Genomic DNA, 57,671 nt, shown 5'->3' with positions numbered 1-57,671 from the left:
CAATTGGTTAAATTTGAAAGACATGAAAAAAGATCCGCACAGAATATCCATTTCGGAAGTACACCGCATCCTGGAAGTTCCCGGCCCTGCGCATCCGCTGATAAGCGTGGTGGATTTTGACGATGTGAAATGTTATATGAGTGATAGCCTGGGTACTGTAGCGTATGATTTTTACTGTATCTCCATCAAAAAGAACTTTTCAGGTAAGATGAAATACGGCCAGCGCTATTATGATTTTGACAATGGCATTATGACCTTCTTCTCTCCGGGGCAGGTGATCACTACCGAAACGGATCCAAACCTTCGCCTGGAAGGATGGTGGCTGCTCCTGCACCCCAGCTTCCTCAAAGGTTATCCCCTGGCCAAAAACATCAGGGAATACGGCTTCTTCTCCTATGCCGTAAATGAGGCACTGCACCTTTCCGAAAAAGAAGAAGATACCCTTACCGGCATTATCAGGAATATACAACAGGAATACAACTCCCCCATTGATAACTACAGCCAGAATGTGATCGTTTCGCAGATAGCCGTATTACTTAATTACTGCGACCGGTTCTATAACAGGCAGTTCATCACCCGCAAGAATGCCAACAATGACCTGCTGGCGCAGCTGGAAGAATTACTGGCTGATTACTTCAATGGCGACCAGGTAAGCCTGCAAGGTCTTCCTACAGTACAATACATTTCCGAGCAGCTGCATGTTTCCCCCAACTACCTGAGCGACATGTTACGTTCTGTTACCGGTATGAATACCCAGCAGCATATCCATCATCAATTGATTGAAAAGGCAAAGGAAATATTGTCTACCACCTCTTTGTCTGTGAGTGAAATAGCCTATAGCCTGGGCTTTGAGCATCCACAGTCCTTTAATAAGTTATTCAAGAACAAAACAAATACATCTCCGCTGGCGTTCAGGAACTCGTTTAATTAAATAATCCTTTTTATTATAAAAGCCTCACAAAGGCAACTTCACCAGCTGCCCCGTTCTCGCACTTTCATATATCGCCGTTACTATCTCTACCGACTTACGCCCCTCTCTCCCATCTACCAATGGTTGCCCACCTGTTCTGATAGCATGGATGAGGTCCTCCATCTGGTACTGATGCCCCGCATAACTGATTGCTTTAGGATCTGCTGCACCACCCGTAGAAGTATGTTCGCCAGTGATGGCATTTTTAATCCTTAGATCCTCCGGTGTTTCGTTCTCCAGCTCCCACTTCAGCAAACTGCTTTCTTCCATGATGATAGTACCCGCCGTGCCTGTGATCTCCAAACGTTTTAACGCTCCGGGATAAGCTGCTGTAGAACATTCTATAGTACCCAGCGCTCCGCTGGCAAACCGTACAATAGCAGTGACCGTATCTTCCACCTCAATCTCTTTGTGCCGCCTGTTAGCCGTCATGGCCTGTACCGCTTCCACAGGCCCCATGTACCATTGCAACAGGTCCACCGAATGGATCCCCTGGTTCATCAATGCCCCGCCACCATCAAACTGCCAGGTCCCACGCCATTGTGCACTTTGATAATATGCTTCACTCCTGCTCCATTTTACATCCACATCGCCAAATACTATTGGCCCGCATCTGCCGGCATCCATGGCTTCCCTGATGTGCCTGCTCGCTTCATGAAACCGGGAAGGGAACACCACCGCTACTATCACACCTGCTTTTTCTGCAGCCTCGATGATCATGTCACAACGCTCCGGTGTAATTTCCAGCGGTTTTTCTATCAGACAATGTTTACCGGCCTCTATGGCCTTCAACGCAGGTTCCATATGTATGCCGGATGGCGTGCAGATGCAAACGATGTCGATCTCAGGATCGTTCACCATCTCTTCCAGTGTATCAAACACTTTACAGGGATGTTCTTCAGCAAACGCAACAGCTTTGTTCCTGTTGATACTGTAGATCCCTGCCAGCTTCGCTCCGCTGATCGCGGCTATCGCTTTGGCATGTATGCCGGAAATAGCACCGGCGCCAACAATACCAAAACCAAATTCAGTTTTATGCATATGTAATAGCTTTTTCATCATCAACTGTCCTCTTTAATTGAATCAAGCAACACCTCCGCCTCCGGTTTAACTTTCCCGGCCACGAAAAACCCTGCCGAGATATAAATAACCAGTGATACAGAAATAGGCGCGGCCAGCCCTACAGCCATATTATCCGGCAACAGGAGTTTAGTGGCAACAAATGTAAGCAGCCCTCCGCTGATAGACAATAAAGCCGCTGCACTCCCGCTTCGTCTGAAAGCCGGCAACAGCCCCAGGATCATCGGCACTGCCGTAGGTCCGATAAGTGAAGAGAACCAGCTGATGATCAATCCCAGCACACCTCCAAAAGAGCCGGATTCAAAAGCAATGATGAGGGTACATAATACAAACAGGAAAGTAGTAAGCCTTGCCATCACCAGCATTTTCTTCGGCTGAAAATTCTTTGCCTTTTTATAGAACACCGGTAATATATCTCTTGTGATCACCGCAGAAATAGTATTCGCATCCGCCGCTGTCATGGCCAGAGTATTCCCGAACATAGAAGCCAGCAGCAGACCAAGGAGTCCGTGCGGCAGGAATTTTAGTGCCATTAATGCATAAGACTGGGTGGGATCGGGAAGATCTTTCAGGAAAACCGGCGCAGCGAACATTGGAAAAAACAGTACCAGTGGCCATATGAGAAATAATAACGTAGAAAGGCCGGCCGCTTTCCGTGCATCCGAACCTGAAGGGGATGAAATGAAACGCGTAGCGAAATGCCAGGTACCGCCACTGAAACTGAAAAAGCAGATCACCATAAACGAGATAGCAAGCAAAGGAGAATAAGGTCCGTTAAACATAGCACTATGCGAAGGTGGCAACCGGTCCCACATGGTAAAGATCCCTGAAAAACCATCCTCAAGCTGCGTCAGCACCATCACCAGCATAAAGATCCCTGCCACAAACTGTATCATAAAAGAAGCAAGATCGTTCACTACATCTGCCCACAAACCACCCAGCGTAATATAAAAGATGCTGATCATTCCTGTTACTGCAATACCCGTACTAATAGGAAGCCCCGTAAATGCATTTAACAGGATACCAATAGATGCCCATTTTGCACCCACGTCAAATAGTTTAATAATAACACCCGTCCATGCCATCACCTGCTGCGTAGGTAAGTTATAACGGGCTGCCAGGTATTCTGTGGGGGATTGAATATTCGTTTTAGTTCTCAGTCTTGCCCAGCGCGGAGCAATCAGGAAAGTAGTACCCACCATCGCAATGGCAATACTCAGTGCCCACCAGATATACAGCGTAAAACCATAATTGTAGGCAATAGCCGCATAAGCCACAAACACGGCCCCGCTATAGCCGGATACATGATGTGAAATACCTGAAAGCCACCATGGCAGCTTACCTCCGGCAGTATAAAAATCGGCGGAAGATTTGATCTTTGTATATCCCCAGATCCCCATCATAATAAGAAGCAAAAAATATCCTGCCAGTACGAAATAATCGACTTTTTCCATGTACGTTTTGGTTGTTATTGAAGGGTTAGGGTTGTACGCCTATCATATCTATCAGTATCTGGCTGCCATCCGGGCCATTTTGACTAAGTAAGCCCTTAGTGGCTGCAGGCGGCCGTTTAGGATTGTAATATTTCTTTCGTATATCCGTCAGCGCGGTACTGATCTCATTACTTGATACATAATAAAGTGCCTTAGCAAGATGTTCCAGGTCACTTCCGCATTGCTTCATCCTGTCTTTTAATGTATCAAAAGCCGTCTGCAATTGCGTTTGTATATCATTGCCCTGACCGTATATGCCGGAGAGATAGATCTTTTTACCATGGTTGATCCGGCATACTTTTGAATACACGGGGGAAGGGGTTACACCGGGAGGTGTGAGGTATTCAATTGACGAAGTATTCCCTGCAGGAGCAGGTGATGCGGCAATCAGTTCAATCTCTACTAATGGTTTTTTACTGTTCCATCCTGTATACACTACAGGTGGCATCGGACTTCCGGAAAAGAATGCCTTCACTTCCTGTTCCACCAAACCCGTACTGTCCACCGGATGCACAAAAGCCCTTACCTGAACAATATGTTCTTTATTCAGTCCGAGGAATTTCAGTGTACTGAGCAACTGCTGCATGGTATTAGCGGTAGCTTCCGGCAACCGGCCATCTGCGGCCATTCCTGAAATGAATACCATGCCGCCTTTAGGCAATACGCCCACCTGCGGAGAACGCACTACCCTGCCATCAGGTAAAGCAGCAACCGCCACAGCATCCATTGCCAGCAGTACCCCGGGATGCAGTAATTTGCCAACAATGAAACTTACTGCAGGCTCCTTCCCTTTCGCAAACCGTTTCACAATCTGTTCCTTCACCAATGGTACAATATCCGCTGAGGTCACACTAACATTTAGTTTGATAATGTCTTTACTTTTTGAGCGCGCCTCTTCCAATACCCGCGAAAGATTGCTGAAAACCTGGTTGATCTGCTGCAGGGGATCATCTTTCCCGATCAATTTCCCGGCGCCATTCAGTGGCAGTATGAGAGCAGTATGTGCTAAAGGCGCAGGATCCACGATCACAGCACCGGTAACGTACCTCAAAGTTTGAGCAGAGCATACCGTATAAACGACCAATAAAAGGCCCGATAAGAGCAAGATTCTTTTTTTCATTGTTGATTTTGTGTTGACCGCCGGAAGAACCCGGCAGCGGGATATTTGACCACTCACATATGATTCATGCTTTCTGTCAGGCATATACTTCGTATGCATAACCAGCCAATATTGTTAATTATATCTGTTTTCCATCTATTAACGGGCACGTACCCGAAAGATAGCCTTTTTTTAATAAATAAAAGACTTTTAATGAAATTAGCCGGGAGGTAACAGGTTCAAAAAAAGAGACCCACGCATAACGCAGGCCTCTGACAAACCGGGTTTCCAAACATAATTAGTTAAAAATGTCAGGGAGACTGCATATGGAAGAAGATGCCTGCATATAACCAAACAGGCAACGGGATAATAACAATAAAAGCTTTCGCCGCCTTATACAGGCGTGAAAAAACAGCGGGTTCTGCCATATTTCAAAAGTGTAAGCGCTATAACTGCAGTGGGTTACAATAAGGTTTCCATCTGGCACTCATGCCTGCTCATCTGCAACGAAATTAATACGCCACACTGAAATATTACTGCAATCGCATTTATCAGGAAGCCACTCCCATATCCAAAGGAGTACCTTCCTTGTACTATCCTATACCCGATATTCGCTTGACATAGGCTTAAGATACGTATTGATATGTGAGATCTTTGTTTTATCTTAGTGATATGGCAGTATCTGAACATAACGTCATCACAAAAGGCGCCACCGGCACCTTCGGCAAACAGATCGTCTTCCGCCAGCGGAACGGCAAAACTGTGATGTGTAAACCTCCCTGCAAGTACCCTCCTAAAACCGCTACGCAAATAGCCAACCAGGAGCGCTTCAAAAGGGCTAACGACTTCGCGAAAGCCGCGGTCAAAGACCCGGAGAAGAAGGCGTATTATAAATCCATCGCCAAGCCTCACCAGACAGCATTCAACGCAGCTTTCCAGGATGCTTATAATAAACCGGAAGTAGAAGTGCGTGTGGAAAAAGAAACAGTGATCGTTAAAACAAAAGGCAAACACCGTATTAAAAAAGTAACCGTAGGAACGGCACATGCCATCTTCAAAAACAACCGCTGGGAATATCCACTCCGGGAAAAAGTCTTCACGGTTGAAGTACACGATATAGCAGGAAATATCTGCACAAAAGAATTGCAGATATAGCAAAACTTAACCCAAACTTCATCCACTCCTCCCTATAAAATCCGGAAATTCGCGCCCGGGCTTTTATGCCTGTAAAAACATACGCTCAATATGAAAAAAACGCTCATCGCGCTCTGCGCTTTTACACTGTGTATAATCACAGCCAAAGCCCAGGATGCTCATGTGATCCTTATCAGTATCGATGGTTTAAGACCTGAATTTTATAAAGACCCATCATGGAACATGGTGAACCTCCGGCAAGCCATGGAAGAAGGCGCTTATGCAGATGGTGTGGATGGCGTATTCCCCACCGTCACCTACCCTTCCCACACCACCATGATCACCGGCGTAAAACCATTAAAGCATGGTATATTTTACAATACCCCCTCAGAACCACAGGGCGTAACCGGAAACTGGATCTGGCAATACAGCAACATCAAAGTACCCACACTCTTCAGTCTCGCAAAAGATAAAGGTTTAAAAACAGCTTCCGTTTTCTGGCCTGTTTCCGTTGGCTCTCCCGCCACTTACAACATTCCTGAATTCTGGTACCTGCCAAAAGAAAAAGGCGGAGAACGCATCATGGCACAGGCATTAAAAGAAAACGCCAATCCTCCCGGCCTCTTCGAAGAACTGGAACAAAACGCAACAGGCAAACTGGAAGAACTCGATTTTAATGGCGACTACCTGGGTATAGACGATAATCTCGCCCGCATGAGCAGTTACCTTATCCGAAAATACAAACCTTCTTTCCTCGCTGTACACCTCGTAACAGTAGATCACTTTGAACATGAAGAAGGTCGTGATGGCCCTAAAGTAAGAGCAGCCATCGCAGGAGTAGACAGAGCTGTAAAAAGTATCCGCGAAGCAGTGGAAAAAGCAGGCATCCTGGCAAATACTACCTTCATCGTTACCGGTGATCATGGTTTTGTAGATATCCACACCGCCATTGCACCCAATGTACTGCTCGCCAAAGCAGGATTATATGATCCAAAGCAACCGGAAAACTGGAAAGCCTATTTCCATGCTGCGGGTGGTGGCGCATTCCTGCAACTGAAAGACAAGAACGATAAACAGACCAAGGAGAAAGTACTGCAACTACTCAATGCGCTTACACCACAACAGAAAAAAACCTTCATCATCAAAACCCGCGAAGAACTGGATGCCGTTGGAGCAGATGCCACCGCGGCATTTGGCATTGCCGCACAACAAGGCTTTACTTTCAGTACCACAGCCACAGGAGATTTCATGCGCGCCACCAAAGGAGGCACCCATGGTTTCTTCCCTGACTTTAAAGAGATCCAGACAGGTTTTGTAGCCTTTGGTAAAGGCATCAAAAAAGGAACGGTGATCCCGCAGATGGGCCTGGTAGATATTGCACCGCTGATCAGCAAAATCCTGAAGCTGGACCTGCCAGCCGGAGATGGATTGTTGTATGAGGGGTTATTGACGAAGTAAGATACAGTAATACGAAGCCGCATAGATCGAAAGGTCTATGCGGCTTTTTTTATGCCAGTTTTCGCCAATAAATAACAAAACTGGATCAGCCAGCAATTAGGCATCCTTACTAATTTTACATTGAACTTAAAAACAATAACAATGAAAAAATCAGTTTTTTATCATGCAGGTTGCCCCGTTTGTGTAAGCGCAGAGCAAGACATCATTCAATTAATTGGAGCTTCCCATGTAGAAGTAGTGCACCTGGGTGAAGACAAAAGCCGCATAGCTGAAGCTGAAAAGGCAGGGATCAGATCAGTACCGGCCTTAGTAACACCGAACGGAAATGTATTACACATCAATTTTGGGGCATCTATAGCAGATGTAAAAGGATAACCTAAAACAACAAAATCATGGCAACAACAGAAACAATTCAGGCAGAACAAAAGCAATTCAGCTCAAAAGACTTCCATCAGACCTTTGCCAGACCTACTTATGTGAAACCTACACATCTCGTTCACAGGAACGTGGAAAAAGCGGGTGAACATAACCAGTTCTCAGCTGAACGTAAACACCCGGTATTCTTTGTAGATCTGCCAAGTAAAAATGTAAGTATGACGATCGGTGGTTTACTCCCAGGTCAGTTGACCAATAAACATCGTCACACTTATGAAACAGTGTTATATGTATTGGAAGGAAAAGGTTACACAGAAATTGAAGGAGAGAAAGTGGAGTGGCAGAAAGGTGATGCCGTTTACATTCCTTCCTGGGCCTGGCACAGGCACCAGAACCTGAGTGATGCTGAACCGGCAAAATACATCGCCTGTGAAAATGCACCGCAACTGCAGAACCTGGGGGTGGCACTTCGTGAAGAAGAAGGAAGAGATCTTTAGTAAAAAGTCCCCTTCACCGGGGACTTTCCATTATTTAAAAAAAGCAAGCATGAAAAATATTCCGTTTAAAGGGATCATCGCATACCCTATTACTCCCTTTAACAACAACGAACAGGTGGATCTGCCATTGTTCAAAAACCTGGTAGAGCGGCTGGTGGTTTCCGGCTCACATGGCATTGCTCCTTTGGGCAGCACCGGCGTATTGCCTTATCTTTCCGACAGCGAAAAAGAAGCCGTTACAGAAGCTACTATTCAGCAGGTGGCGAACCGTGTACCTACCTTAGTGGGTGTTTCCAACCTTACTACTGAAAGGACCATTTACCACGCAAAATTTGCTGAAAAAGCAGGTGCTACCGCAGTGATGATCATCCCCATGAGCTATTGGAAACTGACGGATGATGAGATTGTAAAACACTATGATGCCGTTGCTTCCAAAATATCCATTCCAATTATGGCATATAACAATCCGGCCACCGGCGGTGTGGATATGTCTCCGGCCTTATTAAAGCGGCTGCTGGAGATCCCCAACATCACTATGATCAAAGAAAGCACCGGTGATGTACAGCGCATGCATTATTTAAAAAGGGAATTAGGTGAGGACGTGGCATTCTATAATGGTTCCAACCCTTTGGCACTTGCTGCCTTTGCAGCCGGAGCTACCGGCTGGTGCACAGCTGCGCCCAATCTTATTCCCGAACTTAATATTCAACTCTACAATGCCGTAAAGAATAATGATTTTACAGCTGCGCAGGATGTTTTCTATAAGCAGGTGGACTTATTGAAATTTATTGTGGCTAAAGGTTTGCCGAGAGCTATCAAAGCTGGTTTACACCTATTGGGAGAAGATGGCGGTTATCTGCGAACCCCATTGGAACCTTTAACTGCCGGTGAGGTAAGTGAACTGGAACAGATCCTCTCTTTCACCAATGAAGAAGTAAATGTTTGAACAGAGATCACTGCTCTACGGGCAGTGATCTTAACTCTGCAGAAAAGCAGCCAGCGCCTTTATCCCCTCCTTCAACTGCTCTTCCGAAAGGGCCCCATAACCAAGCCGTATCCCGTTAACCGGCTTTTCATGACTGAAACTATCTGACGTAATGATCTGAATACCTTTTGCGCCCATTTGTTCTGATAACTTCGGCCAGTTTATCTTCTTATCAGGTACTATCCAGAATGCCAGGCCACCCTCCGGTACAGTAAAGGATGCTTTACCCTTCAACTGTTTCTGCAACTGTAATGCCGCAAAATCCCTCTTCTGTTTGTAATACTGGGAAGCCTTTTTGATATGCCGTTTAATGGTCCCGTCTTTAATGAGTTGCAGTACCGCCTGTTCCATGATGGTATCGCCCTGTACGTCAATGATCTTCCGCAGCTCTCCCACTTCCCTGATCAGGGAATGGTCTTTAGTGACCAGGTATCCTATCCGTAAGGCAGGGGCCACCACTTTGCTCAATGTGCCTATATAAATATAGTTTTCCAGTTCCCGGTATCCGGATAAGGGATGGATGGGACGGTAGCCAAAATGGAATTCATTATCGTAATCATCCTCAATGATCCTGAACCCATGGCTGTTTGAAAGTTTGATCAGTTCCAGCCTTCTTTGCAGGCTTAATGTTACTGTGGTGGGATATTGCCGGTGCGGCGTAGTATAGATGGCTTTGATCTTTTTGTGCGACTTCAGGTGTGCTATTACATCTTCAATAACTAAGCCCTCTTCATCCACTCTCACAGGCAACAGCTTCGCTCCTGCTTTTTCAAATGCTTTCCAGGCAGGTTTATAACCCGGGTTTTCGATCATCACATAATCATCCTTTTTGAACAGGCATTGTGCGATCAGGTACATCGCCATCTGGCTTCCCCTTGTCATACATACATCCTTTTCACTGACCTGCATATGCCGCTGATGATTGAGCATCTGGGCAATCTCCCTCCGGAACTCCCCATCCCCAAATTCATCACCATAAGCCATCAGCTGCCATCTTCCCTTTCGGTTGAAGATCTGTCGGTAGGACCTTGCCAGCTCAGCAATAGGCGCTATTTTAGTACAGGGATGCCCATCATCAAACTTAATACGGTACGTATTTTCAGGTATTGCTATAGCAACAGGCGCAGGCGGCCCCGGATCTTTGAAGCGTGGCAGCTTATCTGCTACAAAAGTGCCCCGGCGTTCCTTAGACACCAGCCAGCCTTCTGTCAGCAACACATCCAATGCTTCTGTTACCGTATTCCGGTTTACTGCCAGCAGTGTGGCCAGGTTACGGCTTCCGGGTAATGCATCGCCTCCCTTCAGCCGGCCGGAATGAATATCTCCTATGATCGCATCAGCGATCTGCAGATAGATCGCTTTTTCGGACTTTTCATCCAGGTGTATTTCAATCTTCCAGGGTCTTAACATCTGGACTACATAGTTTTATGAAAAAAGCATCAACCAGGTAGTCCAAAGATAGATCATTTCTGCTCAAAAGTAAACGCCGGCAGATCAATCCTCAGCCCGCCCTGCATCGCAGATTCATGTGCCAAGATGCCCACACAGGTAATATTCGCAGACTGCACCGCGTTAGGATAAGGCGAACGCTTCTGCACCAATGCACTAACAAATTCATGCACCAGGTGAGGATGCGAACCTCCATGCCCTGCACCCTGTGTGAACGACAGATGCTGATGATCATCTGTATCATACACCCCTTTGGTCGTGAAGCGCTGTATAGGTTCTGGCAACAGGCGGGCATAATCAGGAGAATGTACCTCTTCCGGAATTTCCGGTTCTGGTTTCCCGCCTGTATGTACTACCAGTGCTTTTCCTTCAATCAATGGCCACTCTACGGATTTAAGCGAACCGTATACTTCAAAACTTTCCCTGTATTGCCTTGCCGTATCAAAAAGAGAACGGTAGATGTGCGCACTGATATCTGAATTCCGGAATTTGATATGTGTGCTTTCTATCGCAAAAGGAGAATTATAATATTGATGGAGTTCTTTATTGATCTCTCCAGAGCCGAAACAGGAAACATACTCCGCTTCTGCCCTCGTTAAAGCCAATACAGGTCCTACGCAATGGGTGGCATAATACATAGGAGGAAGACCGGGCCAGTAGTTAGGCCATCCATTCATATCCTGCTGGTGGCTGGCTTTCAGGAACTGTACCCTGCCCAGTTCGCCTTTATCATACAACTCCTTCATAAAAAGGAATTCACGCGCATATACCACTGTTTCCATCATCATATAGGTAAGGCCCGTTTGCTTCACCAGTTCAACTATCTGCCGGCATTCTTCTACAGTAGTGGCCATAGGCACCGTACAGGCTACATGTTTTCCGGCCTTTAAGGCTTTAATGGATTGTATGGCATGATCGGGAATAGGCGTATTAATGTGTACAGCATGAACAGCAGGATCTTTCAGCAGTTCATCATAATCAGTATATCTTTTCTCCACGCCCCAGGCATCTCCTACCTCATTTAACTTTTCTTCATTACGCTGGCAGATAGCGTACATATTCACATCAGGATGACGTTGATAGATCGGAATGAACTCCGCACCGAAACCCAAACCTACAATAGCAATATTGATCATAAGAATTAGTTTTAATTTTATTTAGCCCAGTCTTTCAAAAAACGAAGACCTTCTGTAGCAAAACCATCCTGGCTTTCAGCCATGGGATGCCAGAAACATACGGCACCCGCCAGTTCCTGGTTGGCCGGTGTAAAGCTTTCTATGGTTACCGTGCCTGTATAATTAATCGCTTCCAGGCCTCTGCGATAAGCCCACCAGGGAGTTTGCCCTGTTCCCGGTGTACCCCTGTAATTTTCTGAAACTTGCAGGTGGATCAACAGATCTCCGGCTGTAACGATCGCCTGTTCCACATCTCTTTCTTCAATGCTCATATGAAAACCGTCCAGCATGATACCTGCGGCGGGATGTTGGATATCTTTCACCAGGCGCAGTACATCTTCCGCAGTATTCACCAGGTCTGATTCAAAGCGGTTGAGTGGTTCTAAGGCAATCCTGAGCCCCCGGGCTGCAGCCATATCGCAAACAATACGCAGGTTCTGCACTGCAAGGTCCCATTCCTTTTTACGTTGTTCAGGAGGTACCATCCTTGCCTTGCCTACGGCTGAATACATAGGGCCGCCAAAGAAATCAGTACCCAATGCCACACAAATATCCAGGCAGGCAGCGATATAGGTAAAACAGTTCTGATGCACTGCCGGATCTTCATGTGTAAGATCACGCGAAGGCCCGAAAGCACCACAGATATTAGCTTTCAGGTTGTATTTTACGAGTGCTTCCTGTACTGCTTTTACATCAATCAGCGCAGGATCTTCAACTGCTATTTCCACCACATCAAATCCCATCTCTGCAATCTTCGGGAACAATTCGTGAATAGCGGCTGTGGAAAAGGGAGACGTCCACAGCCAGGTACTCACACCAAATCTAACGGGTAAAGCCATATGATATTTACTTTGTAACTCTTAAGATGCCATTCATAATACGCCAGTGTCCGGGGAATGTACAGATGTAGGGATAATCTCCGGGAGTAGATGGTATTTTAAATGTAGCCGTGAACTTACCTCCGGGATTCACGAGCGGGGTAGACAGTAACACCTCAGGCATTTTAGGCACATATTGCATTTTCACGCCATTAGGGTCCTGTGCCAGTTTATCTGCTGCCGCGCCTACTTTCTCTTTCGTATTAGGTTTCACCAGCAGGAAGTTGTGCTGCATAAAGTCTGTGTTCTGGAATACGAATTGAATGGTGATGCCCGCTTTCACGGTGATCAGTTGCTGATCGTATTTCATCACATCTTTGATCACTTTCACAACAATGGTACGGTCTATTTTAACATCCTTATCCGTTGCAGCAGCTGCAGATGGCAGACCAGCCAGTGTTTCCAGTCTTGCGTTCGTTAAGTTCGCATTGAGGAAGAAAAGGCTATCCGGGTAGTCTGCTACCCTGTCATCTCCCTTACTGTTATCATACCCTACTCTTAATGGCAGGCTGAGTTCCTTTTTAAATAAACCTGCAGCCTTAGCAGTACCTGCTTCTTTATCATTAATGATCAGCCGCATGGTACCGTTCTTTTGCAGACCGGCTTTATAAGAAAAACCGGAAGGCAATTCCCCGGTGCTCACAGCTGCCTGGGCTTTACCATCCTGGTTCACCACAAAATGCATTTTATTGTTCAGCACATATAAACCATAACCATTGGTTTTGTTACCCTGTGCAGCCACCACTCCGTTCAATGCAGCTCCCTGCCTTGTTTCTATATTACCGGAAAGCATCAATTCCTTCTCTGCTACCTCAGGTGTTGGTGCATCTCCACCCTGCCCTGGCCGCACTCTTCTCAAAGAGATGCTATTCAATCGCTCTCCGAAAGCAAGACGTTGTGCTACAGATGCCTGTATCAATGCAGGGTTTTCATTCAAACCTCTTTTGCGGAACGCTGCCCTGAATGTTTCCTGGTTCAGTTTGCCCGAAATAGTGAGCGCCTGTTTTAACCAGGTATCATCTGTATTCTCTTCCTGCTCTGCCATATTCACCAGTACATTCCCGATCGCTGCGGAAGGTTTCATTTCTGTAGTAGCCAGCACTGCAGCCAGGCGTACTCTCAGGTCTTTATCCTCAAACAGCTTAGCTTTCTGTATGGCCAGGAAAGTAGCAGGCGTAGCTGGCAATACCTGTATAGCCGCTCTGCGCACACCACTGGAAGGATGATTCAATGCTCCAACAGCAACAGCTAATGCCTGGGGATTTGTTCCATCCAATGCCTGTAACCCTTTCAATGTCCATAAAGCATGTATAGCCGGAGCATTGATGCCGGCACCATCCAGTTCTTTATCCTGCACTATCTTATACAACGCAGGTAATACTGCTTTACTCTTATTCTCTATCAGCAAACGTTGTGCAGTAAGGCGCCAGAACATATTATCACTGGAAAGCGCTTTAAGCAATCCTTCCGTATCGTTTTTACTGAGTTTAAGCGTATTCTTCTGATCGTTGTTTTTGTTGTAAATGCGGTAGATGCGTCCACGCTCATGGTCCCGCAGAGGATTGATGTAGGCATTTCCTTTTCCGTTCTCTGCCTTATAACCTCCCCAGTCAGGAGCAGGTGTAGGGTTATGCTGGATAATGAAATCGTACCAGTCAGTCACCCACAAAGCACCATCAGGGCCCACTTCGGCCTGAATAGGCCCGGCCCATTCATCTGCACTCACCAGCATATTCCAGTCATCTCCATCTTCTTTAAAACCGGCACCTGCTTGTTTCAATACATGTTTGTGGATCAAACGTCCTGTAGGCTCTGTTACAAAAGCAATCCTGTTCCAGTATTCCTGCGGGAAAGTTCTGGCTGTATAAAGGCTATGCCCCGCAGCAGCAGTAAAACCACCAAACACATCCACCTGCCTGAGATTCTTTGTGGCCACGTGCATGGCATAGTGTGCATCGATCTTTTCCACACCAGCGGAACGCAGCTTTGCCTTTTCAAAATACCGGTTGGGGATGCCCATGAAACCACTGTGGGTATTATTCGCAGTGGAAATGAACACATCAAACTCTTCAGAGAAACCCAGCCCCCAGGTATTGTTACTGGTGGAAGAAATGTATTCCAGTCCTTTACCATCCGGATCAAAACGGTACACACCCTGGCTGAAACGCAAAGAATCCTTTCCACTCTTTCCTTTAAATCCTGAGTATCCTACAACACCCCATATCTTATTATCAACACCATAGCGAAGGTTAGAGGCCTGTGCATGTGTATCACTTTTGCCCCATCCATGCACCATCGGCTGCCGGACATCTGCTTTATCATCACCGTTTGTATCTTTTAAGAAAACGAAAGAAGGCGCCTGGCTCACAATAATACCCCCATTCACAAATGTGAAGCTGGTAGGGATGTTCAGCTTATCAGCAAAGATGGTGAACTTGTCTGCCTTACCATCTCCATCTGTATCCTCACAGATCTTGATGCGGTCATCTCCTGCATCATCATTTTTTATTTCATTCGGATAATCCACAGTTTCTATCACCCATAAACGCCCCTTTTCATCCCAGTTCATGTAAATGGGATTAACAATATCCGGCTCTGCCGCAAACAGCTGTAATCCAAAACCAACCGGCACCTGTATGAGCGACATTGATTCTTCCGGCGTCAAAGGCAATTGCACCTTGGGAGCGGGATTCCGTTTTTCATAATTGGGTACGGGGCCATCCACATAAGTAGGTTGTGCTATTTTGAAAGATGCAAGGTTAGCCCTCGCTTCATCTCCCACTGCCCACAGGATACCATTCTTCACCAATGCCAGAAAACCCGGGTTATTAAAGGTATTATCATCATGCCCGTATGCCGTATAAAACACACGGCCTTTACCATAGGGCCTAACCCAGGTATAAGGTTCATGGTGTGTTCCTTCCACCCGCTCAGAAAGCACTTCTATATTTTTACTGATCTTATCGTGCACATACGTTTCATCTTTCGTCACAAAAGCCGTGATGCCCTTCATCACCGGATGTTCCGGTTTCAGGATCACTGCAGGAAAGGAATCGTATTTATGGCTTTTGAATTGCCCGCCTATCATTTCCACCACCTCCGGAGAATTGCGGAAGCAATAGGAAGCGCTGTGCAAAGGAATAAATCCCTTTCCGCTGCGCACAAAGTTCAACAGCGCGGTTTCCTGCGGTTTGGTAATAGAATCGTGATTGGCGTATAGGATCAGGCCATCGTACCATTTCAGGTTGGCCTCATTGAGATCATTGGGATCGGTGGTATAAGATATATTGATACCATCCTTAAAATATTCCTTCAGGAAGATATCCGCCAGTTTTTCACTGTCGTGATGTTTGCTCTTATGACCCAGGAATAATATCTCCAGGCGGCGGGGCACATCCGAAGAATATTGCTTTCCGGCGCTGATAAATAATAATGGTGCAATGATGAGGCACACACTTGCGGTGAAGTTAAACTTCCATAACATGGCAGTAAGTTGAATTTGTTACCACCAAGGTAGACAGGAATTCGCCCAATTCCTTCTCGGATTATATCCAAAAATGACTGTATTATATCACTCTTTTTAGGTATTTTGCAGTAAAACCAGACAATCCACACTATTTTGAAGACTGTTTTCCATAAATCAGAAATACCGCTCTCCCAGATCTTTGTGGTCCGCCACCTGCAGGAAAAACACTTCGACCCTATCTGGCATGCCCATTCCGAATACCAGCTTTTTGTAGTGCTGGAAGGCACCGGCACCCGTTTTATCGGAGACAGTATCAAAGCATTTAAACCTGGAGAGCTCATTTTCACAGGGCCTCACCTCCCTCATTTATGGCGCAGCGATGATGCCTATTTCGGAAAGAACAGCTCCCTGCAAACAGACGGCATCGTGATCTACTTCAATGAACATTTCCTGGGCGATCATATGATGGACAAAGAAGAAATGATAGCCCTCAAAAAGTTGTTTGAGCGTGCCGGCCGCGGACTCGAATTCTTTGGCGGCCCAAGGGAACAGATCATCTCCATGATGCAGGAACTCACCGGCATGAAGGGCCTGCAGAGTGTGATACAACTCCTTCATATCCTCGCCATCATGGCTGGTACAAAAGAATACGACTACATTTCATCCAGGGCTTATGAATTAGAGAACAATCCCGGTGAAACAGACAGGATGAACATCGTGTATGATTATGTATTAAAGAATTTCCGCCGTAAGATACTGCTGGAAGAACTCTCGGAACTGCTGCACATGACACCTACTTCCTTCAGCAGGTATTTCACCACCAAAAACAATAAACCCTTCTCCCGGTTTGTTTCTGAGATACGCATCAAACATGCCTGCAAATTATTAACGGAAACGGATGCCCCCATCGCACATATCTGTTATGAATGTGGTTTTAATACCCTCTCTAACTTCAATAAACAGTTTAAGGAATTCATGCTTCGTAAACCCGCGGAATACAAAAAGGCGTTTTTAAGTATCTGACTAATCCATGAAACGCTTACAGGGGGATCCCGTTTAACTAAAAAGTATTCTCTAAAAAAAACGTCACCTTTTACAGTGACGCTTTTTTAATTAATGGTTTCAACTTCGTCCCTATCAATCCAATAGATTCCATCAGTTTTTCATGAGATAACTCTGCACTATCCATCTGGAAAGTAAGCCTCGATATACCACCTAATGATTCCGCATGCCTTAGTACTTTTTCTGCTACTTCTTCCACACTCCCCACCAGCAAAGCACCTGTCGGGCCCGTCTGGCTGTAAAACCGTTCCCTGGTCATGGGGGGCCAGCCTCTCTCCTTTCCAACCTCCGTCATGCTGGCTGCATAACCGGGATAAAAATCTTCTATGGCTTCTTCTGTTGTATTAGCCACATAACCCAGGGAATGTAAGCCAACCTGTAACTGCTCAGGCGAATGCCCGGCCTTTTTTCCTGCTTCTCTGTAGAGGTCTACCAAAGGACGGAAACGATGTGTTTCTCCTCCAATGATCGCCACCATGAGCGGTAAGCCTAAAGTACCTGCGCGCACAAACGATTGAGGGGTACCACCTACTCCCAGCCAGATCGGTAATTTTTCCTGTGTGGGTCTTGGATAAACAGGCTGGTTCCGCAAAGCCGGCCTGAATTTACCGGACCAGGTCACAAATTCATTATCCCGGATCTTCAGCAGCAGGTCCAGCTTTTCCGTAAACAGCGCATCATAATCCTGCAAACTGTAACCGAATAAAGGGAAAGCATCTGTAAAAGACCCTCTGCCCACAACCATCTCTGCCCGGCCATTGGAGATCAGGTCCAAAGTGGAAAAGTTCTGAAAGGCCCTCACGGGGTCTATGGCACTGAGTACTGTTACGGCACTCGTTAACCGGATACGCTTAGTGCGGGAAGCAGCTGCCGCAAGGATCATGGAAGGTGCAGAATCAAGAAAACCTTTTCTGTGGTGTTCCCCGATCCCAAAAATGTCCAGGTTGGAACGGTCTGCAAATTCAATCCTTTCCAGCAATTGGTTCATGGCATCCTGATCACTCAGGGCATTACCCGCCTTTTCACTGAACCTGGCGGCGAAACTATCTATTCCTATTTCCATATTAATTATTAGACTTCACTAATTGTATTTCCATATTCAGCTTCACTTCATCACTCAACACAATACCTCCTGCTTCTGTGGTAGCATTCCAGCGTAAACCATAATCTGTACGGTGCAGCCTTCCTTTTAATGCAAATCCTGCCTTTTCCTGCCCCCATGGATCTACCGTATGGCCGTTACGCGTTACTTCCAGTTCAATAGGATGTGTTTGTCCTTTGATAGTCAGTTCACCTAGTAGCTTATATTGCTCGTCTGTTATCTTCTTCACCTTCGTGGATACAAAGTTGATCTTAGGGAATTTTTCCGTATCAAAGAAATCGCCATTCCTGAGATGCTCGTCCCTTTGTTTGTTCTGGGTATTAATACTGTCTGTTGCGGCTTCGAAAGTAATGGTGGCATCATGAAAATCATCGCTGGCTGTTTGAATGCTCCCGGAGAACTGGGTAAAGTAGCCGCTCACGTTAGTGATCATCAGGTGTTTTACTTTGAATCCTATTTCGCTGTGTGATTCATCGATCTTCCAATGTGTCATAACTTATTTTTTTTATGACATAAAAGTAAGTCAGCTAATTCTTACAGCAGTTGGATAGAAAGCTGGAAATGATGGACGATTTTTCCTTTTGCCATAAAGAAATGTTAAAAGCCCCTTTTCCCCAAACTGTTGCATAAACGTGATGGCATAAGGCTTGCTGCTCTATTATCAAAATCAATAGATATGAAAGCATTAGCCATCATCCTCATCGTTGCCGGTATTGCCATGGTCATCGTTCGCGGTTTTTCTGTTCAGACAGAAAAGAAGGTATTGGACGTAGGTCCCCTGGAAGTAAATAAAACAGAGAATAAGTGGATCGGCTGGCCAACTTATGCAGGCGGCCTGATAGCCATTGTAGGGGTCGTATTGCTGGTAAGCAGTAACAGGAAGCGTTGATAGTTAAGCACTTATAAAACACTGCTTTTAGATGTAAAAAATATAATATATTTGACCCTATTTAATAACCGATTACCTACAAAAACCCTCTACCTATGCAACAACCGAACAGCCGTCAGGGCGATGTTTTAAACACTCCTTCCTTATCATTTCATGGAAGCGGTGAAACTTATTTCGGGATTCTGATCGTTAATATGCTCCTTATGATCGTGACCCTGGGATTTTATTATCCCTGGGCAAAAGCAAAGGAACTGCAATTCCTGTACTCCTCTACTGAAATGGAGGGTTCCCGGTTTTCCTGGAATGGAACCGGTGCTGAGATCTTTAAAGGTTTCATTAAAGCCGTTGGTATCTTTGCCGCATTAATTACCATAGTTTATATTTTCAACGCTATGGGTTTACCTTTCCTTTCCGTCCTCGTTTACCTTGTTTCCCTGTTACTCCTCATTCCTTATGCCATTCACGGTTCCACCCGTTACCATTGGTCAAGGACTGCCTGGAGAAGTATCCGTTTCGGATATCGTGGAGACAGGAATGAATTCATTAAACTGTTCATCAAGGAAATGCTGCTGACGCTCGTAACATTTGGTATTTATGGGTCATGGGCAGCTATGAACATCCGTAACTACGTGATGGGGCACCTCCGTTTCGGCAGTGGCGAGTTCTCTTATGAAGGAGATGGCTGGGAGTATTTTAAAATGAATATTAAAGGATACTTCCTCACCCTTTTCACACTGGGTATTTATGTATTCTGGTGGCAGGCTGATATCTTCCGTTATAGCATTGATCATATGCGCCTGCAGCATGGCAACAAGTCCTACAACTTCCAGTCAAAAGCCACCGGCGGCGGTTTTGCAGGATTGCTGATCGTTAATATGCTGATCTTCATCTTTACCCTCGGCTTTGGTTTTGCGTGGATCCAGGTACGTACCATTAAATTCATGCTGGCCAATGTAGAGATCGATGGAGATATTACCCTGGCCGATCTGCAGCAAACAGAAGAAGAATACAGGAACGCTATGGGCGAAGACCTGGCAGATATGTTAGACCTTGGTGTGATCTAAACAAATATGTTCTCAGGAAAGTATTACGATCACCAGACAGCACAAGCCATCCCTGCCAGGATCCAGCTATTTACAGAAAGCTTACACATGGAGCTTCCCGGAGGCAAAAAGCTGCATTGGCTGTTCACGGAGATCACCGCGGAAGTGGTGGATCGCAACTTCGTCCGCATCAGCGGAGAAGTCCGCATCAGCGGAGAAGCTACGCTGGAAGTGAATGATCCGGTTTTTGTAAAAGCATTCCTGCAAAAATACAAGTACACACGAAGCGCCGGTCTACATCAGCTGGCGCTTCGTGGTGGCTTGAAAGTTACCCTGATTGTATTACTTGCTATGGCCGGCATCTTATTATTTGGTCATTTTTATGCTATTCCCTGGTGCGTCAACCGTGTGGTAGACAGGCTACCGCTCTCCTTCGACAAAGAACTGGGAACACTTGCAGCACAAAGCATCCATGAAACCAGCGATCCTGCTGGCAATCAGTTGCTCAGCAATTTTGCACGACAGATAAAATGGGATACGCAGGATACACTCACCTTCTGCATTGTAAAAAGTGATATTGAAAATGCTTACGCATTACCCGGAGGCCGTATAGTGGTCTATACCGGTTTGTTGGAAAAACTACACAATTCGGATCAGCTGGCAGCGCTCTTATCACATGAAGTAGCACATGTAACAGCCCGCCATTCCGTTAAAAAACTATGCCGCGATATGAGTACCACCATGCTGGTAAGTATCGCATTTGGTAATGCCAGCGGAGCCACCAATACCCTTTATGCCAATGCCAGTTCCCTCTATAGCCTCACCTATTCCCGTCAATATGAACAGGAAGCGGATATCATGGGCATGAAAACTTTACGCCGCAACCACATCAGTCAATTGGGCATGCTGGGATTAATGCAGGCCTTACAGCAGCTGGACCAGCAAACGAATATTCCTGAATTCGTAAGAACACATCCCCTCACGGAAAACCGTGTAAACTATGTTCGTAAGAACATAGCGGAACATCCCGCCTTCACTGAAAAGAATGCACAAAGGGAACAGCTCTTCCAACAGCTACGCCAACGTTACAGCAAATAAAACTTCCTCTTTTGCGTTAAATTCATTATTATGTAATAATGAAAGCATACCAATTGCTGCTGATAGCAAACCTGCTGATACAGACCTCCTCTGCACAGGACTTCCCTCAAAAAAAGGACAGTATCTATTCTGCCATTCTGCAGGAGCAACGTTCCCTCCAGGTGATCCTGCCTTCCAATTATGATCCCTCGCAGGTTTATGATGTACTGTATGTAATAGATGGCGAATGGAATACCTTAACCTTCTACAATATCAGGCGTTATCTTCAGGCAGTAGGATTTGCCCCGCCAGCTATCATCGTAGGTTTACCCAACACCAATAAAGACGGCGTAAATATGAGGGACAGGGATTTTCTGCCCACACAGGTAAAAACAACGCCCTTCTCTGGCGGCGCAGCCAATTTCCTCGCTTTCTTCAAAACAGAACTCATCCCCTACATCAATAAAACGTACCATCCCGGCGGGGAGTCTGTTCTTTTCGGCGCTTCCTTTGGCGGAACATTTGTGATGTACGCTTTGCTGACTGACCCGGATGTATTTAAAGCTTATCTCTGTTCAGATCCTGCTTTATGGTGGGATGGTCAATACCTTGTAAAACTGGCCCGTGAAAAACTGCCGCAGGCAAAGCTGAACGCCAGAACACTCTTTATTGGCGGAAGGGCCGGGAAAGCGTTTGAAAATATGGGCATTGCTGCAATGGACAGCGTTTTACGGACAACCGCGCCGGCAGGGCTCGCATGGAAAGTAGCCAGCTATGAAGGAGAAACTCATAACTCTGTTACCTTTAAAACAAATTATGATGCGCTTAAATTCACCTATGCAGGATACACAAAGAATCCGCTGCGTTTCAGCATTCATGGAGGAATAGTACTACCTGAAAAGCCCATCACGATCACTATATATGCTGATAACCTGGATGTACGTTATACAAACGACAGCACATTACCCGCAAAAGAATGGAAACCTATAGACTCCCGGCTGGTTGTAACAGATCCTGATAATATGATCGTAAGATCTTTTTCACCTGGCGGGAGATATACTGTGAACATTCCATTGCATCTCAGGTCAGGCACTACACTTACCCCGGCCAAAAGAAAACCCGCTCCCCTGCACTTTACTTATTTTGATCTTACAGCAAAGAACCGGAAACCAGTTAAAACAGGCAGCGTTGATTCCACTTTCCGGTTAAAGCAGGCAGACCTGCCTTCCTTTGAATGCCTGGTGGAAGGTGCATTAGCCATCCCTGATAAAAGTTATTATGTATTACAGCTGGACGAAGGAGAAGGTTCTGAGGTATATATAAATGATACTTTACGGGTAAAACAACCTGCCGGTAGCAAAAGGCAATCTATCATACTACCATTGGATAAAGGAGTATATGCGCTTAAAGTGAGATTTATGCAAACAACATCTCGGCCGGTACCCCGCTTCTTTGTTTTCAAAAGTACAGATGGCCTAGACGAATGGTGGAACAATGTGATCTTTAAACTTTAAAAAAAAGAAGCTGCCCCATTATGAGACAGCTTCCTTTTTAATATCAGCTACTAACTTATTTTGCTTCAGTACCACCTTCCGGTGCCTTATCTATCAACTCCATAAACTGATCCAGCTTAGGCGTAATAATGATCTGTGTACGCCTGTTCTTAGACTTTCCTTCTACCGTATTGTTATCGGCAACCGGGTTGTATTCACCTCTACCACCTGCTGTTAAACGTTTAGGATCTACATTATAAGTAGTCTGTAAAGCCTGCACCACAGAGGAAGCCCTTAAGGCACTGAGGTCCCAGTTATTCCGGATATTAGTCTGTGAAATAGGCACATTATCCGTATTACCTTCAATCAGCACTTCATAGTCCTTATAGTCCATGATGATCTTCGCAATTTTGCTGAGTGTTTCACCTGCTTTTGGAGAGATCTCATAGCTACCGGACTTATACAGCATGTTATCAGACAGAGAGATATACACCACTCCTTTCAATACCTGTACATCCACATCCCTTAACTCTTCCCTGCTCAAAGAACGGGTAAGGTTATTGGTCAGCACCATGTTAAGCGAGTCGCTCTTGTTTTTGGTGTTCACCAGGTGCTGAATGTATTTGTTGGAAGCGTTGATTTCATCTACCAGTTTAGAGATGTTTACATTACCCTGGCTGGTAGAGTTAAGACATTTATCCAATGCAGCCTGTAAAGCTGCTAATCCTGTACGTTGAGAAGCAATTTGCTCCTCCAGGCTTTTAACCCTGGTGTTAGCCCCTGAAAGATCACGCTGGGCTGTCTGATATCTGCCATCCAGTTCTTTGTTCTGGTTCTGCAGATCGTTGTAGCTGGACTGTAGCTGGGCAAATTTCTTATTACTCACACAGCCCGTTCCTAGAATGCTCACCACCAGCAATGCTGATGATATAAGTCGTATGCTCATATATCAATTTTTAGATAATCAAATCTTCATCTACCTATCCTTAACAACCCTCTCAACGCAAAGGTTGTGCCATCAAAAAACGATGAAGCATTCAACTATATAAGTAACCGGCTCCTATGAACATTACATATGAAACAAAAACATACTAAACTTATGCAGCATTCCTTAAACCGAATAAAAACGAAACAAAATAAATAAAAATGGGGGCCATTTATGTGGCCCCCATTGCTTTTAAAGGGAATTTCTTCTGATCAGTTTAGTTGGGATCACTTCATTCACCTGTTCATGTTTCATCACTGCCCTTGCTACCCGTTTCCCCATCTCTGCAAAGCTCACGGAATAAGTGGTGATCCCGTTTCCCACGATCTCTTTTACCGGCTCATCGTTATGGGAAAGAATGCCGATATCTTTCCCCGGTTTTATCTTTTTACTATCACAATCTTTCAATAAGTTCCACAACTCTGCATTCTCATTCACATAATACACCACTCCTTTCTGTACAGAACCCGGCACATACTCCCTGAGCACTCTCCCTTTGATACTATAGTTCTTGGTGAACTTCTTAAAGGAACGTACGATCTCCGGCGGGAATAAGGATGCAGGATCATGAAAGAAGATCATTTCATCATACTTCCTGATCTCATCTGCCAGCTCTTCAAATACAGCGTAGGAGGATTTTTCAAACTCCTGCACCACATAATTGAACTCTCCATCCAATGGCTCATACCGGTCAAACATCACCAGTTTGTTACGGGGAACTGTATTCAGCAATTCCTTTGTACGGGGATGATGAATGGGTGATATTACGTACATGCCATATCTCGCTTTCACCAATGAAAAAATGGCCTCAAATACTTCAATGTTACCGTGGTGAAAAAATACATCCGCATGAACGTTCTCATCCAGCCCTTTTCTGAAGCTGTGATAGAACTGGTCCTGGAAGGTATCGATCGTATACATCACAACCGCCACTTTTAAGGCATGCCGGGTATTGCCGTTCGATACAAAATAACCCAGCCTGTTCTTGGATTCAATGATGCCCCTGCGCTGCAACTCCCTGTACCCCTTCATGATCGTTTCCCGTGCATATCCCAGGCTGGAGATCATCACGTTCACAGAAGGCAGCGGGTCCCCTACCGTTATTACTTTATCATCGATGGCGTTAATGATGCCTTCCACAAACTTTTCGTGTTTGGAATAGGATGGTACTTCATCCAGCGCCTGTATTTTTTCAAATATTTTCTTCATCAATTAATTATAACCCGGGTTCTGGTCTTCCGGCCCAATATCCCCATTTAATTTCAACTCCGTGTCCGGAATCGGAAAGATAGTATTGAATGGCTGAATTTTCCCGGATTCTTTTGCCCATTTATTGCGGGCTTTTACCAATTCAACGAATTTGCCCGTCCTGATCAGGTCAATACGCCGCCAGTCTTCCGCAAAAAGCTCCCGGATACGCTCGTCCATGATTTTTGCCTTAAACTCGTCTTTGGACATAGCCTTCCAGCTTTTATCATCAGGCAGGGTACCTCCCCAGGCACGTTTCCTCACTTCATTCACCACCAGGATGGCATCATTGGTTTTCCCGGCCTCATTCAGACACTCAGCATAACAGAGTTTTATATCGGCCAGCCGTAGTACCGGGATGTTCTTACCGGAGTTCCACATATTGCTGATCCTCATTTCGTGGTGTTTGTCCACCCGGAAGTCCTCATACTTTTTAACATGAGGTTTCAGCTCATCATGATTCGGACCCAGGTCCTCCCAGGAGATCCTGTCCAGTGTGGGTGTTTCCCCATAATAAGTGAAATCATACCGGATGCTCTCTTCTTTTCTCAGGTCGCCATCTTCCCAGATGCCGCCATTGGCCACTGTTTCGTATGCATATTGGGTAGGTACCAGTTTATCGTAACCAGAGTAATAACATCCATCTCCAAAATACGACTGTACCGCCCTGGAACCTATCTGGAATTGGATCTTATTGTTATTCGGATATACAGGACTAAACTGGAATTCTAAAATGGCTTCTGCAGTATTGGGTTTGCTGAAATCCCAGAGATCTTTGTAAGGCACCAGGGAGTAATCAGCCATCATTTTCTCAAAGCACTCCTGCGCTTTAGCGAAATCACGCAGCCCGGTAGATTCCGGGGCAGACATATAAGCCTTGCCCAGCATGGCCCAACCAGCACCTGAAGTAGCACGGCCGGGTTGATTGGTTTTAGGGCAGAAGGTGGCGGCTTTGGTCAGATCATCAATGATGAAGGCCCATACATCCTTGAGTGGTTGACGGCGGAAACCGAGCTCTGCTTCACGTTTCATGTCCCGGATAGGTATTTCGCCCCAGTACATGGCCAGCTGAAAATCAACAAAACCACGCACAAAACAGGCTTCCCCATATAACCCGCCTTCTTTGGTACCTGCGGCAGGATTTCCGCTTTCCAATCCCCTGATGATCTTGGCAGATTCATTCACCAGCGGCCAGCGTATGTTCCATTGATTGGCGATATGGTTCACCGTGGAGTTCAGGTTAGCATCGTAACGGTCCAGACCTCCTTTGATGGCATCACCTTTCATCTGGAAAGCACCCTGCTGTGTTTCATCCGTACCCATCATCATGATCAGGCCCTGCTCATCCGTTCTCACATTCTTCCAGTTGGCGTAGATACCTTTCAGGCTTGTTTCTACCAGGCCTATATCTGAATACACTTTGTCTTCACCTAATTTAGTGATACTTTCTTCATTGAGGAAATTTTTGCAGGAGGCCAGGAACATAACAGATGCTGCCATCAGGCTCCATTTTATATTGCGTTTCATAGATTTTACCGTTTTGAAGTTTAAAAACCGAAATTCAGCCCAAAGACAAACATCCTGGAAGGCGGATACCCGAAGTCGCCCGTTTCCGGATCAAGCCCTTTGTATTTGGTGATACAGAACAGGTTGGAGCCTGTGAAATAAAAGCGCAGTTTATCAACATGCCAGTTACTCAGTATCTTTTCCGGAAGGTTGTAAGAGAGTGTTAAAGCAGATAACCGCAGGTAAGATGCATCCTGGATAGCATAATCCAGGTCTGAAGGATTATACCTGTTATAGCTGGTATTAGCTATAACACGCGGTACATTGGTGTTGGTGTTCTGAGGTGTCCACCTGTTCAGCAGGTCTTTGGAAGCCATGCTTTCACCAATGCTGTTGATCAGCCCTTCATAATATCCGCTTATCTTCTTAGCACCGTAAGAGTAGGTAAACACCGTATTTAAAGCAAAACCTTTATAAGACAGATCAGTGGCAAAACCACCATAGAATTTAGGGTCTTTCTTCGCTACCACTTCCATATCCATTTGATTCACCACACCATCCGGTATACCTTTAGGGCCTGAAATATCTCTTGCGAACAGATCGCCGAGGGCAACGGTTTTACCATTGTAATTCTTGCCTTCCCATTCAGAACGGTTCCATTCCTGCGCTACACCACCGGAGCGGTAAGTATAAATTGTATTCAGGGATTTGCCGAGGAAGATATTCCCTTCCCGCTGGATCACATTCTCATTGGTATTGTAGATCACATCCACATCACCATATAACTTCTTCACTGTATTTTTGTCGAATGAAATGTTTCCGGCAACAGACCATTGGAAATCTTTTTTCCTGATTATTTCTGCGTTCACGGAGATCTCTATACCCTTATTATTCACCATGCCGATATTCTGCCATTCTTTGGTATAACCTGTAGTAGTGGCCAGCGAACGGTCCAGCAGGATATTGTCATTATTGATGTAGAATGCGTCAGCCGTTACCGTCAGCCTGGAATCCCAAAAGCCCAGGTCGATCCCCACATTACTTTGTTTCTGCTTTTCCCAGGAGATAGCAGGATTACCCCTTCTTCCATCATTTACGATAAGCGCGTTGCCATTATCAATACGGGAGCCATATAACGTCTGGAAAGCATAGTTTGATATATCCTGGTTACCCACCACACCATATCCGGCACGGAGTTTCAACAGGTTCAGCAAACCATTGTTCTTCATGAAATCTTCGTTCGTGATATTCCAGCCGGCAGAGAAGGAAGGAAATACACCCCAGCGGTTCCCTTCAGCAAACCTGGATGAACCATCGTAACGTGTGGTTGCTGTAAAGAAATATTTATCCTTATAGCTGTAGTTCACACGGGCAAAGAAAGATAACAGCGAGTAGTTGTAAAAGTCAGAACCCAGTACAGATTTTTCTACAGCTGCGGCACCACCCAGGTCATAGTAAGAGAGGTCATCACTCGCAAACCGGTCTCCCTGAGCTTTGGTATAGTCAGAGCTGCGTTTGCTGGAACTGGTACCTGCCAGGGCAGTGATCCTGTGATCATTCGCGATGGTAGTATTATAGGTGACTGTGTTATCCCATTGCCAGTAAAGATCATTCCATCTTTCATGTTTGGCACGTGCATCCCCATTGTAGTGGCGGATAGCTTCCTGGATATTTTTAGGCGTGAACTCAAACCATGTTTGTGCGGCATAGTCCATTGAATAAGTGGAACGTATGTCCAATCCTTTAATTGGGTTGATATTGATATAATTGGTAGAGGCAATCCTGTTACGGCTGCGTTTCCGGTCAATATTCAATGAGTTAAAAGGATTGAAGTCGTTATTATTCTGATCACCATGAGAACGGTAATACAAAGTCAGATAATCATATGTATACCTGGTAGCGGGATCCCTGTATGGATCATAGTTCAGCAAGGGATTCGCGCCGAGTGATTTATTATATACATCATCAGAAGGGATACCGTCATTGGTGCGGGTAAAACCTGTATTCGTTCCTACTTTCAACCATTTTTTCACATCATACTCTGCGTTAAAACGACCGGTATATTTATCCTGGTTTGTTTTTTCAATGAGGCCTTTCGTTCCTGCATATCCAAAGCTGAGATAGAATATACCACGGTCAGAACCGCCGGAAAATCCTAAAGAATGATTCTGCTGAAAGCCGGTACGGGTAACCTGGTCCAGCCAGTTAAAGCTTCTGCCGCTATTGTAAGTATCAAACTCCTGTTGCGAAAAAGCGATATTGGTTTTCATCAGGGTGTTATCAATATAATCCTGGCGGTTAGCGTTTGGGTTATCTTTCATATACCCATTGGCATAAGCATCCGTTCTCAGTTGAAAGAGCTGTGTGGCATTCAGTGTTTCAGGCATTTGCGAGAACTTGTTAAAACCAACCCAGCCATCATAAGTAACCACTCCGTCTCCATTTCTTCTCTGGCCTTTTTTAGTAGTGATCACCACAACGCCATTTGCACCCCTGGAACCATACAGTGCAGTAGCAGATGCATCTTTCAGTACCTGTACAGAAGCTACGTCATTCAGGTTGATGGCATTGAAACCGCCCTGGTTATTTTCCATCACCAGGCCGTCTACCACATAGATAGGTGAAGAACCTGCATTGATAGTATTGATCCCGCGGATCTTGATCGTTGCATCATCACCGGGTTTGGTGGCATTGTTGATGAACACCCCGGCTACACGTCCCTGCAAGGCCTGATTCACATTGGTGGCAGGGCGTTCCAGTAATGTTTTGGAATCCACATTAGCTACAGCACCTGTGAGATCGCTTTTACGCATTCTCGCTCCTACCACTACCACTTCATCCACTGTAGCTGATGCCTGTTTCATCCGGATGTTCAGATTGGCCAACGTTTGTGCATTGAAGGGAACCATCTGCGTTTCAAAACCTATATAACTTAATTCCAGTGTACCATTCTTCTCTGTAATACTTAATGAGAACGTACCGAGTACATCAGTAACAGTACCTGTTTTAGTACCGGCTAATTTTACCGATACCCCTGGTAGTGGTTCACCATTCATGTCCGTAACTTTTCCGGAGAGCCTGCTATCACCCTGGGCGAAAGCAGAAAATAACATTGCCTGGCATAACAGCAGCAATAACAGAATTATGGGAGCTTTTTTTGCATTCATAACGCAATTCATAAGGTGGTGAATAAAGGTTGTTTTGTGAACAATAGCATAGCTAAGCGCCCTATTGGCTGGTGCAGCCAACAGCGCATCTACATGATAAATACATATATACGTGGTTGATTATTAACGGTAGCGTGGCGTACTACTGTGTTATTCTATTCTGTTCTACTAAGCAAATATAATGTCTTTTCTTTCTTTTTCAAATTTCCTTTGAGAAAAGTTTTCCAGTGGGCAGGTGGGCTAACAAAAAGGGGACAACCTGTGTCCCCTTTATTCTTCTTTTGTGTATTCTAATATATCTCCCGGCTGACATTCCAGTGCTTCGCAAATTGCTTCCAATGTACTGAAGCGAATGGCTTTTGCTTTGCCGGTTTTGAGTATGGATAAATTGGCAAGTGTTAGTCCTACTCTCACAGCAAGCACGTTCAGCGACATCTTCCGCTTTGCCATCATTACATCTAAGTTTACGACAATAGGCATACTTTATATAATTAGATCTTTTTCGGATTGCAGTGCTACCCCTCGTTTGAACACCCTGGCAATAATGTATACCAGCCCTGTCACAAAAAGATATTCGTTCAAATTCCAGAATTCGGGAAATGATTTTACGCTTGCGGGTAGCCAGGCAGCGTGAATATCATGCAGCAGAACAATAATTGTTGCCAAAATTAAGGTATAGCTGATCTTTTCCAGTATCCTGGCTATATCCCTGTTAAAAGGATTTACCGGGTTCATCTTGAAAAGGAACCTGATCAGGTAGAATAAAAGGAATGACTTTAGCACAAACAATGCAACGGTATAAGAACCAAATATGGCATAGTGCCATACACTGAATTGTCTGATAGGCACCATGGCCGCGTCCTGAAAAAGCGTTACCTTTTGCTCTCCATCGAGCACACCTGTGATCAATTCGAATAAGGAGCCTCCCGCATACAGGATCATCCAAATAAATGCTATCCAGGCATAGAAGTGCATCCCCATCAATACCTGCTTCGTTTTACCATCTGGTTTGGGTCGTAAATACATAAAGTATAGTTTTGGGACAGATCAAATATAGATAATTATTTATCGTTTATCAATAAAAATAATATTTTTTTCGATAAATACAGTCAAACTGATTGGGTATCAATAAAAACGGCGCTTCATCTTGAAGCGCCGTTTTTATTTTTTGGTTTTACCGGGATATGACCACTTTAAATGTCTGTCGTAATCCACTTCCTTCCAACACCAGCAGGTAAATACCACTGCCTGTTTTTGCAGAGAGCGGAAGCCGCTGCCGTGTTTGATCTTTAGCTAATAACCAATTGCACACTACCCTCCCCTGCATATCAACAAGGCTTGCACGTCCCCTTTGGGCGAATTCAACGTAAATAGCATCCGAAGCCGGATTAGGATAAACTGAAGCAACACGCGCAGAAACCACAGCGGGTTTATAGGCCAGTAGTGATCCGCTTTCTCCAAATCCCGTTGTATACCATCCAGCTCCATAACTTCCCGTTGAACTGGTAACAACATCCGCGGTGCCGGAACTGGTGGGCATTACATCATATGCACCGGTATAAGCAGTTGAAAATGCGAGCCTGTCCTGCGTTGCCCCATCGTCTGCTCCATAGCCAATACTAATGCTGGTAAACCCGGAAAGGTTGCCACTACGAACAGCACAATGCCAGCGCCTAGCGGCAGACAAACTGCTCATACCTGTACCTGGTGTACCCGCTGCAGTATCAACAGATACTTGCATCGATACCGCACCACTAACAGACGCGAGGCCTGTTAATATTACCTTCCTGTGTTGCCCGGCAGATCCGGTCGGAAAGGTTTTGGTAACAGGTGTTGTCCCGGCGGTAAGTGCTACAGCACCATTTACGAAACTGTTGCTGCTACCAGGTGTGCCGTTATAAGAAGTATTGGTGCAGATCAATGCCTTCCCTGGCGGCAGGTATATGATTCCATCAGTCAGCGTAATAGCAGCATTACTCGATTTCAGGATGAGGCTATCGCTGATCATCACTCCATCCGGATTCTTGATGGTGATGTTGTGTAATGACCGGGAAAGTGGGATCTCATAACCTTCTACCATGAGTTGTGCCGGAGCATTCACATCGTGATTATAAACAACGTACAGTGCTGCCGTACTTCCCAATGTATATGCATTAGCAAGCGAAGCATGCTGTGAACGCCTGATCTGGCAGTTAACAGAACTTGCACTACCACCCACATTCGTATTATCCATGGTGAGATTTCCTCCATTATGCAACACGCCTGCTGTAAGGGTCAGCAAAGATGGAATGCTTATAGGGGTTTGCAATACAACACCCTCAGCATTATTGATTGTAAGACTGCGGATGATACCATTGGTATAAGTTCCTGTTCCACCAATTAACGTGGTATCTGCTGTTGGTCCCATGATCAGTGTGGTGCTGGCTTTTGAGAAGTCCGCATTACCGTTATTCAGCAGATTACCGTTAACTGTAATCGTTCTGCCAATGGTACCATTCCGGGCATAGAATGTGCCGGTGGTTTCCACTATCAGGTCACCCGTAGTGAAGGTATGCGTAGTGGTAGTATTGAATCCCAGTGTACCGGCTATTTCTGTACGTGTTACTTTTACCGGCGAATTGATGGTGATGGTACTTCCGGCGATGATCACTGCCGTATCTGCATCTGCTGGTACTACCCCGCCCTGCCAGCTTCCGGGCAATGACCAGCTGCCTCCGGATAAAGTTGACCTGATCAGTCTTCCGGTTGCAGAAGGTGTTACTTTGAATGGAATAGCTGCATTGGCAATCTTCCCACGCTGATCGTGAACATATACATATAACCGGTAATTACCGGCAGCAGCTGGCGCCAGGAAACGGGCACTGTCCATATTTTGAGAAATGATCAGACCCGGAAGCGTGGGCAAACTTGCATTGGCATCTCCTCCTGCCATGATACTATTTTCCGGAATGATCAGCCATTCGTAACGCAATGAATCATTATCAGGATCACTGGCGCGAACCCATCCTGTATTGAGGGAATTGGCTTCCACGATTACGGTATCTTCAGCGCGTTTGCCATTGAAAAGCAGCGAATCCCTGTTGCGGATAACCGGTGCGCGGTTAGAAGGATATATTCCCGTCCATGCATACTGCATTTCGTCAGTAGCAGCAAAAGCCTCTCCTTTCCTGCTATACAGCCCAAACCATGTTACTACATCACCGGATGACTGATATCCCCATACGAATACAAAACCACCGAGACAGTTACTGGATATATTTGCGGAAATATGGTCCATGTAAACCTGGCGGTACACTACCGCTTTTTCTGTACTGGTTTGTTCAACGAATGCACCCCATGGCATCTTCCTCAAAGGTTCCGGATTCATCTGCCAGGTGCCTCTTGGTCCGAATTCCGTGATCATATAAGGCTTGGTCCAGCCGGCGGTTTGCAGGTTTCCCAAAACACCGGGAATGTTAGGCGCATAGCTGTTGATGGAAAGTATATCCAATGCAGTGAACCGTTCTTTCAGCAGCTTAATTTTCTTCAGGTCCGAATTTACCAGTACACAGGTGGTAAGGTGATTGGTATCGGTTTCATGGATCATTTCAGCGATGCTGTTGAGCGCATCCCAGAAAAGGATATTGGCAGCAGTATCCAGGCTATTATAATTTGCATCTGTTTCATTGCCGATGGCCCACATCAGCACTGCCGGATGATCTTTAAATGCGAGCACCTGGTTGCGCATATTCTCATATTGCAGGCGCACGGCAGTAGTATCCCCATAATTCATTTCCTGCTGCTTTTTGATACCCAATCCCAGGCAAACGGTAATGCCATGTGCATCCGCACTATCCAGCCACCTGCCGGTGGAATCATTGATGCTGTAGGTACGGATAGTGTTACCTCCATAAGCAGCCACCTGTACGTGAAAATTATTGGCGGCCGCACCTTTGATGTAATATGGTATACCGCCACGGCGCAGGGTATATATGCCAGCGGAATCTGTCAATGTGGTTTTAACAGCCTGTGCCATTGTGCTGCCTGCAACAACAAGCATCGCCATCATAAGTATCAGTTTTTTCATAAGTGGAAGTGATTTTAAATTGTTTATTTATCTACCATTCCTCCAGATAATCCAGGTCTTTATGAAATGTTTCCTGCATGCCGGCCAGCGACCAGAAGGCCAGTGCCAGGCAAATCACGCCAACGCTTATGCCGGCATACACAAGGGAGCCGTTAAAAAGCAGTTGTATAGATTGAAAAAGAAAGGTGAGTGGCACCACCGCGCCACGCACAAAGTTGGGAACAGTAGTAGTAACCGTTGCACGGATATTGGTACCAAACTGTTCCGTTGCGATAGTCATGAAAACCACCCAATAACCAACAGAGAAACCCAGCAGGCCACATACCCAGTAAAAGAGCTGCAGGCTGATGCCGGAGGCCAGAAAGTAAATGCTTACGGCGGCCATGCAACAGAACAAATAAACATACACTACTCTGATCCGGCTTTTCAACAACTGGCTGAGTGCACCGCTGAAAATATCCCCTGCAACAAGGCCACCATAACACCAGGCCACTGCAGCACCGGCATTCACATCGCCTTTGATCTGCAATACCTTTCCAAATTCCGGAGAGAGGGTGATCAGCACACCTACAACAAACCAAAGTGGCACACCTATCAGGATGCAGCGCAGGTATTTGAAGAACCTTTTTCCATTTGTGAAAAGTGCCAGAAAGTTTCCCCTGTTCTCTGACTGTTTTGCCGAACCGAACATACCAGATTCCGCCACGCCTACCCGCAGCAGTAAGAGTAAAAGCCCCAGGCCGCCACCGATAAAAAAGCTGGTCCTCCAACTGAAATGCTGCGCAACAAAATAAGCAGCCACTGCTCCGCTGATACCAACTGCAGCAACAATTGTAGTGGCATACCCTCTTTTTTCTTTTGGCATCAGTTCCGCCACGAGTGTGATACCTGCGCCGAGTTCACCTGCCAGCCCAAGGCCGGCAATAAAACGCCACAATGCGTAAGACCATACACTGTCCACAAAACCATTGGCAATGTTGGCAGCGGAATACAGGAAGATGGAGCCGAAAAGTACAGACAGCCGTCCTTTCCTGTCGCCCAGTACACCCCAGAGTATGCCGCCTAACAACATTCCCGTCATCTGCACATTAAGTAATAAAATTCCTTTGTCTGTTACATCCTGTCCACGCAGCCCGATTGATTCCAGGCTGGGTACCCGAACAATGCTGAAAAGCAGCAGATCATAGATATCCACAAAATATCCGAGAGAAGCCACTACTACCGCAGCAATAACAGCACCTTTGTTTGATTCTTTCATATTTAGCTTATTTCCTGTCGAGTGAAAGTACCTGCCCATCTTTCAGCAATACCGGCTGCAAAATATCATATGGCAACTCCTGTATACTGATATTACGATCAAGTGCCAATGCAGCAGCAGTACCTGCAGATTGCCCCAGCACCATAAATACCGGCTCCATGCGGATAGAACTGTAAGCTACATGTGAGGCCGACAAACATACCGGCACCAGCAGGTTACGGGCTTCTGATGAACGTGGTCTTAATGAGCGATAACTGATGGTGTAATAGGTATTCTTCTGCTTACCGTAACTGCCTTCTGCATGTACTCTCCCCTGCTCATCCACTACACGGGAAACATAATGGCAGTCGAGCGGATAGGTGGCTACGGCAACTGCATCCTGTACCGGCTCTTCGCCATTACAGTTCTTTTCCGTCATCACATAATCGCTCACCATTCTCCGTGCTTCTCTTACATATAATTGATGAGGGAAGTTACCGTTGTCTTTGAACTCATCTTTCGGCAGACCCCAGCGTTTCATTTCCATACGCAGGGAATCAGGCACCCGGGGATCATTACCCAGGAACCAGAGCAGGCCTAACACATAGGTCTTATGCATTTGGGCGATCTTATCCCGGTCTGCATAATTACCTTCCGGCCATCCATAATTGGCACCCACAAAATCAGCCTGGTTAGTATCTGTTTTTTTGTTGGGCATGGGTGTGAAGGAAATGATATTTTTCAGCAGGTGGCCGGGATTCAATTCCAGCATACGTGCCAGGAACTCATACCAGAGCGGCTGATAGCCCGCTGGTTTTACAATGTTGATGCGATTGGCCGGATCATCTGTCAAGGTCATCCGGTAACAGTAAGATTGTGTGCGGTGATCACCTTCCCCATCTGCTCCCGGGATCCGGGGTTCCAGGAAAGGCAATACACCTGAAGAGGGCACACCTTTTTTCACATAGGGATCTATAGAAACATGGTCTTTACCGATAATTTCGTTGAGCTTGATGCCATTCAGCGTTTCATTATAAACACTGTTCGCTTCCCTCCCTACACTATAAGAAACGCCTGCTTTTGCCATCAGGTCTCCTTCATAGGTAGCGTCTATAAATATTTTCGCCTGATAGCGATGGCCATTCTCCATAAGTATGGCAATAATACTGGCATCTTTTTTCTCCACGCCATTTTTCAACTGCAGCCTTTCTTTATACACCACTGTAACACCAGCTTCCTGCAACATTTTTTTCAGGATGCCTTCTGCCACACGGGATTCGTATACCCATTGCATTTTGAGAGAATCGTTCTTGCCGGAAAAAGTGCGTTTTTTAGAACGCTCAAAGTATACGTCCCTGGACTCACTACGCCATGCACTGCTGTCACTGTAGTAGGTATACAACCGTTGGTAAAAATCACGCGTAAGCCCGCCGGCGCTTCTGAAATTATTCAGGTCAGTAGCTGTGAGCCCTGAAGTGGCCACACCACCTAAATGCGCGGTATTACTGATCAGCAGTACCTGTTTGTTCATTTTCGCGGCCTGTATGGCTGCTGTTATGCCTGCAGGCGTTTCTCCATATACACATACATCCCAGCGTTTTTGGGCTAAGAGCCTGTTGCCGGTTAGCAAAACCACGATCACTACAAGGCCACGGATAATTGAAGTCTTCATTTTCGTCAATATTTAAACATGAGTATAGCTGCACGAACAGCTAAAACCCTGTTCGTGCCAGCCGAAAAAAATATATGATCAGAATCCCGGGTTCTGTTCCAGCAAAGGATTGGTGTCCCGCTCTTGTGACGGAATAGGGAAAAGTGTATCTGAATCTCTCACGATGATAGCGGGATCCTGTGCGTTCATCGCCTGCTTCAGTTTGCCTGTACGCAGCAGGTCAAAGCGCCGCTGCCCTTCAAATGCGAATTCCAGCCTTCTTTCTTTCAGTACGGAATCCTGGAAGGCCGTAACACTTAGCCCACCTGCAAGATCTCTCACAGATGGTGTATTAACGGGCAGCCCGTATGCACGCCTCCTCACCTGGTTAAATGCTTCCAGCGCTTCGGTACTGCCGGGAGTAGACAAATACAATGCTTCTGCGAACATCAGCAGCACATCCGCATAACGAACGATGTAATAGTTATTGCCGCCATCGTTCACATTCAGTGCCGCAGGATCTTTAAACTTGGCAACGTAATAGGGATTCTTGATGGTGGTAGGTGCTTTGGGATCAGCGGTATAGGAATACTTTATCACATTTACATCCCTTCGCTGATCTCCATCAGCGTAAGCATCGTAGTGATTTTTAGTAACAGGATTATCTCCATTACCGCCGAATCCCGGCCGTTTATCGAATGAAGGACGATAGAAACCTGCATAGCTGCTGGGAATATTACCCGAGCCGCTCAGGAATTGTACTTCAAAGATGGACTCGGTTTTGTTTTCATTGGCGATCAGGAATACATCCTGGTAAGAAGGCCATAGCGAATAACGGCCAAGCGCCATCACTTTCCTGGCTTCCTCTGCTGCTTTTGTATATTCCTTCCTCGTGAGGTATGTTTTCACGAGCATGGCCAGGGCAGCTCCGGTAGTGGCTCTTCCTGCATTTACCACATCATAGGCCGGTGGCAGATGTTCCGCACCGAATTGAAAGTCTGCGATGATCTGTACATACACTTCTTCTTCCGTTGCTCTTTTAACTGCCAGATTATTGAGTGAAGTAGTAGGTACAAGCTGCAGCGGTACACCTCCGAAAAGACGAACGAGATTAAAATACATCAGCCCACGTACAAACCGGGCTTCTGCCTGCAAACGTTCCTTTTTTTCCTTGCTAATTACCGTCATGGCGCCAATGCCTTCCGCAGCCGCATTAGCGCGGTTGATCACCTGGTAAGAAGTACTCCAGAACTGGAAAAATAAATTAGTACCGGCATCAAAGGTGAATTTGTCCAGCGCCGTTTTATCTGTATTGCTGGTGTTGCGGCCGAATCCCCATTCACAGTCGTCTGTACCCTGTGATTGTATCACTTCCATGAACTGGTTGTAGAGGTATGAACTGGTCAGGCCGGAATACACCGCATTCACTGCAGACACAGCGTCTGCTTCTGTTTTATAAAAATTACCCGTGGTGTAGGTCCCTTCCGGAACACCATCAAGCTTGGCGCAGCCCGCTACTGCCAGTGTAAAAAATATGATGATGAAATAAAATGCAGATCTCATAACGAATGATTTTGATTAGAAGCTGGCATTGATACCAAAAGAAATCGTGCGTGCGTTCGGATAAGCGCCGGAGTCAAAACCCGGACTCACATTATCTGATCCATAACGGCTCACTTCCGGATCAAGTCCTGAATAGTCCGTGATGGTAAACAGGTTCTGTACATTCACATATACTTTCAGCGCAGAGAGTTTAATACGCCGCAGAGCTGCCGATGGCAGATTGTATCCCAGCTGCACGGTTTTACCTCTCAGGTAAGAACCATCTTCCACCAGCCGGTCCCAGGAACGGGCTGTAGGTTTTACCGTGGTAGCGCGTGGAATATTCGTATTGGTATTAGCCGGTGTCCAGCGGTTCAAGGTGGTAGTGCTCTGATTTTGCAGGCCGGTGAGGTTTTCCAGTGTATTGGTATTAATATTATACAACTTGTTGCCATAAACGCCCTGAAGCAGCACCATCAGCTCAACCCCTTTCAGCGAGAAGGTATTGCTAAACCCGAAAGAGAATTTCGGCTGTGCATTGCCCAATAGTACCCGATCATCATCATTGATCTTTTTATCATCGTTTATATCCCTGAACCTGATATCGCCGGGTTTAGCCGTTTTTTGAGCGGAAGCATCCACTTCCTCCTTTGACTTGAAAATACCTGCCGCCTCAAAACCGAAGAAAGTTCCCAACGGCTGACCTACCTGTACGATAGTGGACTGGTTAGGCCCCTGGCCGGCAAAGAGACGATCGGCACCTGCGAGGTCCAGCACTTTGTTCCTGTTGAAGGAAATATTAAAACCGGTTTCCCATTGTACTTCCTTATCCAGCGGCGTGGCATTAATAGTAAGTTCTATGCCTTTGTTCTCTACCTGCCCCCTGTTTTGCAGCGAAGTGGAGAAACCGGAGGTGGTAGGAATTTTCACATATAACAACAGGTCGCTTGTTTTTTTGTAGTACACATCTGTGATGAAGGTGAGTTTATTATTGAAGAAACCCAGTTCAAGACCAATATCTGATTGCGCGGTGGATTCCCAGCGCAGATCAGGATTACCTACCTGGGAAGGCATAAGTCCTATCACATTTACATTACCGATGGAATAGTTCGCCTTGCCCATCAGATCGAGAGAAGGATAATTACCGATGCCATCCTGGTTACCGGTGAGGCCATGGCTGACCCTTAATTTCAGAGTGCTGAAAAGATGCAGGTCACGTATGAAAGCCTCCTGGTCCAGCTTCCAGCCAACTGCTACTGAAGGGAAAAACCCGAAGCGGTTATTTTTCCCGAAACGGGAGGAACCATCGTACCGGCCGGTGAGTGTAAGCAGGTACTTATTCTTGAAGCTATAGTTGGCCCTGCCAAGGAAACTCAGCAACGCCCATCGTGCTATGCTGGAAGATGAAGGTTGTACCGAAGCGGCATTACCCAATGCATTCGTACCGAGATTATCGTTCAGGAAACCCTGGGCTTCCGCGCCGAGCGATTGATAGGAAGAACTTTGCTGGGTAAAACCACCAAGCAGGTTCAGCTGATGCCCATCCCGGTTCAGGGTATAGTTAAGTGTATTTTCATTCAGCCAGGTAAAGGTCTGATTGGTAGATACCGATGCATTTCCACCTAACTGAGATCCGGAATACACCGATTGCGGAAGATAAATATCGTTCCGTGCAAAATTGACATCTGCCCCCCAGAGTGTTTTGAAAGTAAGGTTTTTGGTGATATTAATGCTGGCGTATACGTTTCCCAACGTACGATAAACGTTGTTATAATTTTTGTAGTGGTCAATCAATGCAACCGGGTTATCAAAAGGTGCCCCCTGGTTGTTGAGTTCTGTATAACTGCCATCCGGTTGGTAGATGGGCAGATTAGGTGCCATAGTGGCCATTGTGAACAGCGATCCGCTATTCACCCTGTTGGTGCGTACATTACTGACAGTAAGACTGCTGCCGAGCTTGATGTTTTCCCTGATGTCCTTATCAAGGTTAGCACGTAATGAATAACGTTTCAGATCAGATCCCCGGGCAATACCCTGCTGATCAAAATAATTAGCAGTAACCAGGAAACGCGTCTTGGGATCTGCTCCGGAGAAAGACAGGGAATAACTTTGTATGGGAGCCGTTCTGAAAATAGCACCCTGCCAGTCTGTGGTAGCAGGTGTTTTGGTGAGATCGTACAGGATCGGGCCATTTTCAGCAACACTGGCTTCATTAGCCAGTTGCTCAAACTGTGCCGCATTCAGCAACGAATATTTTTTAAGGATCTGCTGCGAACCGTAGTAGGAATCAAAAGTAATGCGGGAGTCGCCTTTTTTTCCGCGATTGGTAGTGATCAGCACAACACCATTACCACCCCGCGAGCCATAGATAGCAGTTGCAGAGGCATCTTTCAATATTTCAATGGAGGCTATATCAGTAGGACTAATACTGTTCAGTGGATTGAGCGAAGTACCATCACTTCCCTGGTCTGCAAATACCGGTACTCCATCTATTACATACAAGGGTTCGTTGCTGCCGTTGATAGAGTTACCACCACGCACGCGAATAGAAGAACCCGCTCCCGGCATACCTGAGTTCTGTACAAAGGTAACACCTGCTACCCTCCCCTGCAATGCCTGATCCACAGAGCGGATGGGCGTTCCTTCCAGTGTTTTGGTATTTACGGAAGCGATAGCGCCCGTTACATCCCCCCGGCGTTGTGTGCCATAGCCCACTACCACCAGTTCATTCACAGAGGTGTTTTGCAAAGTAAGCACCACGGTAAGGGTCTTTTGCCCGTTCACTGCTATATCCGAAGCCTTGTAACCAAGCATACTGAAATGCAGTTTGGCTGCAGGTGATACCGATAATACAAAGTCGCCATTATCACTTGTAACCGTTCCCTGCCTGGTACCCGGTACCGAAACAGATACACCCGGAAGTGGCCTGCCTTCCACATCCGTTACTTTACCACGGACTTCGATGACGGAATCAACCGGCTCAGGTGCTTTTTGTTTTACCACGATGGTTTTGCCAACAATAATATAAGTCAGCGAAAATGGCCGGATACAGAGATCTACCGCTTCCTGTAAAGTACCTTCTGTAATATCCACACTGATCTTTTTCGACTGTTCCATCAGTGAGTAGTCCAGGAAGAATACATAACCGGACTGCTTTTCAATATTCCTGATCAGCTTTTCCAGGGACGCGTTTTTTTCATGAAGCGTAACCTTTTGCGCGTAACTACTTGCATGAACCTGGCAAAAACATGCCAGCAAAAGAAAGTATGTCAGTTTCATAATGAGCCTGATTTTTCTGCACGGTAAGAGGCAGAAACGCCTCGTAACAGGCAAACGTTTCTCGCTCAGGTTTTTGAAGAGACCTGATAATTGCATAAATTCGAGTTGTTTAGGTGAGTCAATCAATCTTTCATACACGGAATTTTGTAATGATAACCTGAGCATAACGGAGGTGGTAACGACACTTCCGTTTTTAGTTACATTACCCTACTGTCATTTCATAAGTGAACGATGTTGGTTGTTTTTACTGGTGAATAATAATTGTATCGCCTTTCATGGAATATGGAATATTACTGAGTTCTAGTATTTTAAGCGCTTCACTCAACCGCACATTCCTGGGTATCTTACCCCAGAATTCCCTTTTACCGGTACTGCCTTCATAACGGACTTCCACATTGTACCATCTTTCCAGCTGTCGCATTACATCAGCCAGCGGAGCTTTGTTGAACTGGAAGTACCCTTCTTTCCAGGATACAGCTTCATCCGCATCCGTCTGGCTGACAGTGATGTTACTGCCATCATCAGCCCAACTGGCCTGCTGCCCCGGAACGAGCCTGGCGGAGTGAGCACTATGCGTCACTTTTACTGCACCCTGCAGCAGGGTTGTTCTCACTATTGTTTCATTGGGGTAAGACATCACGTTAAAACGTGTGCCCAGTACTTCCACCACACCACTGCCTAGCTGTACTTTAAATGGCATATTGTTCTTATGCGCCACTTCAAAGTAACCTTCACCATTCAGCACCACGGTACGTTCCCCCTTATTGAAAGTGGTGGGGAAACGAAGTGAGGAGGCCGCGTTGAGCCATACCAGCGTACCATCAGGCAGCTCTATTTTATATTGACCGCCCCTTGGTGTGCTAAGCGTATTATATACCACGGCATCATCTGCTGCCTGCCCTGCTTCATATTTTAATTGCCCGTTTATCCTGATAACTTTTGTGGCTCCCTGGCTGGGAATAGCATCATTCGTAGCGCTGTCCAGCATTACGGTGGTGCCATTTGCCAAAGTGAGCATTGCCTTGTTTCCACCCGGCAGCGGATCCGGCTTACTGCCGGCCAGCTTATCAGCAGGTATTACATTTTCTGCGGAGCGGTAATACTGCCATCCTAAAGTGGCTACCGCCAACAGCAATACCGCGGCCGCCACTTTCGGCAGCCATTTTTTATAGAGAGGAATCACTTTTACCGGTTGTGTGGCAAGGAGAAGTTGTTGTCTAACCCGATCACGCCATGGGCCATGATCTTCCTGTACAGGTGAGCCAAAGGAAGTATTCATTTCTTCCAGCAGCAGGCGGTTGGAGGCATCCTGTTGCAGGAAGTTCAATAACTCCTCGGTTTCTGCGGGAGTACAGTTGTTAGCAAGAAAACGTTGCAGCAGCTGCTGGTAATGTTCTTTTTCCTGTGGCATGTATCAGTTTTGTACGTGGTACTTTAATATATACCCCTGCCGGGAAAAAGAGGGTGGGTTGGTCAACAAATAAATTTCATTACTATATGTGCACCTTAGAATTTGTGCATCAGTAACAGTATAGCGAGGGAGAGATCACCATGCCGGTAGAAATAGGCCTTGATATCCTTGAGAGCCATGACCATGTGTTCTTTTACGGTATTACGGGAAATACCCAGTTCTTTTGCAGCTTCATCATAACTCTTACCTTCCTGCCGGCATAATGTAAAAACCCTTTGCCGCTGGTAAGGCAGTTGTGTAATGGCATTGTTAAGCATTTGCTGGTATTGCGCCCATAACACCTGGTGGTAGGGCGATTCCGTTATTTCGCCAATGCGCTGCATGATCTGGAGGCGTGTAGCTTCATCAGAAGCGTTCTTCCTGAGAAAATTGAAGGTTTTGTTGCGGCTGATCTTATAGAGGTATGCAGGGAAAGATTGAGCGGGATCGAGCCGTTCGCGGACTTCCCAAATTTTCAGGAATACATCCTGCACAATGTCCTCTGCATAGGCGGGCACTTTCACAAAACGTAACACCCATCCATAAACATGTGCACTGTATTTGTCGTACAGCTGCATGTATGCATCTGCATCTCCCTTTCGGAGCCGCTCCAGGTATTCGGCTTCAGTGATCGTGGAATCCCCCATTTGGCTATAAATGTAATGAAATTGGGAATTCGGAGGATAATCTCATTTTGCCTATATTCGTTCCCAAACAAAATGCCATATGAAAAGGTACATCTTGTTACTTTTTTTACTCGTTTCTCTTTCAGGGTATGCCCAGCAGCAAACGATCAATAACTACAAATACGTACTGGTACCTGAGAAATTCAGCTTCCTCAGGGAAACCAATCAGTATGAATTAAACACACTCGCCAAATCGCTCCTGGAAGAAAAAGGGTTCTCCGCGTATTTTGACAATTCAGATATACCTAAGGAACTGGCCGGCAACAGGTGTAACGCATTGACTGCCGAGGTAGTGCAGAAAAAAGGCCTGTTTGTTACCAATCTTACGCTTATACTAAAGGATTGCCAGGGCAATATTGTTTTTAAAAGTAAAGAAGGAAAAAGCAGGGAAAAAGAATTTGATGTTTCCTATACAATGGCTTTAAGAGATGCCTATACATCCCTTAAAGATGTGCCATATGCTTACAATGGAACAACCAATGCAGCGCCACAACAGGTAGCTCCGGCTCCGGCCGTGGGAATTATTTCAACCACTTCTTCAGCCCCGCTCCCCACTCCTGTTCCTCCTCCTGCTGCCCCGGCAGAAACAAAAGATGCAGCGGGAACATTATACGCCCAATCAACAGCTACCGGCTACCAGTTAATAGATACTACGCCTAAGAAAGTTTTAACCCTGTTTAAAACTTCTGTACCTGATTATTTTATTGCCGATAACGGAACTTCCCATGGCATAGTGCTGAAGAAAAACGGCACATGGTATTTCGAATACTATAAAGACGATAAGCTGATGGCAGAAAAACTGCTGATTAAGTTTTAAAGATTTCCCAGGAAGCTATTGAGTGATTCACCGGTTTGCAGGCCCAGCTTTTTCCTGATCCTGTAACGGTGGATCTCTACCCCCCTGACCGTGACATTGCTGAGCTGGGATATTTGTTTGGAGGAGAAGTTAAGGTATAAGTAGGCACAGATCTTCAATTCACTTTGCGATAACTTAGGGTAATTTTTCTTTAGTTTTTTCAGCAGGTTATCGTTGGCTTCATCAAAGTGCACGGCAAACTTATCCCAGTTGGCATTATTATCCTCCACCTCTTTTAATAAAGAAATGATACTCTTTATATCACTTTTATTATCAGGGTTACTATCCAGTTTAATCACTTCTTCCCTGAGCTTATGAAATGTATTGGCATTTCCTTCGAGCTGCATACTTGTACTCGCCAATTCTTTGTTCTTCAAAGCCACTTCACTGGCCAGTTTTTCGTTCTGTAACTTGATGATCTCCTTCTCATTTTTCTCTAACTCCAACTGATGTATGTATTCTAACTGCTTTTGCTTTTCATCAAACTTCTTTTGCTGCTGCAACAGCTTTCTGCGATGCCATCCGTTGAGCAGGTAAAAAACCAGGCACAACACCAGGAAGTAAACAGCCTTTGCCCAGACGGACCAGTACCATGGCGGCATTATCGTAAAAGTATATTGAACAATGGCCGATTCATGGTTTAAATTATCCCGGGCCTTCAGGTTAAAAGTATATTTACCTGCAGGCAGGTTGGTATAATCCTTCTCCTTTTTTGAGGTCCAGGCAGACCAATCCCTTTCATATCCTTCCAGCCGGTAACTGTATTCGATATTATTGGGGCGTCCATATATAGGAGAGCTGAATTCAAAGTGAAAAGAACTGAATACGGAGGAAAGAGAGATCATCTCTTCCGGTTGCTGGGAAAAAACATCCTTTTTATCCCGGAGAAAGAATCCCCCGAATACCAGGCTGTCTTCTTTTCCAATGGCTTTAATTTCATTCAAAAGAACAGTGGGCTGCAGCTTTTGCTCCGCATATTTTTCATAGTTAATATGTATGGAGCCGCTTTCGGAACCTATAAAAATGTTCTGCTGGTTGTAAGGATAAACATTATCAAAATTCGACAAGGTATACCCTTCCAGTTCCGGGAAATAAGAAATAGTATAGGGCGCCTGCTGATCATTTGCCGAAAATTGTGCAATCCCCAGTTTCTTACCGCTGCAGAACCATATATTACCTTTATCATCCTCTTTCATATACCGCACCGGTAATCCCGCAAAAACGGATAAGAACCTGGATGGAATAAATTTAGCGGTAGCCGGGTCAAACTCATACACCCCCGATTCTGTTGGAAATACGATCCGGTTTTTGATCTTAAATACATAGTTATTAAAAGAGGAAGGCAGGCCATCCGTGTCTGTAAAAAGGCGGGTATTGAATTTCATGCTATCCCTGGATACCTGGATCTGGTAAATACCCCGGTAAGGATGCGATGCCCAGATCCCTCCTGTTTCATCCTGTACTAAAAAACGGTATGAATCGGATCTTCCTTTTAAAGCACCTCTGCTATGAAATCCATTGCTCCCGTATTGCAGCAGATCAAGCCCCCAATAGGTACCTACCACAATATCCGTTACCGGATATACAGATGAAGTGGGCAAAAAGGTCCAGCATCCTGCTCCGGCTGCAACCGGAACTGCCTGGTTGTTCTTTATAGCAAAAATGCCCTTGTTATGTGCCAGGATAATTTCCTGGTTCATTTCTTCCAATTGCCAGCCCTCACCGTCATCGCTGCCCTTCACTAAGGAAAAACTGCTTTTCACCAGGCTGAGATCCCCCTTAAGACCGGATAAGGGAGCCACAAAAGCTCCATTGGATGAAGATATATACAGGTTGTTCTTAAAGATCAGGGAGGAATAGCCGATCACACTATTCACGGTATCAGGGCTGAGGAACTTTATGGGAGAATTATAGTTGATCAAACTAATGGAATTGTCCACCCCCACCCAGATATTCTTTTCCCTGTCAACAAAAACAGATGTGACGTTATTATTCTTCAATCCTTCCTTGACAGAGATCCGCTGTATAAACTGATGCCGAAAATCCTGTATGATACACCCTTGTGTTGAAGTGGATTTAACATACTCGGAATCACTGATCCTGGAATAAGAAGGTGTATACAAACCTCCCCGGGGTACATTATCAATGTGACTTATTGAATCATTTTGTAAGGAGAACAAGTTGTTATCAATTGTTGCAATAATATATTTATTCTCCCCACTCTTGAAGAATTCTGCCGGTACCCTGCCTTTTAACATGCTGCCGTTTATTAAAGGCAGCCACTTGTTACGTTTGTATTCCAGCAAACCGGAATTCTGGTCCATGGCTAAGAGCCTTCCCCCGGCTTCTCCCATAAACAGCCATTCTCCCTTAGTTGGCAGAAAAACCTCTATACGGTTGTTAACCAGCATAAAAATGCGGTCAGCTACCCGGAAAAAGATCGATTCCCCCAGCGCAACGGTATTCCAGACATCCGAAAAGTTCCTGTATTGCTGCGGGATCATGTTTTTTACGGACGTATAGCGCAAGACGTTATTCGCTCCCGGCTCAAAATAACCGATCTCATCCTGCCCTCCCACATACACCCGGTCGTTCTTATCTATATAGATGGAACGTAAAATGGTTTTGTTAGGTAATGGATACAATTTCCAGAAACCGCCATTAAAAGTTACAAGCCCCTCATCATTGGCAAAATACATGATCCCCCTGCTGTCCTGTTTGATACCCCAGGTACGTAAGCCTCCTTTATACAAGGACTTATTGTAATTGGTGATGAGGGGAAGCCCCAACGTGTTTTGTGCGGAAACGTGGATTGAACTAAATGCTAATAAGATAGTTATATACACAAAAGCCTTTTTCATATGTGATCAGCTTTCCTTGATGAGGTGATGAGAGGTATTGATGAGGTTTTGATAAGGTATGAATTTAGTGATAATTAATGAATTATAAAATAATGTGTGAGGTTATGATGTGGTAGATTACCTTACAATCTAACGAGACAATCCTATTTTTACCTGGCCCTGTTTAACAACATTTTCCACCTAAAAATTACGTTATGAAGAGAAAATTGTACCTCTCTACTTTGATAACATCGCTTTTATTCGTCATTCACTTAACCACCCAGGCACAAAACAGAACCCTTAAAGGCAGGGTACTGGATGATAAGGGTAGCCCGATACCCGGGGCAGCCATCAGGGTAAAGAATAATCCTACGGTCGGTACCGTTACTTCCGGAGAAGGCACATTCAGCCTTTCCGTACCATCTTCGGCAGATTCATTACGGATAACCGTGCTAAGCTTTAAAGAACAAATTGTTGCCATTTCAGATGATATAGAGGTCAGGCTCCTCCCCTCCGAAACCCAGATGGATGAAGTAGTGATTGTTGGTTATGGCTCCCAAAGAAAGGGGGACCTCACAGCTCCAATCAGCACTGTAAATACAGAAGACATGCTAAAACGCACCACTGCCGGTCCAATGGATGCCATCCAGGGGAGTGTGCCGGGTGTTCAGATTGTAAGCAGCGGAGCTCCCGGCAGCAACCCGCTTGTTCGCATACGGGGGATTGGCTCCTTTAATAATACAGACCCATTATATGTGGTGGACGGGATGTTTGTTGGTGACATCAACTTCCTGAATCCCAATGATATTGCAGAAATATCTGTGCTGAAAGATGCTTCCGGAGCAGCCATTTATGGGGTGAGGGCAGCTAACGGAGTAGTATTGATCACCACAAAAAAAGGGAAGCTCAATATGAAAACCAGGGTAACCTACAATGGATATGTTGGGATGCAGGTACCCACCAATGTACTTAAAATGGCTAACGGTGCACAATACACGTCTTTCTCTTTACAAAGGAAAACGGCCCAGGATAGTGCCACCGCTATGCTCTCTTCCCAAAGATTTGGCGGTAGCGGTGTTGCTCCTACTACTAATACGGACTGGTACGGAGAGTTGCTCCGTAGCCAGGCATTGATCACTAACCATGGCATAGATCTGCAGGGTGGTAGTGATAAAGTAACCTATTCTTTCGGATTCAATTATACCTATCAAAACGGTATCATGGAAACGAAGAACGATTTCAAAAGATATAATATCAGGTTACAGGTGGAGGCAAATGCCTTTTCATGGCTAAAGGTTGGCTTTACTTCTACCCTTACCAATGCCACTACATTTTATGCGCCTAACGTAGCTTTCTCCCAAGCCTATTCATCTTCTCCGTTATTCCCTGTATATGATGAGCAAAACGTGAATGCATCTCCGGTAAAGTTTGCCAACGCGTCGTTTATCGGCAGAGAAGATGCCAACCCTGTTGCAACAGCCTATTATAATTACGACCGGCTTAAAAACTTCCAGGTATTGCCAGCCGTCTATGCGGAAGCAAGTTTCTGGAATAATAAAATTACTTTCCGCTCGCAATTCAGTCAGTTATACTCCTCCGGCCACAGGGTTAATTATAGCCCGGAACGTAATTTAGGGCCAGGTACCCAGGTGACCAAGTCCAATTTAAGATCTACCCAGGAGCGCGTCACAAATTATATTTTAGACAATCTGCTTACGTATAAAGACGGCATCGGCTCTCACCACTGGTCAATCTTACTGGGCCAGTCTACCAGGGAGGAAAGATGGCGGCAAACATGGGTGTCTGCCGATGATGTTCCTAATGTAGAAGAATCGTGGTATGCAGGGCGGGGAACCCGAACCGCCAGCGGATACGATGAAGATGGTTATCGTAATGCAGGTATCTCTTACTTTACCCGGGCTACTTACGATTTTGATAATAAATACCTGCTGACCGCAACCTTCCGGGCAGACGGCAGCTCCAAATATCAAACCAAATGGGGCTATTTCCCCTCAGTGGGCCTGGGATGGGTACTTACCAATGAAAATTTTATGAAGAGCCAGAGAATCTTTGATTTTGTTAAACTGCGTGGTAGCTGGGGGAAACTGGGGAACGATGGGGTAAGTGCCAATGGCGCATATGCTAAAGTGCTCGGCGGGAATCCTAATTCAGCCATCTTTGGAAGCACAGGCACATCAGATGGACAATACCTGCAGGGGTATACCGTAGACAGGAATTTCACGGATATTACCTGGGAAGTGGTAACAGAATGGGACGGAGGTATTGATTTTGAAGCATTGAACAGGAGATTACAAGGTTCCGTGGATTATTACCACCGTACAACAAACGGGTCCGCATTTAACAAACCCCTTGCGTACTCCTACTCTTCCGTGTATGGTAACTGGGCAGATATGGTAAACAGCGGTTTTGATGTTTCACTAAACTGGAAGGATAAAATTGGAAAACTAAGCTATCAGATCGGTGGAAATTTTTCGACCCTGAAAAACAGGGTGACCAACCTGGGAAGCCTTCCCAGCTCAACAAGCGGGTTCCCGGAATGGATGGCTGAATTCCCCAACCGCATTGTAGTAGGCCAGCCTATCAATTATTTCTATGGTTATGAATTTATAGGTATATATCAAACTCAGGATGAAATAAACAAAGATCCTATCGCTTCAAAATATAACAGCACCGCCGTATCTAAGATACAACCCGGGTTTCCTAAATATAAAGACCAGGACGGAGATGGTGAACTCACCAATGCTGACCGTGTGAATATTGGCAACTATATACCAACGCTCAACTATGGTTTCAATCTGGGTCTTCAATATGCAAACGTTGATTTCAGCATATTTTTCCAGGGCGTTTCAGGAAATAAAATTCTTAACCTGAACCGGGGAAAGCTCTACAAAGCATCCACATCATTGAATATAGATGAAGAATTTGCTAGTAACCTCTGGACAGGCCCTGGTTCTACCAATGCTTATCCATCGGCTAATGCACTGCGTGATTCATGGTTCAAAGTGAGCAATTCATTCTTCACAGAAAGTGGTGCTTACCTGCGCATACAAAACATACAACTGGGATACAATTTTAAATTAAACCAAAACAAAGCGCCGATCAACATGCGCGTGTTTGCTACAGCAGACAGACCGTTTATTTTCACCAAATACAATGGATTTACACCTGAAGTAACCGGTGTGGGATATGACGTTAATGTATATCCTGTTTCTGCCACATACAGCTTTGGTGTAAGAGCTACTTTCTAATTGTATCATCCAATTAAAACAGCACATTATGAAACTTTATAAATTAGCCGTAAGCCTGATGATAATGATTATCCTCTCAGCAGGTTGTTCCAAGTTTTTAGATCGTCCGTTGGAAAATCAGGCACAGGCCGCTAAAATCAACTATGCAGACCTTACCCTGATGTATAGGCCGGTAGCAGGGGTTTATCGGACTGCCAGCAGTGGTACTTTTGCCAAATGGATCAGCGTAGCCATCAGATCTGTACGCGGCGATGAAATAGAACCAGGTAATGATGATGCCGGCCAAATTGCGATCCACAATTTCCAGAACAATGTAACCGTAAAGAGTTACTGGGGCATCAATGATATGTGGATCAGTCTTTATGGTGTAGTATTGGGCGCTAACTCCGCACTGGTTGAGTTAGATGAATTTGCTAAAAACATACCTGCAGGTGATGCTGCTAACACTAAGCTCCTTGCACAATACCGGGCAGAGGTCAGGTTTTTCAGAGCGTTGGGGCATTATTGGATCAGCCGGTATTTTGGAGACATTCCTATGCTTGGGCAGGAAAGTACAGATCCGGCCAAACTGGGCAATGCCACTAAAAGTAAACTGGAAGATATCAGGAAAAATATTATCGAGGAAATGGACTTTTGTATTGCTAACCTGGAGGATGCAAGACCTAACCAGGTAGCGGCGCCCAGGCAGGGGGCGGTAACCAAATATACCGCCTTAATGCTGAAAGCAAAGGTAGCTATGGATATGGCAGGTGCTAATAATGCAAGTCCCAGTTGGGATGTTGTACTGGATGCTACCAACCAGATCATCAACAGCCAGAAGTTCTCCTTATTCGGCGACTACTACCAGTTATTCAAAAAGCCCGGTAAACTCTGCGATGAAGCTATACTGGAATTTCAGTACTCTGACTTTGGAACAGAATCAGGAGATATAGTTACTTCCGGAGGCTCTAATGAAACATGGGGTAATTTTTACCTGTTCCAGGGGCCGGAGAATACATATGGAACTCCCATAACCGGCCCTGGATGGATGGTACCCACCCAAAAAGCAGTGGATTTCCTGACCGCCCGTAACGATGCACTCCGCTTAAAAACAGCGATACAATATTGCGGTGTAAATGGAGAACCCGGTACGGTTACCGTTACGCCCGATGGTGATCCTGTTTCCGGAAATGGCGCAAGGAAAAAATACTTTAACGGAAAGTCCTATTTCCCCAAATCCCAAATGACGCCTGGCAGGCAAGACTATGGTGCTAACAACAACGTGCGCGTGTTCAGGTATGCAGAAGTGCTGCTGATGAATGCAGAAGCAAAGATCCGCAAAGGTCAGAATGGAGATGGCCCATTGAACCTGGTCCGTGGCCGTGTAAACCTGCTTCCTCTCACAAATGCCACCATCCAGCAGCTGATGGATGAAAGACGCGCTGAGCTTATCTGCGAGTGGTGGGGAGAAAGATTTAACGACCTGCTCAGAACAGATCAGGCAGCTACAGTACTTCCCGGATTTACTAAAGGCCGGAGTGAATACCTTCCTATTCCGCAGGCACAGGAAGACGTTAACTCAAATCTTAAATAATACAACTTATCTCTCTCAAAGAAGGCATGATCACCCGTATCATGCCTTCTTCCTTCAAAACCATACAAATGACATGTTCACGCACCTGGATGATCATCCTGATCATCTTCATTTCCGAATACGCCAATGCGCAGCAAAAAACAATCAACACCTCATGGAAACTCGCCTGGAGCGATGAGTTTAATTACAAAGGCCTGCCGGATGCTAAAAAATGGGGATACGATGTGGGCAAAAGCGGTTGGGGGAATAATGAATTGCAGAATTACACCGCAAATGATACCTCCACCGCAAAAGTGGCCAATGGCATGCTGCGGATAAAAGCCAACAGGCATATTAATGGTACCGATACCTCCTATACCTCCGCCCGGCTGCTCACCAAAGGCAAGTACGAATGGACATACGGAAGAATAGAGGTGCGTGCCAAAATTGCCAAAGGGCTGGGTGTATTACCCGCTGTATGGATGCTGGCTTCCACAAAGAAGTATGGCGGCTGGCCTGACTGTGGCGAAATTGATATCGTGGAGCATATAGAATGGCATACTGACTCCATCTATCAGACTGTGCATACAGGTGCCTATAATCACATAAAAGGAACACAAAGAGGTGTCAGAACTTATCTGCCAAGGCCATGGGACGACTTTCATGTTTATGCCATGGAATGGACACCGGAAGGGATTGATTATTTTATTGACGGCAAACACCGGTATCATTTCCCCAATGAACACAAAACACCGGCTGAATGGCCATTCGACAGCCCCTTTCATATCATCATGAATATTTCTGTAGGTGGTAAATGGGAAGGTGCCAAAGGTATTGATCCTACCATATTTCCGGCAACTATGCTGATAGATTACGTAAGGGTATACCAGGAGAAGAAATAAGTTCAATCAGGGCGTTCAGGTCTTCGTCCTGAACGCTTACTTTAAAAATCTATTGAAGGCATGATTATTCAGCCTGCTGCTCTTTCAGGAGTTCGTTGCCGGCTTGCCTGTTCTTTAATAACCGGATATAGTTCAGTGCAAGACGGTTGCTATATTCCTCGTAAGCTTTCTGCGACCATTTGATCGCAAGGTCCAGCTCCCCGTTAATCTCGCAGATGATGGCCATATTATAGCAGGCCCTCCCGGCTACAGTGCTGTTCGGATTTGAGGTCTCTTTCTTCCATAGCTCAGCTGCACCGTCCCAGTTGCCGGTTTGCGCTTTACGGCGGGCTGTTCTGAAATTATCAGTGCCTTTCACATAGTAATCCCTGATCACCCTTGTCCGGTATGGAATAATTCGCATGGCATAATTTTGCCCCGCTTGTATGCTCACTTCCTTTACCGCCTCTTTGCGGTTGATCAGTGCGCCGGCGGCGACAGCCGGGTTGATGCCCCTGCCGGAGAAAGTAAGGTCCCTGGCAACGGGGAATTCATCCAGGATATTCCTGCTGGCCGGGTCATAGATCCGCCATCCTGTTTTCACAGTGGTAAGCATGCTGGCCCTGTGTTCTACACCCGGTACATTACCTACCGGTGTCTTCAAAGAAACCGGTGCAGTGGCATAACTGATCTTCGAATCGGTGTCAAAAAGCTCCAGCGAGAAAAGGGCGTCCACATGATGTTCACGGCATATTTTGTCTACAATTTCCCAGGAGAGCGGCGCAGAGAAGAGTCCTGGAGCATTAGTGGTAAGATCCAGCTCGCCCAGCGCTTTTACATCACTGAACCGGTTGTTCTTCAGCAGTTCATCGGTAAGCCCGCTGACGCTGCTTTGTGCCCCTTCCTTGTCAAGCTGTGCTCCTTCCAGGCTGAATATCTTGTCAACAACATCTACTGCCTTATATTGCGGGGTAATGGTGGTTCTGTTTATAACACCGGGACTTTTAACATGGGCGGGTATGGTCACGGGCGCCGGTTTCAATACATTAATGTAAACCAGCTCGGTGGATTTGCAGGAAACGCAGGCGACCGCTGTTAAAGCGATAAAGGTCAGGCTTTTAAGATATGTTTTTACAGGCATAGGATAGTGCTTTGATGATTGCTCCTCGTTAATTCAATGCTCCCAACCTTAAAGATACATATAATAAATCTTACATACAACTCTTCCTTCGGAGTTGCCTGCCTAAATCGCCCATTCAGTGGGTGCCTTACCGAATTTCTTTTTAAAGGAATGCGAGAAATGAGAGAGACTTTCAAATCCCAGATCGAGATAGATGTCCGATGGCTTTTTGTTCTTAGTTTCTATAAGATGGCGGGCTTCCGTTAATCTCCTTTCCTGCAACCACTGCCGCGGAGCCATCCCGAATATTTTCTGGAAATCACGCTTGAACCCGGCAAGACTTCTTCCCGTGAGCCGTGCAAATTGATCAACAGGAATGTTATAATGGAAATTGCTGACCATGAATTTTTCCAGGTCCATCTTATAAGGATCAGAAAAATCGAACAGGAATTCTCTGAGCCCGGGCATGACATCCAGGAGGAGGTATACTGCCTCTTTTACTTTCAGCATACCTACCTCTGTGGTTATCTTTTTTTCCGGATGGCGGACATACGGAAGCAGGGAATGAAAAAAGGCATGTAAAAAATCATTCCCGGGGATTAGAAGGCTGGAAGGCCCTATGTATTTTTGTTTTACCTCTATCTGTTCTTCAAGGGCTATTTTCCTGAGTAAGTCCTCTTTCAGGCGAATGACAATTGTTTGATACCCCTCACCGTTCAAAGGGATCTTGGTAATTTCTCCCAGTTGATTCTTTCGTACCAGTAACATTTCGCCGCCCTCCATTGAAATCCTGTGGTTGGCTGTTTCCAATACAAACTGGCCCAAAACCTGCAATATCAGGGTATTATCCTCCATGAATGCAACTTTCTCCTTTCTCATGTCCGAGTAATAAGAGAAAAAGATGATCCCCGGGAGTATTTCTGTTGGATTCGTCATATTGTAAAGTTACAGCTTTACCGCTGCAGGTAAGTGCCTCCTAATATCGCACCCGGTGCAAAATGCGTATTAAGCGTATTTAACTCATCAGGAGAAAACGTAATTTTCATAGCCTGCAGGTTTTCCGGCAACCGTGATCTCCGGCTCATGCTCACCAATGGCATCATATGATCACCCTGCACATTCACCCAGGCGATCGCCAGCTGTGTTGGTGAGTATCCTTTCTCCTTCGCCATTTGCTTTAATACTTCCACTTTTTCCAGGTTTTTTATCAGGTTATCTCCCTGGAAACGCGAAAAATGGTGATGATAAGCATTGGCGGGAAGAGGTGCTTTCATTTCCCCGGTGAGTAATCCTTCCGCCGTATTAGCAAATGCTACAACGCCTATACCCAGTTCTTTAGCTGTAGGAAGCAGGTCGCTTTCTATCTGACGGTCTGCCAGTGAATAACCTATTTCCAATGCTGTTACAGGATGAATACTATGCGCCTTGCGTAATTGATCAGCAGTTATTTCAGAAACGCCCAGATAACGCACCTTTCCTTCTTTGATCAGGTCTGCCACAGTCCCGATCACGTCTTCCATCGGAACACTGTTATCAAGCCGGCAGGGTTCATAAAGATCGATAGTATCTATACCTAAACGTACCAAAGAATAATTGATGAAGTTTTTGATAGCTATAGGGCGCAGATCCAACCCAAGAAACTGACCACCATAAACGATGCCGCCAAATTTGACACTAATGAAAGCATCGTCCCTCCTGCCTTTGATGGCCTTACCTACCAGCAGTTCATTATGTCCGGCACCATAAAAATCTCCCGTGTTCAGAAAGTTAATGCCGCTGTCCAAGGCCATCTGAATGGTGGCAATGCTTTCCTTTTCATCCTTCATTTCCCCTCCCCAGACAGGCGACATGCGCATACAACCTAATCCGAGTTTGGACACGAGTGGCCCGTTTTTACCTAAAGTGATCTTTGTAGTCATGATTCTTGATTTAATGACACAAAGGTCAGCTTTGGGAGCTTTGGCCACTTTCTTCTATGGGCCAATTTACTTGCCTGTATGGCTCAGACGTTATAAACAATGAAGTCCCGATAAATATCGGGACCTGTTTGCATATAACCTACAACTGTAACACCTTATGTGTATTGCAATCCATAGGTGCTCAAAAAAGAGTTTTTTTACTAAGAGGGCCTCTTAAAACGGACAAGTATACCATCCACAATCAGGTACATAGCAGGTACCACAAAGAGCGTGAGTATCATAGAACTTGTCAATCCTCCAATGATCACCCAGGCCATTCCGTTTTTAATCTCAGCCGCGGCGCCTTTTGCCATTGCTATGGGTAACATGCCAAAGATCATCGCGAACGTTGTCATAAGAATTGGGCGAAGCCTTTCCCTGCCTGCTTCAATCAGTGCTTCCACAGTTCCATGCCCCTCCTCTTTGAGTTTATTGGCAAAGTCCACAATGAGAATAGCATTTTTAGCAACCAGGCCCATTAGCATGATCATCCCGATAATCGTAAAGATGTTTAATGTTTCCATAGTAAGAGCCAGCGCCAGTAATGCACCAACCAGTGCCACTGGTATTGAAAACAGCACCACAAATGGATACACCGCATTTTCATAAAGCGCCACCATGATAAGATACACCAGTACGATTGCGGTGATAAGTGCCAGGCCCAAACTTCCAAAGGCATCTGCCTGATTTTTGGAATCTCCCAGATACTCAATGCTAACTCCTTCCGGCACCTTGATGGATTTTGCCTTAGCTTTGATCTCAGTACCTACAGTACCCGTTGGCCGCCCGGAAACGTTTGCCTGCACTGTAATTGATCCGAGTCGGTCAATACGCTGAAGCGTGGTTTCCCCCAGCATTTCCTCAACATCCGCGAATTGCCGCAGCAGTATTGTCTGGCCATTAGCGTTTACTACCGGCAGGTTCCTTATATTGCTGACATCCGATCTGCTAAACTGGTCCAGCCCTATCCTGATATCATAGTCATTCCCATTTTGTTTGAACTGATTCCTGTCATCCCCCCTAAATGCATTCTGCAGCGCAGCACCAACAGCACCCGCATTGAGTCCGAGGAGACTCATTCTTTCCCTGTTGAGCCTGATACCCACCTCTGGCTTCCTGTTCTTTACGGACAGCTTTACAAATTGCGCCCCGGGAACATCTGCAATAACCTTCATATACTCCTCGGCAACATGCCGGACGTCTCTCAGATCAACACCCTTGATAGCTATCTGTATCGGCGCGTTACTTACATTTCCTGTTATTGAGGTGGGGGCTACTGTAAACTTCACGCCCTTTATGATACTACTTAATTTTTGCTGCAGATACACGCCGAGTTCCTCAGAATTTTTACTTCTCAGGTGTTTATCGACCAGGCCAATCGTCAGTTCAGCCAGGTTGGCATTTGATGACGCTCCGGCCACGCTTCCACTCACAAACCCTATGCTGGAGAAGATCCTCTTCACCTCTGGTTGTTCCTGAATAATCTTCTCCGCCTGCTGAACCTTCATATTAGTCTTGTAAATACTTGCTGTTGGTTCCAATTCTATATTCAGGACCAAATCACTTTGGTCCGCCTTCGGAATAAACGCAGCTCCAATAAATCCCATTGGGACCAACGCAATTGATCCAAAGATCAGGCACGTTACAAGCATC

43 protein-coding genes (2 of these 43 running past the window's edge) are annotated in these 57,671 nt (G+C 45.7%); 16 read left to right on the top strand and 27 right to left on the bottom strand.

The genetic code is table 11. From position 1 onward, the window contains the following. Nucleotides 1-11 carry the 3' portion of an NAD(P)-dependent alcohol dehydrogenase gene (locus AAHN97_RS07915; RefSeq protein ID WP_343307027.1) on the top strand. The gene continues 1,030 nt to the left of window position 1, outside the view, so only the last 11 of its 1,041 coding nucleotides appear in the window; its start codon lies off the left edge, out of view; the stop codon is at nt 9-11. Nucleotides 12-22: 11 nt separating this feature from the next. Then, a complete protein-coding gene (locus AAHN97_RS07910) occupies nt 23-931 on the top strand; it encodes a helix-turn-helix domain-containing protein (protein WP_343307026.1) in 909 nt (302 codons plus the stop codon). A gap of 24 nt (nt 932-955) precedes the next feature. Here the strand turns inward: AAHN97_RS07910 and AAHN97_RS07905 are convergent, their stop codons facing one another. From AAHN97_RS07905 to AAHN97_RS07895, 3 genes are read right to left on the bottom strand one after another with little or no spacing between them, the layout of a single operon-like run. Continuing rightward, nucleotides 956-2,011, bottom strand: coding sequence for a Gfo/Idh/MocA family protein (locus AAHN97_RS07905; RefSeq protein ID WP_343307025.1), 1,056 nt, complete (start codon nt 2,009-2,011; stop codon nt 956-958). Between the two features lie 20 nt (nt 2,012-2,031). After that, the gene (locus AAHN97_RS07900; protein ID WP_343307024.1) at nt 2,032-3,504 is read right to left on the bottom strand and encodes a sodium:solute symporter family protein; all 1,473 of its coding nucleotides are present in this window, start codon (nt 3,502-3,504) and stop codon (nt 2,032-2,034) included. A gap of 25 nt (nt 3,505-3,529) precedes the next feature. Beyond that, complete coding sequence (locus tag AAHN97_RS07895; RefSeq protein WP_343307023.1) at nt 3,530-4,663, bottom strand: RidA family protein; 1,134 nt, start codon at nt 4,661-4,663, stop codon at nt 3,530-3,532. Nucleotides 4,664-5,314: 651 nt separating this feature from the next. On the opposite strand from AAHN97_RS07895, the gene AAHN97_RS07890 reads away from it, so the two are divergent. The 5 genes from AAHN97_RS07890 (at nt 5,315) to AAHN97_RS07870 (ending at nt 9,052) form a co-directional block, all read left to right on the top strand. Beyond that, nucleotides 5,315-5,797, top strand: a complete 483-nt coding sequence (locus AAHN97_RS07890) for a hypothetical protein (protein WP_343307021.1) — start codon at nt 5,315-5,317, stop codon at nt 5,795-5,797. Nucleotides 5,798-5,887: 90 nt separating this feature from the next. Further along, on the top strand, nt 5,888-7,234 hold the full coding sequence (locus tag AAHN97_RS07885; protein ID WP_343307020.1) for an alkaline phosphatase family protein: 1,347 nt from the start codon (nt 5,888-5,890) through the stop codon (nt 7,232-7,234). A gap of 141 nt (nt 7,235-7,375) precedes the next feature. Beyond that, nucleotides 7,376-7,609 (top strand): thioredoxin family protein, encoded by a 234-nt coding sequence (locus tag AAHN97_RS07880; protein ID WP_343307019.1) that lies wholly within the window; start codon nt 7,376-7,378, stop codon nt 7,607-7,609. Between the two features lie 17 nt (nt 7,610-7,626). After that, the gene (locus AAHN97_RS07875) at nt 7,627-8,106 is read left to right on the top strand and encodes a cupin domain-containing protein (protein ID WP_343307018.1); all 480 of its coding nucleotides are present in this window, start codon (nt 7,627-7,629) and stop codon (nt 8,104-8,106) included. A 49-nt stretch (nt 8,107-8,155) separates the two neighbouring features. Further along, a complete protein-coding gene (locus AAHN97_RS07870; RefSeq protein WP_343307017.1) occupies nt 8,156-9,052 on the top strand; it encodes a dihydrodipicolinate synthase family protein in 897 nt (298 codons plus the stop codon). A gap of 30 nt (nt 9,053-9,082) precedes the next feature. Here AAHN97_RS07870 and AAHN97_RS07865 read toward each other — a convergent pair whose 3' ends face one another. The 4 genes from AAHN97_RS07865 to AAHN97_RS07850 are packed head-to-tail and all read right to left on the bottom strand — an operon-like array spanning nt 9,083 to nt 16,077. Then, a complete protein-coding gene (locus AAHN97_RS07865; RefSeq protein ID WP_343307016.1) occupies nt 9,083-10,501 on the bottom strand; it encodes a PLP-dependent aminotransferase family protein in 1,419 nt (472 codons plus the stop codon). A gap of 53 nt (nt 10,502-10,554) precedes the next feature. Beyond that, nucleotides 10,555-11,676, bottom strand: a complete 1,122-nt coding sequence (locus tag AAHN97_RS07860; protein ID WP_343307015.1) for a Gfo/Idh/MocA family protein — start codon at nt 11,674-11,676, stop codon at nt 10,555-10,557. 17 nt (nt 11,677-11,693) lie between these two features. Beyond that, on the bottom strand, nt 11,694-12,554 hold the full coding sequence (locus AAHN97_RS07855; protein ID WP_343307014.1) for a sugar phosphate isomerase/epimerase family protein: 861 nt from the start codon (nt 12,552-12,554) through the stop codon (nt 11,694-11,696). Nucleotides 12,555-12,561: 7 nt separating this feature from the next. Continuing rightward, complete coding sequence (locus AAHN97_RS07850; protein ID WP_343307013.1) at nt 12,562-16,077, bottom strand: PVC-type heme-binding CxxCH protein; 3,516 nt, start codon at nt 16,075-16,077, stop codon at nt 12,562-12,564. A 135-nt stretch (nt 16,078-16,212) separates the two neighbouring features. Here AAHN97_RS07850 and AAHN97_RS07845 point away from each other — a divergent pair, with 135 nt between their 5' ends. Then, nucleotides 16,213-17,082 (top strand): AraC family transcriptional regulator, encoded by an 870-nt coding sequence (locus AAHN97_RS07845; protein WP_343307012.1) that lies wholly within the window; start codon nt 16,213-16,215, stop codon nt 17,080-17,082. 70 nt (nt 17,083-17,152) lie between these two features. Here the strand turns inward: AAHN97_RS07845 and AAHN97_RS07840 are convergent, their stop codons facing one another. Both AAHN97_RS07840 and AAHN97_RS07835 read right to left on the bottom strand, forming a co-directional pair. After that, entirely contained in the window at nt 17,153-18,184 is a 1,032-nt protein-coding gene (locus AAHN97_RS07840) for an LLM class flavin-dependent oxidoreductase (protein ID WP_343307011.1), read from the bottom strand. A 1-nt stretch (nt 18,185) separates the two neighbouring features. Then, nucleotides 18,186-18,716: a YceI family protein gene (locus AAHN97_RS07835; RefSeq protein ID WP_343307010.1), complete on the bottom strand. Its 531-nt coding sequence runs from the start codon at nt 18,714-18,716 to the stop codon at nt 18,186-18,188. Between the two features lie 183 nt (nt 18,717-18,899). On the opposite strand from AAHN97_RS07835, the gene AAHN97_RS07830 reads away from it, so the two are divergent. The 4 genes from AAHN97_RS07830 (at nt 18,900) to AAHN97_RS07815 (ending at nt 22,746) form a co-directional block, all read left to right on the top strand. Continuing rightward, complete coding sequence (locus AAHN97_RS07830; protein ID WP_343307009.1) at nt 18,900-19,112, top strand: hypothetical protein; 213 nt, start codon at nt 18,900-18,902, stop codon at nt 19,110-19,112. A gap of 95 nt (nt 19,113-19,207) precedes the next feature. Further along, entirely contained in the window at nt 19,208-20,176 is a 969-nt protein-coding gene (locus AAHN97_RS07825; protein WP_343307008.1) for a YjgN family protein, read from the top strand. Between the two features lie 6 nt (nt 20,177-20,182). Next, nucleotides 20,183-21,253, top strand: a complete 1,071-nt coding sequence (locus AAHN97_RS07820) for a M48 family metallopeptidase (protein WP_343307007.1) — start codon at nt 20,183-20,185, stop codon at nt 21,251-21,253. Nucleotides 21,254-21,291: 38 nt separating this feature from the next. Next, entirely contained in the window at nt 21,292-22,746 is a 1,455-nt protein-coding gene (locus AAHN97_RS07815) for an alpha/beta hydrolase (protein ID WP_343307006.1), read from the top strand. A 55-nt stretch (nt 22,747-22,801) separates the two neighbouring features. Here the strand turns inward: AAHN97_RS07815 and AAHN97_RS07810 are convergent, their stop codons facing one another. The 13 genes from AAHN97_RS07810 to AAHN97_RS07750 form a co-directional block, all read right to left on the bottom strand. Further along, nucleotides 22,802-23,671, bottom strand: a complete 870-nt coding sequence (locus tag AAHN97_RS07810; protein ID WP_343307005.1) for a flagellar motor protein MotB — start codon at nt 23,669-23,671, stop codon at nt 22,802-22,804. A 231-nt stretch (nt 23,672-23,902) separates the two neighbouring features. Beyond that, the gene (locus AAHN97_RS07805) at nt 23,903-24,919 is read right to left on the bottom strand and encodes a GntR family transcriptional regulator (RefSeq protein ID WP_343307003.1); all 1,017 of its coding nucleotides are present in this window, start codon (nt 24,917-24,919) and stop codon (nt 23,903-23,905) included. 3 nt (nt 24,920-24,922) lie between these two features. Then, nucleotides 24,923-26,485, bottom strand: a complete 1,563-nt coding sequence (locus AAHN97_RS07800; RefSeq protein WP_343307002.1) for a RagB/SusD family nutrient uptake outer membrane protein — start codon at nt 26,483-26,485, stop codon at nt 24,923-24,925. 20 nt (nt 26,486-26,505) lie between these two features. Further along, complete coding sequence (locus tag AAHN97_RS07795) at nt 26,506-29,631, bottom strand: SusC/RagA family TonB-linked outer membrane protein (RefSeq protein ID WP_343307001.1); 3,126 nt, start codon at nt 29,629-29,631, stop codon at nt 26,506-26,508. A gap of 270 nt (nt 29,632-29,901) precedes the next feature. Next, a complete protein-coding gene (locus AAHN97_RS07790) occupies nt 29,902-30,111 on the bottom strand; it encodes a helix-turn-helix domain-containing protein (protein WP_343307000.1) in 210 nt (69 codons plus the stop codon). 3 nt (nt 30,112-30,114) lie between these two features. Then, on the bottom strand, nt 30,115-30,657 hold the full coding sequence (locus AAHN97_RS07785; protein WP_343306999.1) for a DUF2975 domain-containing protein: 543 nt from the start codon (nt 30,655-30,657) through the stop codon (nt 30,115-30,117). Nucleotides 30,658-30,805: 148 nt separating this feature from the next. Beyond that, nucleotides 30,806-33,697, bottom strand: coding sequence for a T9SS type A sorting domain-containing protein (locus AAHN97_RS07780; RefSeq protein ID WP_343306998.1), 2,892 nt, complete (start codon nt 33,695-33,697; stop codon nt 30,806-30,808). A 31-nt stretch (nt 33,698-33,728) separates the two neighbouring features. Further along, nucleotides 33,729-34,955 (bottom strand): MFS transporter, encoded by a 1,227-nt coding sequence (locus AAHN97_RS07775; protein ID WP_343306997.1) that lies wholly within the window; start codon nt 34,953-34,955, stop codon nt 33,729-33,731. Between the two features lie 7 nt (nt 34,956-34,962). Then, a complete protein-coding gene (locus AAHN97_RS07770; protein ID WP_343306996.1) occupies nt 34,963-36,606 on the bottom strand; it encodes an FAD-dependent oxidoreductase in 1,644 nt (547 codons plus the stop codon). A gap of 78 nt (nt 36,607-36,684) precedes the next feature. Then, nucleotides 36,685-38,148 carry a RagB/SusD family nutrient uptake outer membrane protein gene (locus tag AAHN97_RS07765; protein WP_343306995.1) on the bottom strand — a complete coding sequence of 488 codons (1,464 nt, stop codon included), beginning with the start codon at nt 38,146-38,148 and terminating at the stop codon, nt 36,685-36,687. Between the two features lie 15 nt (nt 38,149-38,163). Then, nucleotides 38,164-41,406 carry a SusC/RagA family TonB-linked outer membrane protein gene (locus tag AAHN97_RS07760; RefSeq protein WP_343306994.1) on the bottom strand — a complete coding sequence of 1,081 codons (3,243 nt, stop codon included), beginning with the start codon at nt 41,404-41,406 and terminating at the stop codon, nt 38,164-38,166. Between the two features lie 244 nt (nt 41,407-41,650). After that, nucleotides 41,651-42,817 (bottom strand): FecR family protein, encoded by a 1,167-nt coding sequence (locus AAHN97_RS07755; RefSeq protein ID WP_343306993.1) that lies wholly within the window; start codon nt 42,815-42,817, stop codon nt 41,651-41,653. A gap of 95 nt (nt 42,818-42,912) precedes the next feature. Beyond that, complete coding sequence (locus AAHN97_RS07750; protein WP_343306992.1) at nt 42,913-43,503, bottom strand: RNA polymerase sigma factor; 591 nt, start codon at nt 43,501-43,503, stop codon at nt 42,913-42,915. 79 nt (nt 43,504-43,582) lie between these two features. On the opposite strand from AAHN97_RS07750, the gene AAHN97_RS07745 reads away from it, so the two are divergent. Further along, nucleotides 43,583-44,359 carry a hypothetical protein gene (locus AAHN97_RS07745; RefSeq protein WP_343306991.1) on the top strand — a complete coding sequence of 259 codons (777 nt, stop codon included), beginning with the start codon at nt 43,583-43,585 and terminating at the stop codon, nt 44,357-44,359. On the opposite strand, the gene AAHN97_RS07740 is transcribed toward AAHN97_RS07745, so the two are convergent. Further along, on the bottom strand, nt 44,356-47,259 hold the full coding sequence (locus tag AAHN97_RS07740) for a helix-turn-helix and ligand-binding sensor domain-containing protein (protein ID WP_343306990.1): 2,904 nt from the start codon (nt 47,257-47,259) through the stop codon (nt 44,356-44,358). The two genes, AAHN97_RS07745 and AAHN97_RS07740, sit on opposite strands and share 4 nt — an antisense overlap. Before the next feature lie 194 nt (nt 47,260-47,453). On the opposite strand from AAHN97_RS07740, the gene AAHN97_RS07735 reads away from it, so the two are divergent. From AAHN97_RS07735 to AAHN97_RS07725, 3 genes are all read left to right on the top strand, one after another. After that, nucleotides 47,454-50,507: a SusC/RagA family TonB-linked outer membrane protein gene (locus AAHN97_RS07735; RefSeq protein WP_343306989.1), complete on the top strand. Its 3,054-nt coding sequence runs from the start codon at nt 47,454-47,456 to the stop codon at nt 50,505-50,507. A gap of 28 nt (nt 50,508-50,535) precedes the next feature. Next, nucleotides 50,536-52,080, top strand: a complete 1,545-nt coding sequence (locus AAHN97_RS07730; protein WP_343306988.1) for a RagB/SusD family nutrient uptake outer membrane protein — start codon at nt 50,536-50,538, stop codon at nt 52,078-52,080. Between the two features lie 68 nt (nt 52,081-52,148). Further along, nucleotides 52,149-52,961: a glycoside hydrolase family 16 protein gene (locus AAHN97_RS07725; RefSeq protein ID WP_343306987.1), complete on the top strand. Its 813-nt coding sequence runs from the start codon at nt 52,149-52,151 to the stop codon at nt 52,959-52,961. Nucleotides 52,962-53,025: 64 nt separating this feature from the next. On the opposite strand, the gene AAHN97_RS07720 is transcribed toward AAHN97_RS07725, so the two are convergent. The 4 genes from AAHN97_RS07720 to AAHN97_RS07705 all read right to left on the bottom strand — a co-directional run. After that, entirely contained in the window at nt 53,026-54,081 is a 1,056-nt protein-coding gene (locus AAHN97_RS07720; protein ID WP_343306986.1) for a DUF6340 family protein, read from the bottom strand. A gap of 102 nt (nt 54,082-54,183) precedes the next feature. After that, on the bottom strand, nt 54,184-54,996 hold the full coding sequence (locus tag AAHN97_RS07715; protein ID WP_343306985.1) for a helix-turn-helix domain-containing protein: 813 nt from the start codon (nt 54,994-54,996) through the stop codon (nt 54,184-54,186). Nucleotides 54,997-55,013: 17 nt separating this feature from the next. Beyond that, complete coding sequence (locus AAHN97_RS07710; protein WP_343306984.1) at nt 55,014-55,979, bottom strand: aldo/keto reductase; 966 nt, start codon at nt 55,977-55,979, stop codon at nt 55,014-55,016. 200 nt (nt 55,980-56,179) lie between these two features. Next, nucleotides 56,180-57,671: the 3' end of an efflux RND transporter permease subunit gene (locus AAHN97_RS07705; protein WP_343306983.1), read on the bottom strand. Its footprint extends 1,601 nt past the window's final position; the window shows 1,492 of its 3,093 coding nt (coding positions 1,602-3,093); its start codon lies beyond the right edge, outside the window; it ends in the stop codon at nt 56,180-56,182.

It is taken from the genome of Chitinophaga niabensis (assembly GCF_039545795.1).
Taxonomy (GTDB): domain Bacteria; phylum Bacteroidota; class Bacteroidia; order Chitinophagales; family Chitinophagaceae; genus Chitinophaga; species Chitinophaga niabensis_B.
The sequence above is the reverse complement of the archived record's forward strand: the minus strand, read 5'-3'. Positions and strand labels throughout refer to the sequence as shown.

Coding starts and splice junctions, on each gene's coding strand:
- AAHN97_RS07910 (WP_343307026.1), top strand. CDS start 23: ATGAAAAAAGATCCGCACAGAATATCCATTTCGGAAGTACACCGCATC.
- AAHN97_RS07905 (WP_343307025.1), bottom strand. CDS start 2,011: ATGCATAAAACTGAATTTGGTTTTGGTATTGTTGGCGCCGGTGCTATT.
- AAHN97_RS07900 (WP_343307024.1), bottom strand. CDS start 3,504: ATGGAAAAAGTCGATTATTTCGTACTGGCAGGATATTTTTTGCTTCTT.
- AAHN97_RS07895 (WP_343307023.1), bottom strand. CDS start 4,663: ATGAAAAAAAGAATCTTGCTCTTATCGGGCCTTTTATTGGTCGTTTAT.
- AAHN97_RS07890 (WP_343307021.1), top strand. CDS start 5,315: ATGGCAGTATCTGAACATAACGTCATCACAAAAGGCGCCACCGGCACC.
- AAHN97_RS07885 (WP_343307020.1), top strand. CDS start 5,888: ATGAAAAAAACGCTCATCGCGCTCTGCGCTTTTACACTGTGTATAATC.
- AAHN97_RS07880 (WP_343307019.1), top strand. CDS start 7,376: ATGAAAAAATCAGTTTTTTATCATGCAGGTTGCCCCGTTTGTGTAAGC.
- AAHN97_RS07875 (WP_343307018.1), top strand. CDS start 7,627: ATGGCAACAACAGAAACAATTCAGGCAGAACAAAAGCAATTCAGCTCA.
- AAHN97_RS07870 (WP_343307017.1), top strand. CDS start 8,156: ATGAAAAATATTCCGTTTAAAGGGATCATCGCATACCCTATTACTCCC.
- AAHN97_RS07865 (WP_343307016.1), bottom strand. CDS start 10,501: ATGTTAAGACCCTGGAAGATTGAAATACACCTGGATGAAAAGTCCGAA.
- AAHN97_RS07860 (WP_343307015.1), bottom strand. CDS start 11,676: ATGATCAATATTGCTATTGTAGGTTTGGGTTTCGGTGCGGAGTTCATT.
- AAHN97_RS07855 (WP_343307014.1), bottom strand. CDS start 12,554: ATGGCTTTACCCGTTAGATTTGGTGTGAGTACCTGGCTGTGGACGTCT.
- AAHN97_RS07850 (WP_343307013.1), bottom strand. CDS start 16,077: ATGTTATGGAAGTTTAACTTCACCGCAAGTGTGTGCCTCATCATTGCA.
- AAHN97_RS07840 (WP_343307011.1), bottom strand. CDS start 18,184: ATGGAAATAGGAATAGATAGTTTCGCCGCCAGGTTCAGTGAAAAGGCG.
- AAHN97_RS07835 (WP_343307010.1), bottom strand. CDS start 18,716: ATGACACATTGGAAGATCGATGAATCACACAGCGAAATAGGATTCAAA.
- AAHN97_RS07830 (WP_343307009.1), top strand. CDS start 18,900: ATGAAAGCATTAGCCATCATCCTCATCGTTGCCGGTATTGCCATGGTC.
- AAHN97_RS07825 (WP_343307008.1), top strand. CDS start 19,208: ATGCAACAACCGAACAGCCGTCAGGGCGATGTTTTAAACACTCCTTCC.
- AAHN97_RS07820 (WP_343307007.1), top strand. CDS start 20,183: ATGTTCTCAGGAAAGTATTACGATCACCAGACAGCACAAGCCATCCCT.
- AAHN97_RS07815 (WP_343307006.1), top strand. CDS start 21,292: ATGAAAGCATACCAATTGCTGCTGATAGCAAACCTGCTGATACAGACC.
- AAHN97_RS07810 (WP_343307005.1), bottom strand. CDS start 23,671: ATGAGCATACGACTTATATCATCAGCATTGCTGGTGGTGAGCATTCTA.
- AAHN97_RS07805 (WP_343307003.1), bottom strand. CDS start 24,919: ATGAAGAAAATATTTGAAAAAATACAGGCGCTGGATGAAGTACCATCC.
- AAHN97_RS07800 (WP_343307002.1), bottom strand. CDS start 26,485: ATGAAACGCAATATAAAATGGAGCCTGATGGCAGCATCTGTTATGTTC.
- AAHN97_RS07795 (WP_343307001.1), bottom strand. CDS start 29,631: ATGAATGCAAAAAAAGCTCCCATAATTCTGTTATTGCTGCTGTTATGC.
- AAHN97_RS07790 (WP_343307000.1), bottom strand. CDS start 30,111: ATGCCTATTGTCGTAAACTTAGATGTAATGATGGCAAAGCGGAAGATG.
- AAHN97_RS07785 (WP_343306999.1), bottom strand. CDS start 30,657: ATGTATTTACGACCCAAACCAGATGGTAAAACGAAGCAGGTATTGATG.
- AAHN97_RS07780 (WP_343306998.1), bottom strand. CDS start 33,697: ATGAAAAAACTGATACTTATGATGGCGATGCTTGTTGTTGCAGGCAGC.
- AAHN97_RS07775 (WP_343306997.1), bottom strand. CDS start 34,955: ATGAAAGAATCAAACAAAGGTGCTGTTATTGCTGCGGTAGTAGTGGCT.
- AAHN97_RS07770 (WP_343306996.1), bottom strand. CDS start 36,606: ATGAAGACTTCAATTATCCGTGGCCTTGTAGTGATCGTGGTTTTGCTA.
- AAHN97_RS07765 (WP_343306995.1), bottom strand. CDS start 38,148: ATGAGATCTGCATTTTATTTCATCATCATATTTTTTACACTGGCAGTA.
- AAHN97_RS07760 (WP_343306994.1), bottom strand. CDS start 41,406: ATGAAACTGACATACTTTCTTTTGCTGGCATGTTTTTGCCAGGTTCAT.
- AAHN97_RS07755 (WP_343306993.1), bottom strand. CDS start 42,817: ATGCCACAGGAAAAAGAACATTACCAGCAGCTGCTGCAACGTTTTCTT.
- AAHN97_RS07750 (WP_343306992.1), bottom strand. CDS start 43,503: ATGGGGGATTCCACGATCACTGAAGCCGAATACCTGGAGCGGCTCCGA.
- AAHN97_RS07745 (WP_343306991.1), top strand. CDS start 43,583: ATGAAAAGGTACATCTTGTTACTTTTTTTACTCGTTTCTCTTTCAGGG.
- AAHN97_RS07740 (WP_343306990.1), bottom strand. CDS start 47,259: ATGAAAAAGGCTTTTGTGTATATAACTATCTTATTAGCATTTAGTTCA.
- AAHN97_RS07735 (WP_343306989.1), top strand. CDS start 47,454: ATGAAGAGAAAATTGTACCTCTCTACTTTGATAACATCGCTTTTATTC.
- AAHN97_RS07730 (WP_343306988.1), top strand. CDS start 50,536: ATGAAACTTTATAAATTAGCCGTAAGCCTGATGATAATGATTATCCTC.
- AAHN97_RS07725 (WP_343306987.1), top strand. CDS start 52,149: ATGACATGTTCACGCACCTGGATGATCATCCTGATCATCTTCATTTCC.
- AAHN97_RS07720 (WP_343306986.1), bottom strand. CDS start 54,081: ATGCCTGTAAAAACATATCTTAAAAGCCTGACCTTTATCGCTTTAACA.
- AAHN97_RS07715 (WP_343306985.1), bottom strand. CDS start 54,996: ATGACGAATCCAACAGAAATACTCCCGGGGATCATCTTTTTCTCTTAT.
- AAHN97_RS07710 (WP_343306984.1), bottom strand. CDS start 55,979: ATGACTACAAAGATCACTTTAGGTAAAAACGGGCCACTCGTGTCCAAA.